A 57060-nucleotide genomic window follows, 5' to 3' on the forward strand; every position below is an offset into this window, starting at 1 on the left:
GCCCGGCGGCACCGGCGACCTGGAGGACCTGGAAGCCTTCGGGCAGAACAACTTCACCCTGGAGCTCGACGACGTGGGCGTGCTGCTCGACTACCTCCACGCCCCGGCCACCTCGGCCCTGCCCGCCGCCGAAGCTGACCTAAGCCGCCTGTACCTGGCCGGCCACAGCCGCGGGGGCGGCATCGTGCTGCTCAAGGCCGCCGAAGATGCCCGCGTGCAGGCCGTAGCCGCCTGGGCGCCCATCAGCAACGTAAACCCGCGCTGGCCCGACAGTGTGATGCAGCAGTGGAAGCAGGACGGCGTGCAGTACATCGACAATATGCGCACCGGGCAGCGCATGCCGCTGTATTACCAGCTGGTGGAAAACTTCGAAGCCAACCAGCAGCGCCTCGACATTCCCGGCAACGTGCGCCAGAAGCTGAACCAGCCCCTGCTTATCGTGCACGGCGACCAGGACGAAACCCTGCCCGTGCAGATGGCCCACGACCTGAAAAGCTGGAAGCCCGCCGCCGAGCTGGTCATCGTGCCCGGCGCGGGCCACATGTTCGGCGGCAAGCACCCCTGGGACGAAAACCAGCTGCCCGAACTGGCCCGGCACGTGGCCGACAAGACCATTGCGTTTTTCCGGAGCCTGCTCACAGCTTCATAACCGCCACAAAATCATCCGTCGCTGACCCAATCAATTTTTGCAGCATATTTTCTGAATTTTGAAAAATATGCTGCAAAAGCGGTAGGCTATTTTTTAAATCCTGAGAAATACCCTACCAACCTACTGACCCGATTCTTCCATTGCCCTATGCCCACTGCTTACCTTCTGCTCGGCTCCAACCTCGGCGACCGGGCGGCCACCCTGCACGCCGCCGTGCAGCAGCTGGCCGCCACCGCCGGCACGGTTGTGGCCGTATCGGGGCTCTACGAAACCGCCGCCTGGGGCCTCACCAACCAGCCCGCCTTTCTCAACCAGGCCGTGCGGCTGGAAACCACCCTCACTCCTACCGAACTGCTCACCGCCTGCCTGGCCGCCGAGCAGCGGGCCGGCCGCGAAAGGCGCATCCGCTGGGATGCCCGCACCCTCGACGTGGACATCCTGCTCTACGACGACTTGGTCCTGGATTCAGAGCAGCTGCAAGTGCCCCATCCGCGCCTACCGGAGCGCCGCTTCGCCCTGGTGCCGCTGGCCGAAATTGCGGCGGAAGTGGTGCATCCGGAGGCTGGCGCTACGGTAGCGGAACTGCTGGCCGCGTGTTCGGATGAGCTGGGGGTAAATTCCGTGGGGGCATAGATTCCGGGGCGCAATAGTTGCGTAATCCGGTATGCCGTTGGTGTTATTGCCGAAACTCTATTGCGAACTGAGTATATATTGCCGAAGCTGGCTACCTTCGGCAATAGGAATGTTAGCGGTAATTTTACAGAGACGACACAGACCAAATGAGAATATATAAAACGGGACTTATTCTAACAATTTTAAGCTTGTTTACTTGCTTAAATCCATATTGGATAATATTTGCTGGACCAGTTTTTATAGTTGGACTATTACTTGTTTGGTTCTCAAAAACGAAATTGAAAACAAAATTACTCACGACAATTCTGCCTCTAATTCTATGGTATCCCGGACTACTTACATTTATGTTTTTTGGTTCTAAACATATGACACCTGAAACATTTCTAATACCTAAAGACTTTCGAGGACAGATTACTTTGATTTATAACGAACCTTGTGGACAGACAATTCCAAAAATGGACGGCAGACTTATTTACAAAATTCCAGACAATGGAGTTATGATTTTAAAGAATGAATTTGAAACAGGTATCATTGACCAAGAATATTATTTCGTTGACGACAACTGGAATAGCATTGAAAAAATACCTACACTTATTCAACAGGACTTTAACGAGGACTATACACTTGAAAAAAACAAGAATGAGCCACCTAGAAATAAAGTAGGTTTGTTTCTGCTTGGCACAGGCGGAGGAAGCACATTAAAGAATGAAAATTACAGCTTTCATATGATGGCAGTTAATTCTTGGGATAGTTTACGAGTGCAACAAAATGGAAGTATTCCCGACAATTTAATTGACAGTTTATTATTCCAATGCAGACAGAAGAAATAAAAACTACCGCTAACATGGGTTTGGCAAAAGTGGCGGTTCAGTGCTCCGCAGACACATTTGTGGTTAATCAAAGTTTGGTTCTCCGCATCAACATTTGTGGTGAAAATCGCCACCTTTGCCAAGCCCCAAACCGTTGGCAATAAAAAAAGCGCCCCGCCGAATGTCTTCGGCGGGGCGCTTCCTATAAGAATCGGACGGTGCTTACACCGCCGCTGAGCTGCCGGCTGCTTCGGGCGCAATCTTCTTCACCAACCCCTGCAACACCTTGCCGGGGCCGCACTCCACGAACTGCGTGGCGCCGTCGGCTACCATGCGCTGCACGCTCTGGGTCCAGCGCACCGGGGCCGTGAGCTGGCGCACCAGGTTCTGGCGGATTTCGTCCGGGTCGCGGTGCGGGGCGGCGTCCACGTTCTGGTACACGGCGCAGAGGCCGGCCGCAAACTGGGTCCGCTCGATGGCCTGGGCCAGGGCCGCCTCCGCCGACTGCATCAGCGGGGAGTGGAAGGCCCCGCCCACGGGCAGCGGCAGGGCGCGCTTGGCCCCGGCCGCCTTCAGCTGCTCGCAGGCCAGCTCGATGCCGCGCTGGGAGCCGGAAATAACCAGCTGGCCGGGGCAGTTGAAGTTGGCCGCGACTACCACGTTGCCGGCGGCCGTAATTTCCTGGCAGATGCGCACCGTCGTCTCGTCGTCGAGGCCGAGGATGGCGGCCATCGTGCCGGGCTGCTCCTGGCAGGCGGCCTGCATGGCCTGGGCGCGCTGGGCCACCAGTTGCAGGGCATCTTCAAACTTGAGCACCTTGGCCGCTACCAGCGCCGAAAACTCGCCCAGGGAGTGGCCGGCTACCATCTCGGGGCGCAGGTCGGGCAAGGTGGCGGCCAGGGCTACCGAGTGCAGAAAAATGGCGGGCTGGGTTACGTTGGTTTGGCGCAGGTCCTCGTCGGAGCCCGTGAACATGACGTCGGTCAGGCGAAAGCCCAGGATTTCGTTGGCCTGGTCCATCAGCTGGCGGGCGGCGGGCTGCTGCTCGTACAGGTCGCGGCCCATGCCCATAAACTGGCTGCCCTGACCGGGGAAAATAACTGCTTTCATGCGGAGAAAAGTGAAGGCGGGAATAAAGTAGAAAGCCCTTTCGGATTGGGGCGGCAAGATACGGGAATAAAAAAACCCGCTTCCAGGCCTGGAAGCGGGTTTTCTCAGTTACTCTCTAAGGCTAATGGGTTATTTCCACCCAGCCCTTGTAGGTAATCTTGGTCGACTTGGAATCGGCAAACTCCACTTCGGCCAGGTAGTAGTACACGCCGTCGGGCACCTGAATGCCTCTGCCCCGCTCGCCGGAAGTAGCGTTGCCCGTCCAGTTGATGCCGGGGTCCGCATCGCCGTCATACACTTTCACGCCCCAGCGGTTGAAGGCCTGGAAGTGCACTTTGCGCAGCGGCGACGACACGCGGGGCCGGAACGTATCGTTGATACCGTCGCCGTTGGGCGTGAAGATGTTCGGCAGCTCGAAGATGATGCAGTTGTCGGCGCAGACTTCGGCGCTCAGGGCGCTGCGGCGGTTGCCGATGGCCCCTACGGCCTGCACCCGGTAGCAGCCCGCCTGCTCCTTCAGCCCGGTGTGCGAGTAGTTGGGGCTGGGTCCGCGCGTCGAGTCAATAAGCGTGAAATTCGCGTCGGTGGTGCGGCGGTAGAAGATGCGGTAGTAGGCAATGGCCGTGCTGCACCCGGTCGGGTCGGAGGGGTTCAACACCCAGTTCAGCACGTTGGTGTACGTCTCGCCCTCGGCCGGGAAGTAGCCGGGCCGGTTGAGCGCCTGGGTTTTCAGGTCCTCACAGTCGTTGCGGATGGTAACGACCGGCGGGCAGGGAATGGGCACCAGCAGCACCGGCAGCTCCTGGCTCAGGTTCAGCAGGTTATCGGGCAGATTGGGAGAGCCGTAGGTACCATTGGTCTGCACGTAGTAGGTATAGGTCTCACCCTGCACCAACGGCCGCTTGGCCCCCGTATCGGTATAGGTGGTTCCGGTGGCTACTTGGTCCAGCAGCACGAAATCGGGGCTGCCCGGGCTGCGCCGGTAAATGGAGGTAGGATGACCCGGCTCGTTATTTTTCCAGGGAACCGTAAACGCCCAGCTCAGATTTATCTGCGTGCCGGCGGCGTTGGGCGTGCCGCTGAGGCGCACGGTGGTAGCCGGGCCGGCCGTTTCGGGCACGGCGGAAGCTGCCGTGAAGAAGTCCAGGAAGTAAGTGAACGTGCTGTCGGTGGTGTTGCGGCCCGCGTCAACAAACGAGGTGCTGGTCAGGTCGGTAGTGGTAAACACCTGCTTCGACTGCGCCTTGGTTGCGTTCTGGCCCCGGCCCCGGAATAGCCGGTAGCCGTAGGGCTGCGAGAAGGGGCTGGAGCTCAGCGGCTCGGTCCAGCGCACCGTCACCTGCCCGTTGGTGCGGTCCGTGCGGTCCACCGTTACGTTGGTGAGCAGCGCGGGCCGGCCATCCAGCGTGACGCACGTTTCGAGCGAGGCCAGGCTGGCCCCGCCGGCGGGCGACGGAAACTCGGCGTAGATCCGGTAGCAATACGTGCGGCCGCGCTGCAGATTCGACTTATCCCCCCGGTCCAGGAAGGATTGAGCCGCTACGTTGGTTGTATCTTTAATCAGTACGTAGCCCGAAGACGCCGGAATCCCCGTGACGCAGGTGTCGTTGGGGAAAGTGGATGGCCCCTCCTTGCGGTAGATGCGCAGGCGGCTGGCGTTTTGGCAAGCGTAACGGTTCCAGGTCAGGCGCACGTTGTTCTGGCTTTGCACCGCTCGCACGTTCTCGGGCCTGGGTCCCACCACTCGTATTCGAAAGACCTTTTCGTCAATCAGGGCCACGTCGCCGGTCGCGGGCTTGTCCTGGGCTTTGAACAGCACCGTGTAAGGCTGGGCGGCAACATCCGTGCACTCCGGCGTCCATTTGAAAATACCCTGGGCCGGGGGCGTTGGTCCCGCGCCGGTTTGCACGAAGGTAGCGGGCGAGTTGGCCCGGCCAAACATACCTCCGAAGGCAGTCAGAATAACGGGGTTGTTATCCGGGTCGGTGGCCGTTACCTTTTTCCGGACCTCCACGCCCGCTACCACGCAAATGTCCTGCGGCACGTTCACGGTGGGCCGCAGGTTGCTGGTGGGCTTCACCACAATCTGCATATCCCGGATAACGGTCCCGATTTCGATGACGGACCCCGAGGGTGTTTTGCGCCACTCGTGCACGATAAAGGCCGCGTTGAAGTCGCCGATGCGGTTCGGCGCGTTCCAGACCAGCTGGCCCGTAAACCTGTCGATGGTAAAGATGGCCGTTCCTCCGCCCGGGTTCCCCAAGTAGGGCACCTTTGTTCCGATGGGCGTCACTTCGTTGGGCAGCACGTAGCCCGTCGTGACGCGCGGCAAGGGCGTATTGTTATTAGCGAGGGCCGTACTGATAGAGCCTGCCTGCTGACTGGGAATCAATTCAAACGTCAGCGAATCGCCGTCGGCATCATAAGCGGCCGGGTTGTGCAGGAACACCTGGTTGCGCGAGGCCTTGTCGATGGCCGGCGCAGTCAGTACCGGGGAACGGTTCACCGCGATGCCGGCATTAAGGGTGATGCGCGTAGCAATGTAGAACGACTGCGTCGCCGATTCCGTCATGTTTTGCACCCCGGTATTGCGGAACTCGCCGATGTAGCTCACAGTGTAGCTGCGGTCGGCGGTGTAGGTGTGCTCGAAATAGTACACGTTCCGGTAAGTGTCCTCCGTGACCTGGGTGCGACTAAAGCGCGGTACGCCCGCCAAGCCGCTGCTGGTGCCGTCGCCGAAGAAAATCGTGACGTTGGGCTCATCCACGGGGGTCAGGCCAAAGTCGGTGTAGAGCACCATCTTGAAGAAGATGCGCCGGGGGTTGTTGCGAGGGTCCCCGAAGGGGTAGGTCGTGTCGCTCTTGGCCTGAATATCTCCAGCCCGAATGTGGGACGCCTCAGCCGTAGAGTGCAGCCCCAGCAAGGCTAGCACACTGACCATCAGCACCATTACCCACTTACCGGTACTCCGCGGTAAAGAAAGGTTCATACTATACGTTGATTAGTAAGCTGAGATAAAAAAGAAGGTCGAGAAAACCTCGGTAGAATCCTAACAAAAAACAGGCTATCCGGGTTGCTCCTATGATGTTTCACTCTAACGGGTTTAGCCCAAGATTGATTCACCACCCCAGTTAACGCTAATTCGGATTGTTTAGTACATGGTCGGCATGTACCTTTGACCGATACAACCGACCGTTTCTAAAACCACCAGTAACTCCTATGAGTTGGATCAGTAAGACGTTTTCCAGTAGCATTGGCCGCAAGATTATCATGTCCATCACGGGCCTGTTCTTGTGCTCCTTTTTGGTTGTCCATTTGATTGGCAACCTGCAGTTGTTCAAAGACGATGGCGGGCAGGCTTTTAATGTGTACTCCCACTTTATGGGCACCAACCCCCTGATCCGCACCGTGGAATGGGTGCTGGTTTTGGGCTTCGGCTTCCACATCTACGAATCGATTGTGCTGACCCAGCGCAACAAAGCAGCCCGAGGCGGCAGCTACGTGAGCAACCACGCCGAGCAGAACAGCCCCTGGCAGTCGCGCAACATGGGCCTGCTGGGTACCATCATCCTGATTTTCCTGCTGGTGCACCTGTACAATTTCTTCTACCGTGCCCGCTTCGGCGAGCTGGATCCGGACATCAACAACAACGCTGACCTCTACACCCTGGTAGCCAGCTCCTTTAAGCAGCTCTGGTACGTGGTCCTGTACGTCGTAGCCCAGGTTGCCCTCGGCTACCACCTGGTTCACGGCTTCCGCAGTGCCTTCCAGACCCTGGGTCTGAATCACCGCAAATACACGCCGGCCATTAAGTTCGTGGGGTATGCCTTCTCGGTCCTGGTTGCGGCCGGTTTCGCGGCAATGCCCTTGTACTTCTACTTTTTTAAATAAATCCTAACCTCGTCCATCCGATGATACTGGATTCCAAAATTCCCGAGGGGCCCCTGGCCGAGAAGTGGGAGAAGCACAAGTTTAACGTGAAGCTCGTCAACCCCGCCAACAAGCGGAAGTACGACATCATCGTGGTGGGCACCGGCCTGGCCGGCGCTTCGGCGGCGGCTTCGCTGGCTGAGCTCGGCTACAACGTGAAGGCCTTCACCTTCCACGACTCGCCGCGCCGCGCCCACTCCATTGCGGCCCAGGGAGGCATCAATGCCGCTAAAAACTACCAGAACGACGGCGACTCCGTGTTCCGCCTGTTCTACGATACGATTAAGGGCGGCGACTACCGGGCCCGCGAAGCCAACGTGTACCGCCTGGCGCAGGTATCGGTCAACATCATCGACCAGTGCGTAGCGCAGGGCGTGCCTTTCGCCCGCGAATACGGCGGCCTGCTGGCCAACCGCTCGTTCGGGGGTGCCCAGGTAAGCCGCACGTTCTACGCCCGTGGCCAGACCGGACAGCAGCTGCTGCTGGGGGCCTACTCGGCCCTGAGCCGGCAGGTGGCTTACGGCAAAGTGAAGCTGTACACCCGCTCGGAAATGCTGGACGTGGTGGTAGTCGACGGCAAAGCCCGCGGCATCATCACCCGCAACCTGATTGACGGCAAGATTGAGCAGCACTCGGCCCACGCCGTGGTGCTGGCCACTGGCGGCTACGGCAACGTGTTCTACCTGAGCACCAACGCCAAGTACTCTAACGCTACGGCCGCCTGGCGCGCCCACAAGAAGGGCGCGTACTTCGCCAACCCCTGCTTCACCCAGATTCACCCCACCTGTATTCCGGTATCGGGCGACTACCAGTCGAAGCTGACGCTGATGTCGGAGTCGCTGCGTAACGACGGCCGGGTGTGGGTGCCCAAGGAGAAGTCGACAGCGGAGCGCCTGCGCAAAGGCGAAATCCGCGTGAGCGACATTCCTGAGGAAGAGCGTGACTACTTCCTGGAGCGTAAATACCCCGCCTTCGGTAACCTGGTGCCCCGCGACGTGGCCTCGCGCAACGCCAAGCAGATGTGCGACGAAGGTCGGGGCGTAGGCAGCAGCGGCCTAGCCGTATTCCTGGACTTTGCCGACATCATCAAGCGCACCGGCGCTGATTCGGTGGCCCAGAAGTATGGCAACCTGTTCGATATGTACGCCAAGATTACCGGCGAAAACCCCTACGAGCAGCCCATGCGCATCTACCCCGCCGTGCACTATACCATGGGCGGCCTGTGGGTAGATTACAACCTGCAAACCACGATTCCGGGCCTGTATGCTACCGGTGAGTGCAACTTCTCCGACCACGGCGCCAACCGCCTCGGCGCTTCGGCCCTGATGCAGGGCCTGGCCGACGGCTACTTCGTAATTCCCTACACCATTGGTGATTACCTGGCCAATACGCCGCCGACGCCCGTAACGACCCAGCACCCGGCCTTCGCCGAAGCCGAGGCCGAAGTACGGGCCCGGATCCAGAAGCTGCTGAGCATCAACGGTACCCGCACGCCGGATGACTTCCACAAGCAGCTGGGCCACATCATGTGGGAATACTGCGGCATGGCCCGCAATGCCAAAGGTCTGGCCTTTGCCAAGCAGGAAATCCAGAAGCTGCGCAAGGAGTTCTGGAGCGACCTGAAGCTGGTCGGGACCAGTGAGGAGCTAAACCAGGCGCTGGAAAAAGCCGGCCGCGTGGCCGACTTCCTCGAACTGGGTGAGCTGATGGTCGACGACGCCTACGCCCGCAACGAAAGCTGCGGCGGCCACTTCCGCGAGGAATATGCCACCGAAGAAGGCGAGGCCAAGCGCGACGACGACAACTTTGCCTATGTGGCGGCCTGGCAGTACACGGGCGACAATCAGCCGGAAATCCTGAACAAGGAAGACCTGCAGTTTGAAAACGTGAAGCTTACCCAGCGCAGCTACAAGTAGTGAGGACGGGGTACTGAGCAGCAGCGGAATGTTGCTGCTCAGTACGTTGTTTTTCCATTGCTCACTACCCAATCCTCACTACTCAATTCCCTTGAAATACCATGGCTGGAAGTAACCCGAATGCCAAACCAATGAATCTCACCCTGAAGGTGTGGCGGCAGAAAAACCGCAACACCCAAGGTCAAATTGTAGATTACCAGGTAAAGGACATTTCGCCCGAAATGTCGTTCCTGGAAATGCTGGACGTACTCAACGAAGACCTGCTGCGCCGCGGCGACGAGCCCGTAGCCTTCGACCACGACTGCCGCGAAGGTATCTGTGGCTCGTGCAACCTGTTCATCAACGGCCGGGCCCACGGTCCGGAAGCCGGCACGACTACCTGCCAGCTGCACATGCGCAAGTTCTCGGATGGCGACACGATTACCATCGAGCCCTGGCGTGCCAATGCCTTCCCCGTCAACAAAGACCTGAGCGTGGACCGCTCAGCCTTCGACCGGATTATCCAGGCTGGTGGCTACGTGAGCGTAAATACGGGCGGCGTACCCGACGGCAACGAAATTCCGGTGCCCAAGGACATTGCCGACCGCGCGTTTGAAGCCGCGACCTGCATCGGGTGCGGCGCCTGCGTGGCGGCCTGCAAAAATGCGTCGGCTATGCTGTTCGTGTCGGCCAAGGTGTCGCAGCTGGCCTTGCTGCCCCAGGGCCAGGTGGAGCGCAAAACCCGCGTGGAAAACATGGTGGCCCAGATGGACAAGGAAGGATTTGGGGCTTGCACCAACATCGGTTCCTGCGCCGCGGAGTGCCCCGTGGGCATTTCCCTGGAAAATATTGCCATCCTGAACCGCGAGTTCCTGGCCGCCAAAGCCACGTCGAACAACCTGGCGTAAGCACCTGGCTTTCACTTTGTAAAAAGAGCGAAACGACCCGTCGTTTCGCTCTTTTTGCGTTAAATAGGCTCTATTACGGCTCACTCGCCATAACAATCCGCCCACTTCCGGGCTTACTTGCCTAGTTTGCTGTCGGCGGCTGGTTCCGCCGTCTTATTTCGCCCTTTCCCCGCATGATTACCATCGTAGCCGCCACCAACCGCCCGGCGTCCCGGGCCCGCCGTATTGCCAACATTTACGCGAAGATGCTGGACGAGCTGGGCGCCGAGTACCAGATTCTGGACCTGGCTGACCTGCCCGCTGACTTTACTACTTCGGCCCTGTATGGTAATCTGGGAAAGAATGAGGCGTTCAACCGCCTCGTGCGCCAGGCCGAAGCCGCGGACAAGCTGGTTTTTATCGTGCCCGAGTACAACTGCTCCATTCCCGGCGTGCTCAAGTCCTTTATCGACGGGCTGCCCTACCCCGGTGGCATTCGGGGCAAAAAGGCCGCGCTGGTAGGCCTCAGCGCCGGCACCCAGGGTGGCCTTCTAGCCCTGAGCCACCTGACGGACATCCTGATGTATCTGGGCACGACGGTGCTGCCCGCGCGGGTACGCCTGCCCGGCCTCGACCAACACCTGCTCAGCAACGGCGAGCTGGACAATTCGCTGTACCTGCAATTGCTCAAAGAGCAGGCCCAGGAACTTGTTGCCTCCTAATAACGACTACAGGTAAAGCAGCCCTAAGGCGGTACCTCGTATATTTGCGGCATCTCCTTCTGACTTTACCCGGCCGTGGCACGCATTCTGGCTTATCTTCTCACCACCCTGATTCTGCTCCAGACGTTTAGTCGGGAGCTGGTGGTAGTTGATTACCAGTTGCACAAGGAGCGCATCACCCAGCTGTTCTGCGTCAACAAGGACAAGCCCCGGTTGCAGTGCAACGGCAAATGCCACCTGGCGAAAAAGCTGCGCAAAGCGTCGGCTGCCGACAGCAAGGCCCCGGCCAGCGGGTTTGCCAAAGTGAAATACGATGCCGTGCTGCCCCTGCGGGCCCTGTTGCAGGAGCCCCGGTTTGCGGGTTTGCCGGTCCGCCAGTTCGGGCGGCAGGCCGCGGTGCCGTATTCTTTTTCGCCCGCGCACAGCATTTTCCATCCTCCTTCTTTTCAGGCCTAATTCTACCTGGTGCCCGCCTTCGTGCGCGGGCTGCTGGCCGCTTTGCCTCGTCGAAGCGCCTCGTGCAACTGCACCCTTTGGTTTTACCCCTGATTTTGAAGATTGAAGATGAAATTTTCCCGTTTTTTCCTGACACTGGCCGTGGCGGCCGTTTCGCTTACGAGTTGCAAAAAAGATAAGGACGTAGCTCCGGCCGTCGGCGAGCTGGACATTGAGATGGACCACGTGGTAGGCAGCAGCAGCCTCGTGCTCAATGCTACCACGCCCAATTACACGACCCCCAGCGGTGACCATTTCTCCGTAACGACCTTGCGCTACTACGTTTCCAACATCCGCCTGCGCAAGAGCGACGGCACGGAATACGTGCAGCCCGAAAGCTACTACCTGGTTGATGCCGCCCGCAGCGACTCCAAAACGCTCGTGCTCAAAAATGTGCCCACGGGTGATTATACCGGCATTACGTTCACCATCGGCGTGGACGCGGCCCGCAACACCTCCGGCGTACAGCAAGGCGCCCTGGCTCCCAGCGACATGTTCTGGGGCTGGACCACAGGCTACGTGTTCCTGAAGCTGGAAGGCAAATCACCGGAAGCACCTTCGGGGGGCTTCGCCTACCATGTGGGTGGTTTTGAGGGCACCAACAGCGCCCTCCGGACGGTGTCGCCGGCCCTGCCCACCGGCGTCAATATTCTGGTGCGCACCGATCATACGCCCGAGGTGCACATGAAGGTGGATGCCCTCAAAATCCTGACCGGGCCTACTACGGTGCGCTTTGCCACGTTTGAAGCCCCGCACATGCCGGGCCCGGCCGCCGCAAAGCTGGCCGACAACTACGCGGCGGGCATGTTCCGCGTGGATCATGTGCACGCCAACTAAGTCATCGTTCCGATGAAACGTTCTCCATTGGTGCTGCTGGCCGCTGGGCTGGCAGCACTGCTGGTAGCAGGCTGTCAGACTGACGACAGTACAGCCCCCGACGCGGGCGTGCCGGGGTCGGTGTTGCCGGCCAATTTTCCGCCGCCCGTGTACGGCCTGGAGCAAAATCCACCTACCAAGGAAGGCTTCGCGCTGGGCCGCGCCCTGTTCTACGACCCGCGCCTCTCGCGCGACGGAACCATCTCGTGCGGCAGCTGCCACCAGCAGTTCGCGGCCTTTTCGCACGCGGGGCACACCGTGAGCCACGGCCTCGACGGGCTGCTGGGCACACGCAACGCCCCGGCGCTGCAGAACCTGCGTTGGGAGCGGGAGTTTCTCTGGGATGGGGGTTCGCGCCACATCGAAACCATGCCGGTAGCTCCGCTAACGAACCCGGTGGAAATGGGGGAAACGCTGGACAACGTGGTGCGCAAGCTCAACGCCGACCCGCAGTACCAGCGGCAGTTTGCCCAGGTGTTTGGCAGCAAGCCCATCGATTCCTACCAGCTGCTGCGGGCCCTGGCGCAGTTTACGGCGGCCCTGACGTCGGCCAACTCCCGCTACGACCACTACGTGCGCCACGAAGGCGGCGGCACGCTGTCGGCGGCCGAAACCCGGGGGCTGACGCTGCTGACCCAGAAGTGCACGCCCTGCCACGGCACCGACCTGTTTACGGACCATTCCTACCGCAACAACGGCCTGGACAGCGCCTTCCCGGCTGATTCCGGCCGGGCGCACATCACCCAGCAGGCCACCGACCGGGGCAAGTTCAAAGTACCGTCGCTGCGCAACGTGGCCCGCACGGCTCCCTACATGCACGACGGCCGCTTCCAGACCCTGGAGCAGGTGCTGGACCATTACGACCACGGCGTTGCGGCCTCCCCGACCCTCGACCCGCTGCTGCAACCTACTTCCGGCCGGCGCGGCATTGCCTTGAGCGCGCAGGAAAGAAGTGACCTGGTTGCCTTTCTGCACACGCTCACCGACGAGCAGTTTCTCCGGGATGCCCGCCTGGCCGAGCGGCCCTAGCGGCGTTTTTCATTTGGCTGCGGCCAAGCCGGCGGCCTCAACCCTTACACTTCCATGAAAAAAATATACCTGGCGCTGGCCCTGAGCAGCCTGTGGAGCAGCGCGGCCCAGGCCTGCGACATCTGCGGCTGCTTCATGGGCATCACGCCCTACGACAACCAAAGCGGCGTTTCGCTGATGCACCGCTACCGGATTTTCAACGGCTACCAGCAACTGGGGCAGTCCCACGCTTTTTTCCCGGCGGGCGTGCAGCCGTTCGTACCCAGCCACCCCAACCGCGACGAAGGCTACCAGCACGCGCACAAGGGTGATGCCACGGACTATGAGGCCTACCGGGTAGTGGAGCTGCGCGGCAAATACTTTCTGGCCAAGCGCCTGGAGCTGAACGCCTTCGTGCCGTACGTTATGAATACCTCCCAGAGCAACGGCGTGCAGCTGAACACGGCCGGGCTGGGCGACGTGACCCTGTTTGCCGGCTTCCACCTGATTCGGGCCATCGAAACGGCCGGGGTGCAAAGCCGGCTGATTGTGGGGGCCGGGGCCAAGCTGCCGACCGGCGACTACCAGCGCACCAACGCCAGCGGCCGGCGCTACCCGATGCTCAACCAGCCCGGCACGGGCACCACCGATGGGTTTGTGTACGCTAACTACATCGGCAGCTTTCACAACGTGGGGCTGAGCCTGAACTCCAGCTACCGTCGGGCCACCCGCAACCGTTTCGGCAACAACGTCGCGCCCAGCACCTCCTCATTTGCCAACCTTTTCTACCGGTTGGCCGTGGGTTCCAACTGGCAGGTCTACCCTTCGGCGCAGCTCTACTACGAGAAAACCAAGGGCGAAATGCTGGATGGGCAACTCACGCACGAGCACGCCATGAACGACGCGCTGCTGGGCCCGGGGCTGGATGTGTACTACAAGAACTTCTCCCTGAATACCAGCTTCCAGCTGCCCATCTACACGGCCACTACCGACCACCCGGCCAGCGCCGGCCGCATGGTGCTGGCCCTGGGCTACAGTTTCCGGCAAACGAAATACCTGCTTAAGGGGCGTCAGCCGGCCGGCTAGGGCAGGTCGCGCAGGCGGCGGCCCTGCTGCCGCGCCCAGAGGCCGTGCTTGCTTTGCCCGATTACCTGCGCCCCATAGATTCCGCGGTGCCCCGAGAACAGGTAGCTCAGCACGCAGGCCAGCCCCACGTACAGGCCGCACTCGTGGCCGAATAGCTCCAGTCCCATCAGCAGGCAGGCCAGGGGCGTATTGGCGGCCCCGGCAAATACCGCCACGAAGCCCATGCCCGCCAGCAGGGGCATGGGCAAGGGCAGCACCGGCGCCAGCGCGTTGCCCAGCGCCGCCCCCACGAAAAACAGCGGCGTCACCTCCCCGCCTTTAAATCCGGCGCCCAGCGTGAGGGCCGTGAGCAGTAGTTTTAAGGCAAAGGCGTACGCAGGCAGCGGCTCGGCAAAAGAGCGCACGATGACCGGCACACCCAGGCCGATGTAGTCGGTGGTGCCCAGCAGCCACACCAGCAGCGCCACGGCCACGCCGCCCAGTACCGGCCGGAGCGGCGGAAAAGCTATGCGCCGCTTAAAGAAGGCACTGACCAGGTGCGTCGCCCCGGCAAAGAGCCGGGCGGTCAGCCCGAAAGCCACGCCGGCCAGGGCCGCGCTGCCTAGCCCCGGCCACGACATTTGAGCGGGCACAGCCAGCACCGGGTAGGCCGTGTGGCCTACGCCCCAGGCCCGCGTAACCCAGTCGGCGCAGATGGCCGCCAGAAAGCTGGGCAGAATGGCATCGTAGCGCAGTCGCCCGATCAGAAACACTTCCAGTCCGAAAACCGCCCCGGCCAGCGGCGTGCCGAAAACCGACGCAAAACCCGCACTGATGCCGGCAATGAGCAGCAGGGTCCGTTCCCGGCGGTGCAGCCGGAGCCAGCGCATCAGCTGGTCGGCCAGTGCCCCACCCATCTGCACGGCCGTGCCTTCCCGCCCCGCCGAGCCGCCGAACAGGTGGGTCAGCAGCGTGCCGAGGAGCACCAGCGGCACCATGCGCAGCGGTATTACGGCCCGGGGCGTATGAATTTCGTCGAGCAGCAGGTTGTTGCCGGCTTCCACGGGTCGGCCCCAGTAGTAATACAGCGAGCCGACCAGCAGCCCGCCCAGGGGCAGCAACGCCAGAATCCAGCGGTGCGCTTCCCGCCACGAAGTCACCCAATCCAGCGCCACCAAAAAGCCCGCGGATGCGGTGCCGGCCAGCGCGCCAACGACGGCGCTGATCAGCAGCCAGCGGCCAACAAACAGCAACAGCACGCGGTACTCAGCCCACAGGCGGGAGAAAATCCGAAAGGGCATACACAAAGCAGCTAAAAAAGCGGAAAGAGGGCCCAAAGTACGCTATCCGGCGTGGGCCATGCTAATTCTCAGGGCTGCGTACCAGGTAATTATCGGGGCCGAAACCAATAGGAGCAGCGCTGCTGTTATGCCGGAAATCAATATCTTGGACTTTTCTCGACCATTACTTTACCGGGGTGTTTACTTCTACTCGTCTGCGTTTCTGGCTTCTGACGTCCGCTGCTTCTCTAACGCTGCTAATGGCTTGTGAGTCAGAGCCGGATTTCACGGAGGAAGGCCCGACCGTTACCACGCCGTACAAGCTGGTCTTGCCCAAAGGCTTGCCCCAAGACGTTAAGATTCCGGCCGATAACCCCCTGACGGAAGAAGGCGTGGCGCTGGGCCGCATGCTGTTCTACGAGCCCAAGCTTTCCCGCAACAACACTATATCGTGCGGCAGCTGCCACCAGCAGAGCAAGGCTTTCACCGATGGCCGGGCCCTGGCCCTGGGCGTTGATGGGGTGCCGAACCCGCGCGGGACGATGTCGTTGGCCAATATTCTCTGGGAGCCGGCCCTGAACTGGGATGGGGCCGCCACCAGTCTGGAAACTCAGGCCCGCAAGCCCATCGAAAACCCCACGGAGATGCACCAAACCTTGGGGGAGGGCGTCAGCAAGCTGCAGCAGACGGAAGTGTATCCGCCCCTGTTCCGCAAGGCATTCGGCTCGTCGACCATCACCCAGGACAACTTGCTCAAAGCGCTGGCCCAGTTCGAGCGGACTCTTATTTCGGCTAATTCCAAGTACGATAAGTACCTGCGCGGCGAAGCGCAGCTCAGCAGCCAGGAAATAGCCGGTAAAGTGCTGTTCTCCAACCACCCCGACCCGACCATTCCGGTGGCCGGGGCCGACTGCATGCACTGCCACAACGAAGGCAACCTGCTCTTTACCTCTACCGACTACACGCGCGGGGCGGCCAGCAGCTTTTTCAACAACGGCCTCGACTCCAACCTCAAGGATCAGGGGCGGTTTGGCGTTACCGGCCTGGAATCTGACCGGGGGAAGTTTCGGGCTCCTACCCTGCGCAACATTGCCCTGACGGCCCCCTACATGCACGATGGCCGCTTCCAGACCCTACAGGAAGTGCTCGACCACTACAGCGACCATGTCGCCAAGGACAGCCCCAATCTGGACGTGAACATGCTGACGACCACCAACAAGCGCAACGGCACCCAGCTCAGCCTGACGGCGGGTCAGAAGCAGCAGGTCATTGCGTTCCTGTTGGCGCTCACCGATTCCTCGTTTATCCAGGACAAGCGCTTTTCCGACCCCTTCAAGCCGTAAGGTCCGTAGCCGCTGCCTGATTCCGGTCAGATAACACTGGCTTCTTGATCTACTTTGCATTTCCCTAAACTTCCTGAGCCTCAGGCCGTATTAGCGCCGGGCCCTACCACGCACGCTACCGTGCAGCCGTGCCCTTCTTGCTGCCCACCGGGCAGTTCACTCACCTAAACCCATGAAAAGCAAATTGCTTATTGCCCTGCTGGCTTTGTGCTCAGCCTGTACTGCTACTTCCTCCCCTACTGCCTCCCGGCGCCCTCTTTCCCCCGACCGGGAGTCCGCAGATCCGCTCAATGCTACCCTCCCCGACTCAACTTCCACGGCTACCGTTGAGTAGCCGATTTGAAGTATAATACACAACAAAAACGCCGTCCAGTAGCTACTGGGCGGCGTTTTTGTTTGTCGTACTAAGCGGGACTAGTCCACGTTGTCGTGCAGGAACCGGTTGTCGCCGAGCAGTTCGTTATCGTCCGACAGGTTGAAGCGGGAGATGTTGCGCTCATTGGAGGGCACTACGTTTTCCAGTTTCACCTGCCGCCGCAGGTAGGCCGGCGTTTCCAGTTGATCCTTAATGGCATCCGTGGTCAGGCCGTTGCTCAGGCCTTCCAGGCGCCGCCGCCGCTCTTCCGCCCGGGCATCCAGCGACGGACGCGCCGGCTGCTGCACCGGGGCGGGCTGATGAATCACGACGGGCTCAGGAGCAGGCGTTGAAGGAGCAGCCACCGGCGGCACGTAGCCCGTGTAGGGCGAGGTTTCCAGGTCGAAAGTCACCTTGGGCGGCTCAGGGGCGGCGGCTACCGGGGCGGGTGCCGGGGTGCTGAACGTGGGAACCACCGGGGCAACCGGGGCCTCCTGCCGCTCCCGGTCGAAAATATTGATCTGCGGGTCGGGGGTAGCTACGGGCTCCGGCTCGGACTTGTCCACGCCGTAGGCCATGCTGATGTTGTGCGCGTCGCGGGCAAAGCCGGTGGCAATAACCGTCACGCGGATGCTCTGGCCCAGCGTCGAGTCGATGCCGTGGCCGAAGATAACCTCGGCGTCCTGCCCGGCTTTGTTCTGGATGTACTCCGTAATTTCGGTCAGCTCGTCCATTTCCAGCTCGGCCTGGTCGCCCGACATGATGGAAAGCAGGATTTTCTGCGCCCCGTGAATGTCGGTGTTGTTGAGCAGCGGCGACGACAGAGCCTCTTCTGCCGAGCGGCGGGCCCGGTTTTCACCCTCGGTAATGCTGCTGCCCATAACGGCCGCGCCCGAGTCCTTCATCACCGTTTTCACGTCTTCAAAGTCCACGTTGACTTCGCTCGTGACGGTGATGATTTCGGCAATGGATTTGGCCGCCGTGCTCAGCACGTTATCGGCCTTGGCGAAGGCGGCCCGAATCGGCAGGTTGCCGAAAATTTCGCGCAGCTTATCGTTCAGAATCACCAGGACTGTGTCGCAGTTGTCGCTCAGCTCCTTGATACCCTGCTCGGCCTGCTGGCGCTTCTTCTTGCCCTCGAACAGGAAAGGCGCCGTCACGATGCCCACGGTCAGAATGCCCAGCTCCTTGGCCACTTTGGCAATAACGGGCGCGGCACCGGTGCCCGTACCACCGCCCATCCCGGCCGTGATAAACACCATTTTGGTGCCGTTGCTGAGCAGCTCCCGGATTTGCTCCCGGCTCTCAATGGCCGCCTGCTTGCCCCGCTCGGGGTTGGCACCGGCTCCGAGGCCCTCGGTCAGGTCCACGCCAATCTGCAGCTTGTTGGGCACGGTGCTGCTGTGCAGCGCCTGCTTGTCCGTGTTGCAAATCACGAATTCCACGTCCTTGATGCCTTGGCTGAACATGTGGTTCACGGCGTTGGAACCGCCCCCACCGACGCCAATCACCTTGATGATGGAGTTGGATTGCGCTGGAATATCAAATTTATACATGAGTGGTCTGCTTCAATTAACAGTTACCATTTATCATTTATCACTCAACTACTCTGCATCCACAAGCTATTCCGCCCGGTGAAGTGTCAACTGATAAGCGTTAAATGTTAAGTGATTTAGTACTGCTTGTCGTCGAAATCGTCGATCAGCAGTCCTTTGGTGCGGCTGATGATATCCTGGAAGAACTTGCCCGCCCCGGAGGTCTTTTTCGGGGGCGCCGGCTGGGGCTGAGCCACGGGCTGCGGTGCTACCGGTGCCGCCGCCCGAACTTCGGGCGCCGGCCGGTAGGCGGTTTCCTCTTCCTCGTACGAACGGCTGATCCGCTCGTCGATGGAGCGGTAGCCCGACAGCACCAAGCCCACCGTGGTAGCGTACATCGGCGACTTTACTGCCTCGATCTTGCTCTTGCCCAGGTGCTCGTTGGGGTAGCCAATGCGGGTATCGAGGCCGGTTACGTACTCGGTGAGCTGCACCAGGTTCTGGAGCTGGGAGCCGCCGCCGGTCAGCACGATGCCGGCCGCCAGCTTGTCGCCGTGCCCGGTGCGCTGAATCTCGGCGTACACCAGCTCGATGATTTCCTCCATCCGGGCCTCGATGATGTGGGCCAGGTTCTTGAGCGAAATTTCCTTGGGAGCCCGGTCGCGCAGGCCTGGGATGCTCACGATTTCGTAGTCGGAAGCTTCCTCGGCAATGGCTTTGCCGAATTTCACCTTCAGCTGCTCGGCCTGGTTCTGCATCACGGCGCAACCCTGCTTTATGTCGCTGGTGACGATGTTGCCGCCGAAGGGCAACACGGCGGCATGCCGAATAATACCATCCTTGAAAATGGCCAGGTCGGTGGTGCCGCCCCCGATGTCAATCAGGGCGACGCCGGCTTCCTTTTCCTCTTCCGACAGCACCGACATGCTCGAGGCCAGGGGCTCCAGGATCAGGTTGTCGATTTCCAGGCCCGCCTTGGTGACGCACTTGTTGATGTTGTTGATGGCCGTGCTCTGGGCCGTGATGATGTGGAAGTTGCCCTCCAGGCGCACGCCCGACATGCCCACGGGGTCCATGATGCCTTCCTCGTAATCCACCTTGTAGTCCTGGGGCATTACGTGGATGATTTCGGAGCCGGGCGGGGTGACCAGGCGGTACATATCGTTGGTCAGCCGATTGACATCGTCGACGGTAATTTCAGTTTCGGCGGAGTTGCGGGTGATACTGCCGTTGTGTTGCAGGCTCTTGATGTGCTGGCCGGCAATGCCCACATTCACGACGCCAATATTGATTCCGGACTGTTCTTCGGCCTGCCGGATGGCCTTCCGGATTGCATCCACCGTCTTGTCGATGTTCGACACGATACCGCGCACCACTCCTTCCGACACGGCTTTGCCCATGCCCAGGATTTCGAGTTTGCCAAACTCGTTTTTCCGCCCTACCAGAGCGCAAATTTTGGTGGTACCAATGTCGAGGCCGACTACAATCTTATCGTTTTGCATGAGGAAGGAAGGACGAGTGGGGTGCGGTTGGTGCTATGTGTTTCAGATGCAAAAAACGCCGTTTTTGAGCGTTTACGCAAGGTTTCGTTACTCACAAATGATCTGGTCTTTGAACTCAACGTTGACGCGGTGGTACGTGTCCCAGCCCAAAACCGGAGGAATTTGACGGTAAAATACCATCAGTTTCGCAAATTTTTCCGAAATATTCTCCGGAAAGCCAAATTCTATTCGTTGGTCGCCTACCTGTTGCGTGAAGGAAACCTTGCCATTGGGGCCAATAAATACCTCCGCCACCTGCGCCCGCCAGAACGGATGCTCATCAATATAGCGCAAAAACTCGAGGTATTGGCTCCCGGTGGAATCTTGGAAAAAGCCAGCTTGGAGGGGTCCACCTCCCAGCCGGGAAATGGGCACCACGCGGGCCGTGAATAACGACGACAACGGCAGTTTCTTGCCCTCGGCGTCGAGGTAGCTATCCAGGCGAGTATCGGCGTGTACGAGACGGGCAATGGGACGGTTTTGGCGCACGTCGGCGTGCAAATTGCCGGCCAGGTCGCGGTACACTTGCGCTTCTTTCACGAAGCTGTGGGCTTTCAGGCGGGCTTCCAGGGCTTTAAGGTCCAGATCTTCGGGGTGGGCGCCTTCCAATTGCTGGTTGCCGTTGCGGGTGAGCAGCGCCGTTACTTCCCGCTCACTGATGAAATAGTTGTTGAACTCGTTGCCGATGGTTACGATAACCTGGCCCACGGGGCGGCGGGCCTGCCGGACGCCGGCAAACACGGCCAAGCCCGAGAGCAGCACGAGGCACCCGGTGGCGAAAATCAGATTATTGGCTTTACGCTTCAGCTCCATTCCAGCGAATATCTAAAATATTCCTTAGCCGTGGTACCAGCTGGTCGATATCACCAGCCCCGACGGTGGCTAACACGTCGAAAGTATCGTCAGATTCGGCCGCAGCCAGGACTTCGGCTTTGGTTTGCAGCGACTTTCGCGGCGCCGTTATTTGGGACAAAATCAATTCGGAGGTTACGCCCTCCAGGGGCAGCTCCCGGGCCGGGTAGATGTCGAGCATCACCACTTCGTCGGCTAGGCTCAGGCTCTGGGCAAAGCCCTCGGCAAAGTCGCGGGTGCGGGTGAAGAGGTGGGGCTGGAAGATGACGCGCAGCCGCTTGCCGGGGTACAGAGCCCGTAACGAACGAAGGAAGGCATCTATTTCCCGCGGGTGGTGGGCGTAGTCGTCCACGTATACTTTGTCGCCCTTGGTGACGATGAACTCAAACCGGCGTTTTACGCCCCGGTACGCGGCTACGGCCTTTTTCAACGGCTCCTCCCCTACGTGTTGCAGCTGCGCAACCAGGCAGGCGGCCAGCATGTTTTCCACGTTGTGGTAGCCTGGTACGGCCAGCGCCAAATTTTGCACGTTGCCGAGCGGGCCGTGCAGGTCGAAGCGGAACTGGTGGCCCTGGGCGGTAATCTGGTCGGCATACAGCTCCGGGCCCTGCTCGGGCGAGAGGCCGTAGCGAATCACCCGCACGCCTGCGGCTACCGACTCGGCAATGCTCTGGTCGGCGGTGTGGTTGAGGATGAGCGTGCCGCCGGGCTTGATCTGGGCCACAAACTGCCGGAACGACTCCACCAATGCCTCCTTGTTGCCATAGATGTCGAGGTGGTCGGCATCGGTGCTCGTGACAATGGCAATATCGGGGTACAGCGTCAGGAAGCTCCGGTCGTATTCGTCGGCCTCGACTACTACCGGAAGGTTGTCAGTTGTTCCTTGTTCGTTGTTAGTCGGGGGCAGCAGCACGTTGGAACCCAGGTTGACGGAAATACCGCCCAGGAAGGCGGCGCAGGGCACGCCGGCGTGGTGCAGCAGGTGGGCGACCATGCTGCTGGTCGTGGTTTTGCCGTGGGTGCCGGCCACGGCAATGGTGTAGCGGCCGGCCGTGAGCAGGCCCAGCACCTGGCTGCGCTTCCGGATGTCGTAGCCCTGCTCCCGCAGCCAGGCCCACTCCCGGTGGTCCTGGGGAATGGCGGGCGTCAGGATTACCAGGGTCTGGGCGCGGTGTTGGCGCACCTCGGCCGGAATGCTTTCCACCGCGTCGTCGTAATGCACTTGAATGCCTTCGGCGGCCAGGGCTTCGGTCAGGGGCGTCGCGGTTTTGTCGTAACCGCTCACGCGGTGGCCGTTGGCCTGAAACCAGCGGGCCAGGGCCGACATGCCAATGCCCCCAATCCCCAGAAAATAAACGTTCGGAAATGCGGCGACTGGGTTCATGCGCGGTCCATGAGGGCTAAAAGTTCATCCACGATGGTCGTGGTGGCATTAGGGTGAGCCAGGCGGCTCACGTTCTGGCGGAGCTGCTGCTGCCGGGCCGGGTCGTGGAGCAAAGCCAAGGCCTGGTCGTAGAGCTGGGCTGGGGCATCGGCGTCGGACACGAGCAGGGCGGCATCTTTCTCGACCAGCGCCAGAGCATTTTTGGTTTGGTGGTCTTCGGCCACGTTGGGCGAGGGCACCAGGATGCTGGGCTTGCCGGTCAGGCACAGCTCCGACACCGACAAGGCCCCGGCCCGGCTGATAACCACGTCGGCGGCGGCGTAGGCCAGGTCCATGCGCTGCACGAATTCCAGGGCCTGAAGCTTGTCGGCGGCAAAGGGGGCGGCCTGTTCGGCGGCTTTGGGGTAATAGAGCTTGCCGGTTTGCCACAGCAGTTGAATGCCGGCTTCTTTGAGGCGGGGCAGGGCGGCGGCCGTGGCTTCGTTCAGGGTGCGGGCGCCGAGGCTGCCGCCGATGACGAGCAGAGTCTTTTTATCGGGCGAAAGGCCGAAGAACTCCAGCGCCTCGGCGCGGCTGCCGCTGGCAATTTCGGTGCGCACGGGGTTGCCGGTCAGCACGAGCTTATCGGCGGGGAAGAATTTTTCCATGCCGTCGTAGGCCACGCATATCCGGTCGACGCGGCGGCTGAGCAGCTTGTTGACCAGGCCGGCGTAGGAGTTCTGCTCCTGAATCAGGGCCGGGATGTTGCGGGAAGTAGCGGCCAGCAGCACGGGGGCCGAGGCGTAGCCACCCACCCCCACCACGGCATCGGGCTTGAACTCTTCCAGCAGCTTGCCGGCTTTGCGCACCGAGCGGAACACCTTCACCGGGAACAGCAGGTTCTGGGGCGTGAGGCGGCGCTGCAAGCCGGCAATATCCAGGCCCACAATCGGGTAGCCGGCCTCGGGCACGCGCGTCATTTCCATGCGGCCGTTGGCACCCACAAACAGGATTTCGGCCTCGGGCTGGCGGCGACGCAGCTCGTTGGCAATGGCCACGGCCGGAAAGATATGCCCGCCCGTGCCGCCCCCGCTGATAATCACGCGGTACGGCCGGGGCTGGGAGGAGGCGTTATATAAGGACGTCTTGGGCACTTCGGAATGGTGAGATGGTGAACTGGTGAGCTGGTGAGTTTGAGGCTGTGGTGTGTGTGGCGCCGATTACGCGGCTTGAACGACAACTCACCACTTCACTATCTCACCATTTCACCGCTAGGCGTAGGCCGTTTTTTTCGGGATGCGGGGCGTATCGGCCGGCTCGCCGGTCATGGGGCGCACTTCCCGCTCGCCGCGGCTCACGCTGAGAATAATGCCGATGCTGATGCCGGTGAAAATCAGGGAGGTGCCGCCCATGCTCAGCAGGGGCAGCGGCAGGCCGGTAATCGGGCCCAGGCCCACGGCCACGCCCATGTTGACCATAGCCTGCAAGACCAGACTAAACGAGAGGCCCGCCGACAGCAGCCCGCCGAAGGCCCCGTAGCTGTTCATCACCGTTTTGAGCCCCCGGTACAGGAAGGCCAGGTACAGAAACAGCACGAAAGCGCCGCCCACAAAGCCGTATTCCTCGATGATGACGGCGTAGATGAAGTCGGAATACGGGTGGGGCAGAATGTTGCGCTCCGTGCTTTGGCCGGGGCCTTTGCCCGTGATGCCGCCGGTGGCAATGGCAATGTAGCTGTGCTCGAGCTGAAACGGCACCGGCTTGGTTTTGTCCGTGAAGTTCTCGATGCGCGACTGTACCGTTTTTAGGCGCTGCCCCGAGGCCAGCCCGATACCGCCCACAATGGCCCCGATGGCCACCATCACCGTCATCTGCTTGAGCGGCACGCGGCCAATGAACATCAGCAGCAGGCAGGTACCAAACAGCAGCAGGGCCGTGGAGGCGTTACTCATGATGATGATGCCGCAGATCAAACCCACCCACAGCATCACGGGCAGCAGCGTGGTTTTGAAGTCCTGCACGTTCTGCTGCCGGCGGCTGAGCATGCTGGCCACGTGCGAAATCAGGGCCAGCTTGGCTAAGTCGGAAGGCTGAAACGTCTGGTTAATCACCGGAATGGTGAGCCAGCGCGAGGCGTCGTTCAGGGTGGTGCCGCCCATAAAGAAGGTAAACAGCAGCAGCGGCACCGAGGCCAGCAGCGCGTAGAGCGACAGGCGTGAGTAGTAGCGGTAGTCGATGCGGTGGGCCAGCCACATAAAGGCCAGGCCGACCACAATCAGGCTGGTGTGCTTGAAGAGAAAGTACTCGGTGTTGCCGCTCATCTTCTTGTAGGCCAGCGTGCCGGTAGCCGAATACACCACCGCAATGCTGATAAACGAGAACAGAATCACAATGGCCCACAGAATCGGGTCACCTTTCAGATTCCGCTGCAGCCAGGTTTTGATCGGGTCCATGGGTAGTGTGATTTAGTGAAATGGTGATTTAGTGAGTTATTGTCTTGGCGAGTTTGATGTTCTGTTTGTGCGAATTGAACGACAAACTCACTAAATCACTAAGTTGCTAATTCACCTACCGCCGCCGCAAACTGCCGGCCGCGGTCCTCGTAGTTTTTGAACAGGTCGAAGGAGGCGCAGCAGGGCGAGAGCAGCACTACGTCGCCGGGCGCGGCCAGCGCAGCCCCGCGGCGCACGGCCTCGGTCATGCTCCGGGTTTCTTCCAAGTGGGGCACGATGCTGCCGAAGCTGGCTTTGAGCTTTTCATTATCCACGCCCAGGCAGATCAGGGCTTTCACCTTTTCTTTAGCCAGGGGCAGCAGACTCGTGTAGTCGTTGCCTTTGTCAGTGCCGCCGGCAATCCAGACGATGGGGTGCTGGATTCCGTCGAGGGCAAACCAGGCGGCTTCCACGTTGGTGGCCTTGGAGTCGTTGATAAACCGGGCTCCACCTATTTCCCCCACGGGCTGCAGGCGGTGGTCGGCGTTGCGGAAGGTAGCCAGGGCGCTTTCAATCTGCTCCTCGCGGAGGCCCGCCACCCGGGCGCAGAGCACGGCGGCCAGGGTATTTTGGCGGTTGTGCTGCCCGATAAGCGGCGAACCGGCCGTACTAATCTGCTCGGCTAGCTCGTTCAGGCCCGGCGCCAGGTTGGTGCAGAGCTCGGTTTCGGAGGTGTAGTAGCCGGCCAGCTGGTAGTCGGGGCGGTGGTGCAGGCCGAAGGGCAGCAGGTTGGTTTGGCTGAACACCGAAGCAAACTCCTGCTGAATCACCGGGTCGTCGGCGTTGTAGATGAAAAAGCCGCTGCTGTCCATGTTGCGCGTGATGCGCAGCTTGGCCTGGGCGTATTTTTCCAGGGAGTAGTCGTACCGGTCGAGGTGGTCGGGGGTGATGTTGAGCAGCACCGCCACCCAGGCCCGGAAGTCGTAGGTGTCGTCGAGCTGGAAGCTACTGAGCTCCACCACGTAATAGTCGTGCTCGTCGGCAATGACCTGCTCGGCCAGGCTGTAGCCCACGTTGCCGGCCAGGCCCACCTTCAGGCCCGCTTCCTTCAGCAAGTGGTAGGTCAGCAGGGTAGTCGTGGTTTTGCCGTTGGTGCCGGTGATGCAGATGCACTTGGCCCGGGTGTAGCGCCCGGCCAGCTCAATTTCGGAAATAACCGGAATCTTCTTTTCGCGCAGGGCCTGAATAACGGGCGCTTTCTCCGGAATGCCGGGGCTTTTCACCACTTCGTCGGCCGTCAGAATCTCGCTGAGCGTGTGGGTGCCTTCCTCGAAGGAAATGCCGGCCGCCGCAAGCTTCTCCTTATAGATAGGCTGAATCGGGCTTTTGTCGGACACAAACACGGTGTGCCCCTTGGCCTGGGCCAATAGGGCCGCCCCTACTCCACTTTCCGCAGCTCCGAGAATGACGATTTTCATGAGTTTTCAGTCTTAGATTTCACGCAGTGGTTCGCAGTGGTAAACCGCAGGGTCACGCAGTGGTCGTTCACTGCGCACCACTGCGCCTGCCACTGCGAACCACTGCGTGAAACTTCCATTAGCGCAGTTTCAAGGTAACCAAGGTGAAAATGGCCAGCATAATGCCGATGATCCAGAAGCGGGACACGATTTTGGACTCGTGGTAGCCCAGCTTCTGGTAGTGGTGGTGCAGCGGCGACATACGCAGCAACCGGCGGCCTTCGCCGTATTTGCGCTTGGTGTACTTAAACCAGCCCACCTGCAGCATCACCGACAGGTTTTCAATCAGGAATACGCCGCAGAGCACCGGAATCAGCAGTTCCTTGCGCACAATCAGGGCCAGCACGGCAATGATGCCGCCGATGGCCAACGAGCCGGTGTCGCCCATGAAAACCTGGGCCGGGTAGCTGTTGTACCACAGAAACCCGATGCAGGCTCCCACGAAGGCAGTACAAAAGATTACCAGCTCTCCGGAGTTCGGAATGAACATAATATCCAGGTAATCAGCCAGTAGAGCATTACCACTCACAAAGGCAAAAATGGCCAGCGTAACGCCGATAATGGCCGAGGTACCGGCCGCCAGCCCGTCGAGGCCGTCGGTGATGTTGGCCCCATTGCTCACCGCCGTGATAATCAGAATCACGATGGGGATGTAGAGGAAGCTGTAGAGGCCGTTGAAAAACGGACCGGCGTAGGCAAACAGATTGCCGTAGTTGAGCTCGTTGTTTTTGGCAAACGGAATGGTGGTAATCATCAGCTTCACGTCCTGGTACACGGTGCTGGCGTCCACGGCCGACAGCTGGCCGTTGGGCAGCAGGTACTGGCGCACGGTCACGTCCTTGCTGAAAAACAAGACCCAGCCCACCGTAATGCCCAGGCCAATCTGGCCCAAGACCTTGAAGCGCCCACTCAGCCCCTCCTTATTTTTCTGGAACACCTTAATATAGTCGTCCAGGAAACCAATCAGCCCCAGCCAGACCGTGCTCAGCAGCATCAGCACGATGTAGATGTTGTCGAGCTTGGCGAACAGCAGCACCGGCACCAGAATGGCCAGCAGGATAATCAGGCCGCCCATCGTCGGGGTGCCCTTCTTTTCCATCTGTCCCTGCAAGCCCAGGTCCCGGATACTCTCGCCCACCTGCTTCATCTGCAGCACCCGAATCAGGCGGGCGCCGAAGAGCTGGGCAATGATGAGGGAGGTAATGACGGCCATAGCCGCCCGAAACGATATAAACTGGAAAACGCCCGCGCCTGGCAGGTTGTAGTGCTTGTCGAGAAAGGTAAACAGGTAATAAAGCATTGGCGCGGGGTTCAGCGGGTCTTCAGTGGAGTTATTCCAAGCTGCAAAGATTTGGCTTTTTTGGGGTTGGACAACTGTTGCGTTTTTGCAGATTTTCTAGTAGCCACTATTTCAGAACGTCATTCCCCGACTCCGCTCGAAATGACGTTCTTTTGGCTTTTTTTCATTTTCCCAGCAGCGCAAACATTTCCCGCAGCACTTGCCGATCGTCGAAGTCGCTCTTGACGCCCTGCACGTCCTGGTAAGTTTCGTGGCCCTTGCCGGCCACCAGCAGGATGTCGCCGGGCTGGGCCAGGGCCACGGCCGTTTTAATGGCTTCGCGCCGGTCGGCAATGGTCAGCACCTTGCCCAGGTCGGCGGGCTGCACGCCGGCCTGCATCTGGGCCAGAATGTCGTTGGGGTCCTCAAAGCGGGGGTTGTCGGAGGTGAGTACCACGCGGCTGGAGCCCTGGCAGGCCAGATTGGCCATGATGGGGCGCTTGCCCGCGTCGCGGTTGCCGCCGCAGCCCACCACCGTAATAATCTGCTGGCTGGGCTGGCGGATGTCGGCAATGGTCGACAGCACGTTTTCCAGCGCGTCGGGCGAGTGGGCAAAGTCGACGATGCCGGTGATGCGCGTTTTCTCGGCCACGATGGTTTCGAAGCGGCCCGCCGCCGGCGTCAGCCCCGACAGGATGGTCAGCACTTCGGTAGGGTCCTCGCCCAGCAGCACCGCCGCCCCGTACACGGCCAGCAGGTTGTAGGCGTTGAACACCCCGATCAGGCGAAACTGCACGTCACGCCCGTCAATGTCGAGGTGCAGGCCGTGCACGGCGTTTTCAATCAGGCGGGCCCGGAAGGTGGCCGGACCGCGCAGGGAATAGGTTTCGCGCCGGGCCGCCGTGTTCTGCAGCATCACGCTGCCGCGCTTGTCGTCGGCGTTGGTCAGGGCAAACGCCTGCTTGCTCAACCCGTCGAAAAAGCCCTTTTTGGCCTTCAGATAGTTGTCGAAGGTACCGTGGTAGTCGAGGTGGTCGTGGGTGAGGTTGGTAAAGATGCCGCCCGCGAATTGCAGGCCGGTGGTGCGGTGCTGCACCACGGCGTGGGAGCTGACCTCCATGAAGGCGTGGGTGCAGCCGGCCTGCACCATGCGGGCCAGCAGCTCGTTGAGCCGGATGGCGTCGGGGGTGGTGTGGGTGGTCGGAATTACCTGCTCGTCAATCTGGTTTTGCACCGTGCTCAGCAGGCCCACGTGGTAGCCCAGCTCCCGGAACAGGTTGTGCAGGGCCGTGGCGCAGGTGGTTTTGCCGTTGGTGCCCGTCACGCCCACCAGCTTCAGCTGCCGCGACGGATGCCCGTAGAAGGCCGCTGCCACGTGGGCCATAGCCTCGGCGCTGCTGGCCACCTGCACATAGGTAGTGGCGTCGGCAAGCTCGGCGGGCAACTCCTCACACACGACCACCGAAGCACCCTGCTCCACGGCTTTCGGAATAAACTGGTGTCCGTCGGCCTGCACGCCGCGCAGGGCAAAAAACACCGTGCCGGGCTGCGCCTGGCGCGAATCCAGGGTGAGGCCGTGCACGGCCACGTCGGCCGAGCCGACCAGGGCGCGCACGGTTACGCCCGTGAGCAGGGAGGAAAGCGGATGCGAAGGGTTATTGGCGGTAGTCAAGTAGCGGGAGCGGCTTATAAACCACTTGTTTCGGGGTGTTCAACTCTATTTTCTCCGGTGCGCCGCGGACGGCGGCCCCGGCGCGGCGCTAGGCTTTGGGCTTCGCGGCTTCCGTTCGTTTGCCGGCCTGTTGGCTTAACCGGTACTGCGCCAGCCGCTTGGCTTTCAACGCCTTGATTCGCTTGGCTTCGTCCTGGTCGGCGGCGGTAATCAGCTTGTTTTCGGTGAGTTGGGTGGGTTCCGGGGCCGGCAGCGCCTTGGGCGCGGCCTCCGTTTTACTGCCAATCGGCTCCAGGGACAGCGTCACGACGGTGCCGCGCCGGATGCCGCTACCCGCGGCCACCGACTGCTGCCGCACCCGGCCCGTACCCAGAGCTTTCACGCGCAGGCCCCGGTTTTCGAGCAGAAACAGCGCGTCGCGCAACGTCAGGCCCGTCACGTCGGGCACGCGGCCGGGGCGCACGGCCACCGGCTTCCAGTCCACGGCATTCACGTTGGAGTCGGCACGGTTGGCCCGCACCCAGTCGTCGCCGGAGGCCTGGGAATGGTTGCTCACGCCCAGCTTCTGGCACACCAGCGTCAGCTCGTCCTGCAAGCCGGCCCGCACGTAGGGTACCTTCGATTTGTTGGCCGGCGCCCGGGCCAGCAAGGGGCGCTGGCTGGCCATGTCGCGGGCCATGGCTTTGTCGGCCACCTCCCGGAAGATGGGGGCCGCCACCTGGGCCCCCGACCAGTTGGCGCCTTTCGGCGAGTCGACCACCACGATGCAGCTGTATTTGGGGTTGTCGGCCGGGAAGTAGCCGCAGAAGCTGGTGGAATACTGCTTGGTATACTGGCCGTTCTTGAACTTCCAGGCCGTCCCGGTTTTGCCGGCAATGCTGTAGTCGGGCGTTTGAATGGCGCGGGCGGTACCTTCCAGCACCACGCCTTCGAGCATGGCGCGCAGTTTGATCAGGGTCTCGTCGGAACAGATTTTGGGAATCAGCACCTTGGGCTCGAAGCGCTCCAGCACCTTGTCGGCCTGCTTGATTTCCTTGACAATCATGGGCTGCACCTTCACGCCGTTGTTGGCAATGGCATTGTAGAACGCCAGCGTCTGCAAGGGAGCCAGCTTCAGCTCGTAGCCGATGCACATGGTGCTGAGCGACGTACGGCTCCACGACCGGTCGCGCGGGTCCTTAATGTAGGGCCGGGCCTCCCCCGCCATCTGGAAGCCCAGCGGCTTGTCGAGTCCGAACTTCTTGAGGTAGTCGGTGTACTTGTTGGGGTCGGCGGAGAAATGGTCGTTGACCAGCTTAGCCACCCCGATGTTGGACGAGTTTTCAATGACCTGCTTCACCGACAGCCGCCCGTAGGCGTGGGTATCGGTTTTCACGGCCCCGGCGATGCGCATGGAGCCGGTGCGGCCGGTATTCACGGTATCGTCGAGCGACAGGTCGGGGTTGTCTTCCAGCAGAGCCATCATCGAGGCCAGCTTGAAGGTCGAGCCCGGCTCGGTGCGGCCCTGGTCGGCAATGGCGTAGTTGTAATCTTCGCGGTACACGCCGTCGGCCACCTTGCCCAGGTTGGCCACGGCCTTGATTTCGCCGGTCTGCACCTCCATCAGAATCACGCAGCCGTACTGGGCGCTGTTATCCACCAGGGACTTATATAAGGCGTTTTCGGCCACGTCCTGGAGGTTGATGTCCAGGGTGGTTTTTACGTCGTAGCCGGGCTGGGGCTTCACTTCCGTCCCGTCGTAGATGGGCTTGTTGCCGCCGGGCAGGCGCTCAAACAGCGCTTCGCCGTCTTTGCCGGCCAGGTGGCGGTTGTAGGTGAACTCCAGGCCCGCCCCGTTCTTGTCTTCGTTCAGGAAGCCGATGGTGCGCTGGGCCAGGCCGCCGAAGGGCCGGAAGCGCTTATCAACTTTCTCGAAAATAACGCCGCCCTTGTTTTTGCCCGCCCGGAAAATAGGCCACTGGGTCAGCATCTTCTTTTCCTGGAAGTTGATCTGCCGGGAGTTGAGGCGCAGATAGCGGGATTTTTTGTTTTTGGCGTCGTTCAGCTTGCGGTAATATTCCTTGGGACTCCGGTCGCCGAAAAAGCGGGACAACAGCAGCGACAAGGAGTCGGCTCCGCCTCTGAACGTCTTGTCATCGACCACGCTGGGGTCCCAGGCCACCCGGAAGAAGGGCAGCGAGGTCGCCATAATGCTTTCGTTGTCGGAGTAGATGTTGCCACGGGTGGCAAACACGGGCTGGTACACGATGCGCCGCTCCTGCTCCAACGAGCGCCACTTGTCGCCCTCCTTGAACTGAATGCGCGACACCTTCCACATGATGGCGCACGAAAACAGGCAGACGCCCAAAAACGCCAGCCGAACGCGGGTAACGATGGATTTCTTAACGCTTCCTTTCATGGCTCTGGCGGGAAGAGTTGGATGATTTCTTAGTCGTAGCCGTGGCCGGGGCTGCTGCCGCCAGCGAATCAGCCAGGGCCGTCGAGTCGGCGGCCGACATAGCGGCCAGCGAATCGGCGGTAAGTACGGGCAGGGCTTCCAGCTCGGCCTCGTCGAGGCGGCCGGCGGGCACCGTAATGCGGAACGGCGGCGAGGAGCTTTCCACCAGGCCGTAGGCGGCCACCTTGCGGGCCACCTCGCTTTGCTTGCTGGCCTCCATGTAGTCCGACTTCAGCGTGGTGTAGTCGGCGCGCAGGTCTTCGGTTTCGAGCTTCAGCTTCTGAATGCTGCGGTTCATGCGGTAGCCCCAGTGGGTGTTGCCGATGTAGACCAGAATCAGAAACATCACGAACAGCACGTGCGGCAGGTATTGCACCGGCAGTCCTTCCCGGAAGATGCTGTCGACGCTGGTGAGCCGGTCCAGAACGGTAAAGACGCTCCAGGTGCTGCGCGGGGCGGCCTTTTTTGGCTTGGCCGCCTTGGGTTTGGGCTCCGGCTCGGCCTCGGGCACGGGCGTAGGCTCGGGAGCCGCCGCTACGGGCGCGGGCGCGGCTTCCCGGGGCACGTTGGCGCGGGGCGGCGTATTGGCGACGGGTTTGAGGGTATTGGTAGCCAAAATCTCGGGAGAGGAAAAGGAGGTTGGCGTATCAGCTTAAAAAGTCAACGGCACGGGAGCGGCGGCGGGGCGCGAAAATCCGGCCAAAGTCACGCTCACTCGTCGCGGCGCACTGCGATGCGCAGCTTGGCCGAGCGGGCCCGGCTGTTGAGGGCTACTTCTTCGGCGGTGGCTTCCACGGGTTTGCGCGTGAGCACCTCGAAGGGGGTGTTGGTGTGACCGAACAGGTTTTTCTCGGCTTCCCCGAAAAATTTTCCCTTGGCCATGAAGTTCTTCACCAGCCGGTCTTCGAGCGAGTGGTAGGACATGACAACCAGGCGGCCGCCGGGGCGCAGCACCTGGGCCGTTTGCAGCAGCATTTCCTGCAGGGCCGCCATTTCGTCGTTCACCTCGATGCGCAGGGCCTGAAAAACCTGGGCCAGGTACTTGTTTTCCTTGCCCCGGGGCGTGCAAGGTGCAATAGCCTTTTTCAGGGCCCCAATGGTCTGGATGGCCTGCCCGCGCCGGGCGGTAGTCAGGGTGTGGGCCAGGGTGCGGGCGTTGGTCACTTCGCCGTACATGCCGAAAATGCGGTGCAGCTCGGCCTCGGAGTACTCATTGACGATGTCGCCGGCCGTGCGCTCCCCTTCCGGGTCCATGCGCATGTCCAGGGGCCCATCGAAACGGGTGCTGAAGCCCCGCTCGGGAGTGTCAAACTGGTGCGACGACACGCCCAGATCGGCCAGCAGGCCATCGACGGGCAGCACGCCGCGCTGGTCAAGCTCCTGGTGCAGGTCGCGGAAGTTGGCTCGCACGAAGGTGAACTGGGGCCGGGCCAGCCGGGCCGCTTCCCGCTCGGCGTCGGCATCCTGGTCGAAGCTGTAGAGGTGGCCGGTGGTGAGGCGCTCCAGCATGCGGGCCGAGTGGCCGCCGCCGCCGAAGGTAACGTCCACGTAGCGGCCGTCGGGGCGCAGGTCGAGGGCGTCGAGGCACTCGGCCAGCATCACGGGGCGGTGGTAGGCGGTATCGTTCTGGTAGTCGGGGCTCATGCGGCAAGGGGGCCGCTGATGGGCGGTGTGTCGGTGGATAAAAATTTCTGGGCCAGCTTCGAGAAGCTCTGCTGGTCTTTGATCAGGAACTCGTCGTACTTCTCCGGGTCCCAGATTTCGCAGCGGTTGCCCAGCCCCACGATGATGGCCTCCTTCTCGATGCCGGAGTAGCGCAGCATGGTGCGGGGCAGCATAAAGCGCCCGATGTTGTCGAGCTCCACCTCGGTCATGCCGCGGAAGAAGTTGCGCTGAAACTGCCGGTACTCCTCGTTGAACTCGTCCAGGGCCATCACCTTGTCGTGAATCACGCGCCACGACTGGCGCGGATACAGCACCAGGCAGGGCTCGAAGCCCCGCACCAGCACCAGCTGGTTGCCGGAGGCTTCGGGCAGATTGGCCTTCACCTTGGCGGGCAGCACCAAGCGCCCTTTCGGGTCCAGCTTGCACTCATATTCGCCAGAGAGGAGGTTCATAAATGCCGAGGGTGCCGACGAGGCGTGGGAATGGGATGATAGCAAAAGTACGCAATGCCCGGGAAAAGGCAACCACGATTTACCATTTTCTACCACTACGCAAAACGGCGTTTTTAGGCTGTAGAAAGTGGTTTTTGCAAGCCACGACCCAGACTGGTGGGGAAAAGTGGTAAACGCAAACCGGCCTTTTGCCAAAATGGCAGAGCCAGTCGCCGGGCCCTGGGGCCGGGCGCGGCGGCTTGGTCCGGAAGTGCCCCCGGCAGGATCCTGCACTCCCGGCAGCCGGATTCTGCACCAGTATCTGGGCGGTGCTGCGTATCTTTGCCTTTGTGAAACGCCTTATGCGCCACCGTCTCTTCAGCGCCTGCATGGCCCTGCTCGTGCTCATCACCTCGGTGGGCCTGACGGTACAGTCGCACACCTGCCGCAGCAGCGGGCGCAGCACGGCGGCCATCGTCTTCAGTGCCCCCGCGCACAAGTGCCCGCCGGCTTCCGGGGCCGGGCCACTGGCTGCTTCGCACCAGCTAGCCGGTAAGGCCCAGCTCAAGAAAGGCTGCTGCGAGTTTGGCACCCACTTCCACAAGCTGGAAGCCGCTTCGCACGCCCTCGAGCAAGCCAAGCACCTCGTGGCCAGCCTCGACCTCGCCTGGCTGGCCACCGATACCTGGCCGCTCTTTACGCCGGCCCAGCGCGTGGCGCAGGCTACCGGCTGGCACGCCAGCGACTCCTCCCCACCCCTGCGGGCGGGCCGGCAGCTGCTGGCGTTTGTCTGCACCTGGCAGGTCTAGAACTTCTTCCGGCGCCACAATTTATGGCGCGGGGCCTTGCCCCATTTTCTGGAAGAGTTCTAATTTACTAACCTTATGCAATCTTTTGTAGGACGACCCTGGGTCGCCGTGCTTGGCCTGGTGCTGAGCAGCCCGGCCGCGCTGGCCCAATCTGCTGCCATTGCGCCCGTGCAGGGCCAGGTGCTGGACGCCGCCGGCAGCGCCCCCTTGCCCGGCGCTGTCGTACGCTGGCAGGAAGCCGCCAGCGCCGGCACCACTACCGATGCCAACGGGAAATTCACCCTCGTCCGGCCGGCCCGGGGCGAGGCTAGCCACCTTATTATCAACTTCCTCGGCTACAAAGCCGATACGCTGACCGTGGCCGCTACTGATCAGGCGTTCGTGCGCGTCTCGCTGCGCCGCACCGTGGAGCTGGGCGAAGTAAAAGTTGAGGAACGGGCGCCGGCCTATTCTTCCCTGACGCCCACTAACACCCAGATTATCACCAGCCGCGACCTGACCAAATCGGCCTGCTGCAACCTGGCGGAAAGCTTCGAAACCAACGCGGCGGTGGAGGTATCGACCACCGATGCCGTGTCGGGAGCCAAGCAGATTCAGCTGCTGGGCCTCGACGGCGCCTACTCCCTACTGACCGTGGACAACCTGCCGGCCCTGCGCGGCCTGGCTACGCCTTACCGCCTGAGCTACCTGTCGGGCACCTGGATTGAGGGCATCGACATCATCAAGGGCATGGGCTCGGTGGTAAACGGCTACGAAAGCATTTCGGGGCAGGTGAACGTGCGACTGAAAGAGCCCGAGAAAGCCGAGCGGCTGCTGTTCAACGCCTACGGCAACGACCTGGGCAAATTCGACCTGAACCTGAACCTGGCCACGCCCCTGAGCACCAAGCTCAGCACGGCCCTGCTGCTGCACTCCGACCACCTCGGCCGCCGCGTCGACCGGAACAAGGACGGCTTTCTGGATTTGCCCCTGGCCACGCAGTACAACCTGTTCAATAAGTGGAAGTACAAGTCGGGCACCGGCATCGTGAGCGAAGTGGGCCTGGGGGCGCTGCGCGAAACCCGGGAAGGCGGGCAGGTCGAGTTCCGCCGCGACGCGCCCGGCCCCTACTACGGCACCACCCTCACCACCGACCGGTACACGGGCTTCGCCAAGACCTCCTACACCTGGCCCGGCCGGCCCTACCAGAGCCTGGGGCTGCTGCTCAGCGGCACCAGCCACGCTTTCGACTCGCGCTACGGCATCCGGACTTACGACGGCACCCAGCGCACCGGCCTGGCCACGTTGCTGTTTCAGAGCGTGCTGGGCACCACGGCCCACACCTACCGGCTGGGCCTGAGCTACCTGCACGACAACTACCAGGAGGTGTATAAGGACGGCTATACCTATGCCTCCGAGCCCGAGGCCGTGCGCTACCAGCGGGAGCACCGCAACCGCTACGAGCGGGTGCCGGGCGGCTTTGCCGAGTATACCTACCAGAACGCCCGCAACCTGACCCTGGTAGGCGGCCTGCGTCTGGACCACCACAACCTGTACGGCTGGGTGCTTACGCCGCGCCTGAACGTGAAGTACGACGTGCTGACCAATACGGTGCTGCGCCTGGCGGCCGGCACGGGCTTCCGCACGGCCAACCCCATTGCCGAAAACGCGGGCATGCTGGTCAGCTCCCGCGAGTTTGCCATCAGCAACAACCTGCGGCCCGAGCGGGCCTGGAACGTGGGCGGCAGCTTCACCCAGTATTTCACCCTGGCCGGCCGCCCCGCCACGTTCGTAGCCGACTACTACCACACCGAGTTTCAAAACCAGGTGGTAGCCGATGCCTATACCCTGCCCACGCTGCTGCAAATTGGCAATCTGGAGCCGGGGGGCCGCTCTTTCTCCCGCAGCTTCCAGGCCGAAGTGCAGGTAGAGCTCCTCAAGGGCCTGCAGGCCAAGGCAGCGTATAAGTACCTGGACGTGCAGACGACCTACGGCGGCGAGCTGCTGCCCAAAGCCCTGACGCCTCAGCACCGCCTGTTTGCCAACCTGGGCTACGCCACGGCCTTCGACAAGTGGCGCGGCGACCTAACCACCCAGTGGTTTGGCCAACGCCCCCTGGCCCACAACCCGGCCATGAGCGGGCACACCCACGGCACCGACCCCACCCCGCTCACCCTGAACTACGCGCCCCGCTACGCCCTGCTCAACGCCCAGGTGACGCGCGCCTTTAAGCGCCTGGAAGTGTACGTCGGGGTCGAGAACCTGACTAACTACCGCCAGCCCGACGCCATTGCCGGGGCGGCGGCGCCTTTCGGCCCGACCTTCGATGCCGCCATGATCTGGGGGCCTACCTACGGGCGGCTGACCTACGCCGGCCTGCGCTTTACGATTGAGTAAGCGGGCACTTCTTCCGGCAAGCTCTTTGTTATCGGAGCACCCAGTCCCGTTGCATTCCTCCTTTTTGCCTCCTCCCCTTCTTTTAAGCAACTCTATGAATACTCTGAAATCAGTTCTGCTGTCGGCCTTCGTCCTGCTGTTCAGCCAGTTTGGCTACGCCCAGAAAGCCCCGGCCGCCAAGGCCAAAGGCCCCGCTACCGAGCAGCTACAGGTGAAAACCTCGGCCGTGTGCGACATGTGCAAGGCCCGGCTGGAAAAGGCTATGGCCTACGAAAAAGGCGTGCAGGAAGCCCACCTGGACGTGGCCAGCCAGGTCCTGACCGTGGCCTACCGGCCCGACAAGACGACCCCGGACGCTTTGCGCACGGCCGTGCAGCGCACCGGCTACGACGCCGATACCCAGGTAGCCGAGCCCCGCGCCTACGACCGGCTGCCCGACTGCTGCAAAAAGACCAACAGCGTGCACCCCGGCACCGGCCACTAAGCCCGCCCGCATAAAACCCGAAGAAGCCGGCGCGTTGCGCAGGCTTCTTCGGGTTTAGGCCAGGCCGATATAGCCGCTACGCCTGAGCCCCCGATGCCGTTTTGACGTCAAACTCCAGCACGGCGCTAAAGGCCAGAGAACGGGTAAGGCGGCGGCGGTTGGTTCCCGATATTTCCAGGGTGAAGTACTCCGCCCGCAGGTATTCCAGCAGGTTGGGCTCCCCCTGCGGCTCCATCAGAATCCGCGTCGGATGCACGTTGCGGCTGGTAAAGGAGGCAATGCACACCTTGCGGCCGTTGGCAGTCAGAAAGCAGTTGCCGCTTTCCAGGGCGGCCAGCGTGGGCGTGCCCCGCCCGATGGCGTGGTTGCTTTCCGGGTGCCACTCCAGGCGCACCGAACGCAGAATAACGGCCGTTACCCCCGGCCCCGTGATGCTGGCCAGGCAGGGCAGCGTGTTGGGCAGCGTCGCTTCGCAGAGGTAAATCAGATCCATGCTCGGATCAATGCGCAGGTTGATGGCCCGGGTGTTCAGCCCGAAGGCTGAGCGAAGCGACCGGCGCAAGTCCTGGTGATTGGCGATGGTTAGCTCAACCCCCAGCACTACGGGCGGCAAAGCCGACCTGGAAGTACTGGCAATACGTTTCATAAGAGGTAGGTGTGTTGGCAGAAGCAAGCATGCACGAGAAGAAAACGGCCGGAGCTGCGTGGGCAGAAGTCAGGATTTATTTCAGTAAAATTTATGTAATTCTATTAATTCCAAGATCTTAAAGTATAGCAACCGGCTCCGAAAGTAGATAGAAACTCGGTATTGATGGGTCGAATATTGATTTCTTCTTATAATTAATAGCACAAATCAATTTAAACTTTCTATATTCACCCACTCCCTATTCGAAACTCGCGCTTTATGAAGATTAGCTGTTTGCTGCTCGACGACGACCCGCTGGTGCTGGACTTGCTGCAAGCCTACGTGGCCATGACCGACGTATTGGACGTGAAGGCGGCCTTTACCGACCCGCTGGACGCGCACCGCTACCTGATGCAGCACGACGTGCAGGTGCTCTTCTCCGATGTGACCATGCCCCACCTCAGCGGCCTCGACCTGGTCCGCTCCCTGCAGCACCCGCCTCTGGTGGTGCTGATGACGTCCTACCCGCAGTACGCCATGGAAGGCTTTAATCTGGACGTTATTGACTTTCTGCTGAAGCCTATTTCGCTCGACCGGTTTTTGAAAGCCGTCAACAAAATAGCTGGCATCCTGCGCACGAATCTGGTTGAGTCGGATGGCAATCAGGATATTCTATCCGGCTGGGGCTCGTTTTTTATTCGCACCGACGCGCAGTTCGTGCGCCTGCATTACCGGGAAGTACTCTACATCGAGGCCCTGAAGGATTTCACCAAAATCAACACGGCCGACGGCCGCACCCACCTGACGCTGGTCAACCTCAAGAACATTGAAGAGCAGCTGCCCCCGGGCCTGTTTGTGCGTACGCACCGCTCCTACCTGGTCAATACGGCCCGCATTGAGGCCGTCAGCAATCTGGAAGTGAAGGTTGGGGGCCATTCCCTGCCGCTGGGCCAAACCTACCGGGAGCGGGTTACGGAGCGAATTGTGAACCGGTCCCTGATTCGGCGGCAGCAACCGCAGTAAGGGCCGGCCCGGATTCCGCTTCGCCAGCGGCCGGCCCGAGGCTTAGCGCGGGCAAAGTAAAGGTGAACGTGGTGCCCTGCCCAACGATGCTCGCCAGGGACAGTTGGCCCCCGTTGCGTTCGACGAAGTCCTGGCAGAGCTGCAGCCCCAGGCCCGTCCCTTTTTCGCGGGCCGTACCCAGCGTTGAGAAAGGCCCCGCTTTACCGAACACTTTATCTTGGTCGGCAGCGGCAATACCAATGCCGGTATCGTGCACGCTCACGGCCCACATAGTGCCCTGCGCGGCGGCGGTAAGCGTGACGGTGCCGCCTTCGGGCGTAAACTTAATGGCGTTGCCGAGCAGATTGCGCAGCACCAGCCGCACCATATTTACGTCGGCCCGCACCAGCGTGGGCACCGGCAGCTGATTGAGCAACAGAATGGTTTTGCGCTCGGCATCGCCCAGCAGCAGGGCCACCGCTTCTTCGGCCAGGACGTCGAGGCGCACCCGCTCGGGGCGGATTTTATCTTTCTTCATCTGGGCCGCCGACCAGTTCAGCAGGTTGTCGAGCAGCAGCAGCGTATTGTTCAGGCCCCGGGTGAGGCGGGCCGAGTGCAGGGCCAGCCGCTCAGGAGGCAACGCGCCCATGTTCAGCAGGCTCAAGAGGGAATACAGGGAGCTGAGCGGACTGCGCAAATCGTGGGAAATGACGGAAAATAGGGTGTCCTTGGTTTGATTGAGCCGCCCCAGCTCTTCCTTTTGCCGGTTGATGGCCGCATTCTTGCGCTCCAGCAGCCGGTTGACCCGCACCTGCTGCTGCCGCCCGCGGTAGAGGCCGGCCACCATGAGCAGCAGCAGCACGGCCCCGGCGGCCAGGGCGTTGCGCACGACTTTCTGCCGCCGCAGGTTGGCCTCCTGAATCTGCCGGTCCTTGATCAGCAGCTGAATTTCCCGCTCTTTTTTTTCCGTTTCGTAGCGCGTGCGCAGCTCCGCTACCTGTGCGGAGCGCTCCTCGGCAAACGCACTGTCTTTCAGCCCGGCAAACCGCGTCATGGCAGCCAGGGCCTGCCGGTAATTGCCGGTGCGCCGATATACCGCAGCCAACGCCTGATAAATGGCACTCAGCTGGGCCTTCGAGCCACCCAGCCGCGCAATGGGCAAGCTGCTGAGCAACGCCTGCTGGGCCGCCGACCAGTGGCCCAGCGAATCGTGGGCGGCGGCAATGCCCTGCCAGAGAGTGGCCCGCACGCCGGCCGGGGCGGCGTGGGGCAACAGCTGCTCGGCCCGCAGAAAGCTGGTCAGGGCCTGCTCATCGTTGCTCAGATCCTGATACACCTGCCCCACGCTGTTTAGGCTCTCACTCAGGGCCAGGCTGTCAGTGGGCCGCGCTACCTGCATAGCGCGGCGCAAATGGAACAGGGCGCGGCTGTATTGCCGCTGCTGATAATACAGATTGCCCAAGGCATTGAGCGTCGCGGCGACCTTGGCTGAGTCGCGGTTCTGCTGCCAGGTGCGCAGCGCCTGCTGCTGGCTGGCCAAGGCCTGCTGCCATTTCTGCTGGCGCCCGTAGAGCAGCCCCAACTGCCCCAGCACGTAGGCCGCAGCCGTCGGCTGCCGCAACGTGGTGAAGGCTTGCAGGGCCGCCTGGTACGCCCGCCGCGCCTGGCCGGTGTCGCCCTGAATAAACAGCGTGTGCCCCACATGTGCTAGGTCAACGGTGGCGTGGTGGGACAGGCGTAGGTGCTGGTGCAGGCGCCGGGCGGCCCGGTAGTGCCGTAAGGCCTGGTCGTAGTGGCGCAGCTCGTTCTGCGCCGAAGCAATGATGCGGTGGCTGGCTGCTTGCTTGCCCGCACTTTGGGCGGCAACGGCCTGCTCCAGCAGCCGCTCGCCGTAGCGCAGCCGTGCTTCGGGATTCAGTGGCACGGGCCGGGTAGCAAGTCCCAGCCCCGCCTCAGTGGCCTGGGAGTAAGGACTCGTAATAGTTGGCGCAGCGGCATGCGTACGGCTGGCGCTGCCAAGCACCAGGACCCAGATCCAGCAAATGTGCAAGCAGTACAAACAGGTGCGCGTCATGTGGCCAGCCAGCAACTCAGCAAGGAAGTAGCGAAGCCTGAATATAGCCACATTCCGGCGTTAACCGTCCTGTTGAAACACCTGAACATCAGCAAAGGGAATCCTGCACCGGGCAGCGTCTAGCTTACTTGGTGCGCCACAGCCGCCACCACGGCAAATACGGCTGGTCGTGGTGCTCGTAGTGGTAGCCAAAAAAGTAGCAGCTCACGAAGGCCCAGGCATGATGCCGCAGCTGGGTGCGCGACCGGTGCTGGTTTTCGGGCGCATGCTCGCCCCGGTGCGGCAGGTAGGTGCCAAAGAAAAAGAGCTGCCCCGTAGCCAGCACCGCCGGGACCATCCAGAAGGCAATGACGTTGGCCATCGGAAAAGCCAGCTTGAGCAGATTATACGTCAGAGCCATCAGTCCGATTTGCCACCATGTGACGTAGTTCAGGGCAAAGCGCAACAGCCACGGCGCAAACCCCGGGTGCTTACCATCGTGGTAATCCGGGTCGGCGGCGGTGCCGACGTGGCGGTGGTGCTCGTGGTGCTTGGGCAGTAGCCGGGGATACCAGTTGTAGGCAAATAGAAACGCCGCCACCGTGCCCAGCGCCGCGTTCAGCCGCCGGTTGGCACTTACCACCCCGTGCATGGCGTCGTGGGCCGTAATGAAGAGGCCGGTGTAGAGGTGCATCTGCACCAAAGCCAGCAGATAGGGTGCGGGCGTGTGCCAGTCGGGCTGGTAAAACGCCAGTAGAAAGGTCAGCAAAGCCGTCCAGGCCCCGATAATAGCTAGCCCCATGCCTACTCCGGCCCAGCCCAGCGGCTCGGGCTTAACCCGGCGGGAAACGGGCACGGCGGATGTAGACTGCGTGGGGGCTGCGGGCATAAACTCAATTCTGTAACCACCGATACGAACCGGCGAATACTGCGAAGGTCGCGGTTTTACATGGCTAATAGAGCGTCGCGCACGTCTTCCATCAGCCACATGGGCGTGCTGGTAGCCCCGCAGATGCCGACCGACTGGCCGGGCCGGAAAGCCTCGGCGCAAAGCTCATCGACCTTGGAAATAAAGTGCGTATTCGGATTGGTATCCTTACAGACCTGGTACAATACCTTGCCGTTGCTGCTTTTGGTGCCCGAGACAAAGACAATCTGGTCGTATTGGGCGGCAAACTTGCGCAGGTCTTTGTCGCGGTTGCTGACCTGCCGGCAAATCGTGTCGTTCGGATTGACAGCGTAGCCCCGGTGTTCCAGCTCGCCTTTGATGCGGTAGAAGCTGTCGGTGCTTTTGGTGGTCTGGCTGTAGAGCGTGATGTTGGCAGGCAGCTCGTGGCTGAGCAGCTCATCCAGGTTCTCAAACACGACAGCGTTGCCGCTGGTCTGCCCCAGCAGGCCCCGCACTTCGGCGTGGCCGTGCTTGCCGTAGATGAAGATTTTTTCCTGCTTGTCGTAGCTGGTCTTGATGCGGTTCTGGAGCTTGAGCACCACCGGACAGGAAGCGTCAATCAGCGTCAAATCGTTTTCCAGGGCCGTCTGGTAGGTGCTCGGGGGCTCGCCGTGCGCCCGGATCAGCACTTTTTCGTCGCGCAGATTGGCAAACGTATCGTAGTCGATGATGCGCAGGCCGCGCTGCTCCAGGCGCTCCACCTCCTCGTCGTTGTGCACAATATCGCCCAGGCAGTACAGGTAGCCCTGTTCATCGAGGATATCCTCCGCCATCTGAATGGCATAGATTACGCCGAAGCAGAAGCCGGAATTAGGATCAATACGGACGCTCAGGTGGTGCGGCATAGCTCGGTAACCAAGGAAGCGGGCGGAAAGTTACGGTTGGGCTCCACGGATGTAAAAGGTACGAAATACGGAACAAATGTGGTTCTCACGGCGGCAGTTGTTTTCGCGTTGGCAAGGGAGTAAGCCTCCCTCCTCCTGCGCTGGACAATGCCGGCAGCCGCGTTTCAGCCACCTAATCGGTAAGTAATTGTTTGCTTACACCTATACTCCGGACTGCTTATTTTGTTTTATTCTTTACCCCAATAAGTTAAACAAACTACATACCCTGCCCCATACAGAAAAGCCGTACCAGGACTTGGCACGGCTTTTTCAACTATCTGAATAACACAGCTTAGCTGCTGATACGGCTTAGCTGCTGCGCCTGCTCGTCGCTGACGTGGCCCCGGTTCACGAGGAAACTGCGCACGGTCTGGAACGCCTCGGCATCGAGGCCCGACTGGGGGTGCTTGAGCAGGGTCTGCACCAGTAGCTGCCGGTCCTCGTCCACGTGCTGGCTCAGGCCCAGGAATGAAGGCAAGTTGGTTTCGACGCTGAAGCGCAGGAAGCGCACTTCGGCATTGGTTGGGGCCAGGGCCACGGCCTGGTCGAAGGTGCGGCTGGCGGCCTGCACGTAGCTCAGCTTGTTGAACATCGAGGCGTCGCGGGCCCGAATGGCTTCGGCCGCGCCTTTGTAGCCCAGAATCACGGCGTCCTTATCGTTGTAGTCGGCCATGAGCTTGTAGAACTTTTCGCCGGCCGCCTTGTCGGCAGCGGCTTGCTCGTAGTGGCGGCGCAGGGTGGGCAGGTGATAGGGCGAGGTAGCGGACACGGCGGAAAAAAGCGTAAAAAGGGGGAAAAGAAACAGCAGAAAACGGTTCACACGCAGGTACGTTCGTGGTCAGATGGCCCGGAGGCGGTAGCGAAAGTACGAACCCATCAGCAACAACAGCTTCGTGTTGTCGGGCACGCGCACCCGCTCACCCAATATTCGTGCCGCCGGCAGCTGCCGAATCTTGTGGAAAAGCTTCAGGTAATACACGTATGCCAGGTAGACGCCCAGCCGCGCCGCGCGGGGCAGCTGCACGATGCCCGCGTAGCCAGCTTCGAAATCCGCCCGAATGTCAGCCTCGATGTCGCGCTTCACCGCGTCGTCGAACCGCTCGTAGACGACGCCGGGAAAGTACACCCGGCCCCGCTCCTCGTAGTCGGAGCGGATGTCGCGCAGGAAATTCACTTTCTGAAAGGCGGAACCCAGGCGGCGGGCCGGCTCGCGCAGACGCTCAAACAGCGCTTCGTTGCCCTCGCAGAAGATGCGCAGGCACATCAGGCCCACTACTTCGGCCGAGCCGTAGATGTACTCCTCATACATCGACTGGTGGTAGCTACGGTCTTCCAGGTCCATTTCCATGCTCTTCAGGAAGGCCTCAATAAACTCCCGGTCGATGCCGTAGCGGCGCACCATGAGCTGGAAGGAATGCAGCACGGGGTTCAGGCTGAAGCCCGTGGCCAGGGCCTCGTCGGTCTGGCGCCGGAAGTCGGCAAACAGGGCGGCCTTGTCGTAGTCGTGGAAGGTATCCACAATTTCGTCGGCCCAGCGGACGAAGCCATACACGGCATACACCGGCAGGTGAAACCGCGGGTCGAGCGTGCGGATGCCCAGCGTGAACGAGGTACTGTAGCGCTTGGTGATAAGCTTGCTACAGGCCAGGCTGGTTTGGTCGAAAAGGGCAACGTGGTCCACGGGGGCAAAGTTGGGTGGCAGAGAAGAAAGGATGAATCCGGGCGCAGAGGGTTAGTACGAAGGTAAGCGGGGCGGCAGTTTGCCTGTCATTGTAACCAGCTAAACGGCAGAGGGTTTGCAGTCGACCCAGCCTTAGCGCCGGGGGCCGCCCTGCTCTTTTTCCACTTCCGTAGCTACTACCTGCCCCGAAATCAGCGACGGAGGCACACCCGGTCCCGGCACCGTCAGCTGACCGGTAAAATACAGATTACTAACCTTTTTGCTTTTCAGCGTCGGCTTCAGAATGGCCGTCTGCCGCAGCGTATTGGCCAGTCCGTAGGCATTGCCCTTGTAGCTGTGGTAGTCGGCTATGAAGTCGCGGTGGGCGTAGCTGCGCTTATACACCACCGCGTCGCGGATAGTCTCGCCCACGTGGCGCTCCAGCCGGTCCATAATCTGGTGATAGTACCGCTCCCGGGTTTCGTCGGGGTCGGCCAGGTCGGGGGCCACCGGAATCAGCAGAAACAGGTTTTCGCAGCCCGCCGGGGCCACCGTGGGGTCCGTCTGCGACGGGGCCGACACGTAGAACAGCGGCTTGCTGGGCCACTGCGGCTCCTCGTAGATTTCGTGGGCGTGCTGGCGGAAGTCCTCGTCGAAAAACAGGTTGTGGTGGCGCAGCTTGGGCAGGCGCTTGTTGATGCCCAGGTAAAACAGCAGGGAGGACGGCGCCATCGTGCGCTTGTTCCAGTAGGCTTCGTCGTAGTGGCGGTGCTCGGGTTGCAGCAGGTGCTGCTCAGCGTGGTGGTAGTCGGCGCCGGCCACCACCACGTCGGCGGCCCGGAAGCCGGCAGCCGTCCGAACGCCCGTAGCGCGGCCGTTTTCCACCGTTATTTCCTGCACTTCCTGGTTGTATTCCAGCACCACGCCCTGCTCTTGGGCCAGCTTCACCATGCCCTGCACAATCTGGTGCATGCCGCCTTTCGGGTACCAGGTGCCCAGCGCCAGGTCGGCGTAGTTCATCAGCGAATACAGGGCGGGCGTATTTTCGGAGGTGGCGCCCAGAAACAGAATCGGGAACTCCACCAGCTGCAGCAGCTTCGGGTTCTGGAAAAAGCGCCGCACGTGCTTGTGCATGCTTTGCAGCACGTCCATGCGCACCATATCCACCAGCAGCTTGGGGTCGGCAAACTCCAGCAGGGAGCGGCTGGGCGCGTACACCAGCCGGTTGATGCCCACCTGGTACTTGTAGGCTGCCTGCTTGAGAAACTCGTCGAGGCGGGCGGCGCTGCCGGGTTCGTAGTGTTCGAACAGCTGGCGCAGCTCGGCCATTTTCGCCGGAATGTCCACGGCGTCTTCGGCTCCGAAGATAACCTGGTACGACGGGTCGAGGCGCACCAGGTCGTAGTAGTCAGCCACCTTGCGGCCGAAGCGACCAAAGTATTTCTCGAACACGTCGGGCATCCAGTACCAGCTCGGCCCCATGTCGAAGGTGAAGCCCTCGGCCTGGAACACCCGGGCCCGGCCGCCGGGTCCTTCGTTCTTCTCCAGCACCGTAACGCGGTAGCCGCGCTGGGCCAGGCAGGTAGCCGCCGAGAGGCCAGCAAAGCCGGCGCCGATAACCAGGACGTGTTGGGGAGCAGTAGCGGTGGTAGTCAAGCTGAGCAGGGAAAAGGTGGTGGCAAGCTACAAACCCGCTCCCAACTTTGTTTCGGCCGCGCCGGCTCACTCCGAAGCCGGCACCGGTTAAGACCACGTACGCGGGCGGGGCAAAAGGCAGCCACAGCTTCCCAAGTATCTGGGTAGAAAGGCCCTGTGAATGTTGTAGCCTGCCGCAGCTGCCTGGCCAGGCCGCACGGCGCAAAAAGGGCCGAAAACAACTACGGGCCGCCAGCATCGGGCAGGTGCCCGGGTGCTGACGGCCCGCATTACGCCCGGGCGCAAGTTCTATTCTCCCTATTCCCTACACGCCGGGGGCGTAAACCTTCAGAGCGTCTTTCAGCTCTTTGCGGGCAATGTGAATCCGGTTCTTCACCGTTCCAATCGGAATCTGCAGCTTCTCGGCTATTTCAAGGTACTTGTAGCCAATGTAGTACATCATGAACGGCGTCCGGTAGTCGGCCGACAGGTTGGCAATGGCCTCGTTGATGTCCGTCACCACAAAGTCGGAGGTAGCGCCGTTGTGGGTAATGTAGTTTTCGTCGGTGTTGAAGTATTGGAAATACTCCGTGCTGTCAATATTGCTATTGCGCTTGGTAATCTTGTTGTAGTTGTTGATGAAGGTGTTGCGCATGATGGTGTACAACCACGCCTTCAGGTTGGTACCCGTCTTGAACTTGTCTTTGTTCAACATGGCTTTGAGCAACGTCTCCTGCACTAAGTCCTTGGCATCGTCAGCGTCGCGGGTCAAGTTCATGGCCACGGGCTTTAGGGAGTAGGAAATCTTTTGTACTTGATCGGTGAATTCCAAAGAGGTCATACTGTTTAGCTTTTCGTGGCAAAAGGTTAAACAAATATACGGGAAGATTTGAATGGCAACTAACTTAGATAAGAATTTTTCTCCACTAGCCCACATTTATATGTCGGTACATTAATCTGCGACCAAGGTACGACTCGCAGCTTTGGCGGTTGTCCTTTTGCCAATAAATTCGGCTTGCCTCCTACTTTGGGAGATGAACCCGACGTATCACCCGGTGAAAAAAAGCAGAAAAGCAGCGCGCCGCTCTCCGGGGCAGCGCGCTGCTTTTCGATCAAGGCCATAATTTTTTATTTGTCCTTCTGCTGGTGCAGCTCGTCTATCAGGGCCAGAAAGTCCGTCATCAGCCCGGGAATGATGGCCTTCTCGGGTAGCGTCAGCTTTTGGCAGTTCAGCAGCGGACCATACAGCACCAGCATGACGCCGGGGCAGCGCTGGGCCAGCTCATTAATATAAGCCTGCACCTGGCTGCGCTCGGGCACGGCCGTCAGCACCGTGCCCACGACGTGCGGCTCATAGGCCTGGCATACCCGTTCCAGCTCACTGATCGGCAGGTTTTGCCCCAGGTACAGCACGTGCTGCTCCCGGGCCCGCAGGGCGTAGTTCATAAACAGCAGGGCCAGCTCGTGCAGCTCGCCTTCGGGCAGAAACAGCACCCAGCGCCGCGCCTCCCGGGGCGGCACGGGCGGCAGCTGGTCGATACCCACCACGATTTTCTGCCGGATCAGGTTGGTCACCAGGTGTTCCTGGGCCGGGTTGATGCTGCCCGTCTGCCACAGCAGGCCCACCCGCTGCAGAAACGGATAGGCCACGTGCAGCACGGCCTGCTCGAAGCCCAGCTGGCGAATGGCGCCGTTGAGCAGCTTGCCCAGCTGCGGCTCATTCATCTCCAGGGTAGCCGCCAGCAGCGCCTGAATCTGGCGGGCGTAGTCGTGGGGGTCCTGGCAGCAGGAAATAACGGCCGAGGCCAGCTCCTGCTCACTGAGCTGCGCGACTTTGGAAATGCGGTGGCCCTGCCCGCACAGCGTAGCCACGTTCAGCAGCCGCCGCAGGTCATCGTCGCAGTAGGTGCGAATGTTGGTCTGGGTCCGAACGGGCTGCAGAATGCCGTAGCGCTGCTCCCACATCCGAATGGTGTGCGCCTTGATGCCGGAAATACTCTCCAGGTCGCTGATTGAAAAATGTCCCACGGTAGCAGTCCCTACGAATTCGATGAAGCGGATAAGTTACGGCCGGCCCGGCCGGGCGCGGGCTTGCGGCGGGCCAGCTCAAAATACTTGGGCGACACCCAGAGCATCCCGAACTCCTCGGAGCCGTCGCGCCCGGTGGTCTTGTGGTGCATCTTGTGCGCCATGTTTAGGGCCCGCAGATACTTATTGCCCGACTTGCGCCAGAAGCGCAGCCGGCCGTGAATCAGCACGTCGTGAACGAAGAAATACACGGTGCCGTACGCCGCAATGCCGATTCCGACCCAAAAGCGCCAGTCTTTTTCGGCCGAGCCGTACATGATGCCCGCCATCGACAAGGCACCATAAAACAGGAAGAAAAAGTCGTTGCGCTCGAAGTGGTGCGGATGGCGCACGTGGTGCGAGCGGTGCAGAAACCACAGCGCGCCGTGCAGCACGTATTTGTGCATAAACCAGGCAACAAACTCCATTCCCAGGAAAGTAGCCGAGGTAAGGGCAACGGCTGCCATTGTTGTCATGCGTGGTATGGTTGAGTAGGTGGGAAATCGGAGCAGGGAGCGTATACGAATGAGAAAGTGCGTTTAAGGCAAAAATGTTCTGACTTCACAGCCAGAACATTCCTGCTAATACAATCCCGTCGTGGTAGTTATGGCCGCCGCGCGGCCAATGAATCGGGGCGGCCTTAGTTGTCCCAGGTAATTTTCTCCTTATTGAGAAAAGCGGCGATGCCCCGGCGGCAGTCCAGGGAGCCGCGGGCCTCGGCATTCATCTGGGCGGCATAGCGCAGGCTGTCTTCCAGGGGCATTTCCGGGATGCGGGCCAGCATCTCCTTGGTCAGCTCCATGCTCTGCCCGGAGTTTTCGACGCACAGGCGGCGGGCAAAGGCGTAGACCTTCTCGGCCAGCTCTTCCTTGGGCACCAGGAAATTAACCAGGCCAAACTCGGCCGCCACCTGCGCCGAAATCACGTCGCCGGTGAGCAGCAGCTGCTTGGTGCGGGCCTCCCCTATCTTGCGCACCAGAAACACGCTGACGATGGCGGGCAGAAAGCCAATTTTCACCTCGGTATAGCCAAACTTGGCTTCGGGCACGGCAAAGGCAAAGTCGCAGATGGTGGCCAGGCCGCAGCCGCCGGCCAAAGCGTGACCCTGCACCTGCCCGATAACCACCTTTTTCAGGGTGTAAATCTGGTGAAACAGCTGCATCAGGTGAGTGGAGTCGGCCAGGTTATCAGTGTAGCCAAAGCCCTGCAGCTCCTGAATGTAGCCCAGGTCGGCGCCGGCGCAGAAGACCGCGCCTTCGGCCCGCAGCACGATTACTTTGCAGGACTCATCTTCTTCGGCAAACTCAAACGCTTCCTTCAGCTCCGACACCACGTCGTAGCTCAGGGCATTGCGCTTCTCGGGGCGGTTCAGGGTGATGTAGCCAATGGCGTCGCGCGCTTCGTAGCGAATGTAGCGCAGCGCTTCCAGCTCCTGGGTAGGCATATTATCCATGACAGTCGTTGCAAGGCGGTTAGAGGCGGAACCGGACGCGAGAAAACAAAGCAGCGTCCGGCGAAAACAGCGTGAGGTCGGCGGTAACCAAACGTAACAAAAATGGTGCTCTAAATAAACTATATAGCGAATAACGCGCCTATTCGGTTTCGACCAGCGCGGCTGTGGCGCCTACCAGCGGGCGCGGGCGAATGATGAACGCCCCTTGCCGGGTAACATCATGCGTCTGAAAGCCAGCCGCTTGCAGCAAAGAATCCTGCCGGGCCACGTACCACGACTTGCAGGAAGAATCGAAAATAATCCGCGCTTTTTTGCCGAATAGCTGCGCTAAGTCGCTGGTTTTCACCCAGGCATTGCGCCGGAGCACCACCACGTCCACGGGCCGGGCCTGCCGGGCGCTATCGACCCGGCCCGCCACGAAAGCCAGCCGGATACCGCGCCACACGGCCACCGTAACGTGGGGCACGGGCTGGGCCGTGGGCACGGCGGCGCGCTGCCAGCCGGTATGATAGGTTACCTGCCGGGCCTCGCGCTGAATAATACCCGGCACGATACGGTACGTCCGCTCGGTTTCGGACAGCGGCAGCGAGTCGACGGTGACGATGTGCGCCACGGCCCCCTGCCAGAATCCGCACACCGAGCGGCGCGGAATGCTGTAGACAACCAGCTGTTCGTCGGTGGTGAGGGCGTGGGCCGCCCACACGTTGCTGCCGGCACACAGGGCCGCCAGGCAACAAGCCAGGCCCAGCCAGGGCAGGCGCTTCACGGCCAGAAAGGTGAGCAGCGCCAGAATAATGGCAAACAGCAGCCAGACCTGAAGCGTGGTTACGTGCACGTCGCGGATCAGGGCGCTGGGCATGGTGCGGCCAATCCAGAAGATGTATTCGTTGAAGGCCAGAATCATCTTTTCAAACACCCAGGCAATGCTTTTGGGCAGCCACTCCAGCCAGGCCAGCAACGTGGCCGGCACAAACAGCCCGCACAAGGCCACCACCGCCTTGGCGACCAGCAACACGAGGCCCACATAGACGGCCAGCGAGGAAATGGGTACCGCCACGAGGTTGGAAGCCAGGAAGCTGAGCGGAAACTGGTGGAAATAGTACAGCCCCAGGGGAAAGGTAGCTACCTGGGCCGCCAACGACAGGGCCGTAGCCTGCCAGATCCAGTCGGCCAGCCAGCCGACCTTGCGCCAGAGCCACTGCACCAGCTTCGGTTGCCAGGGCCGGATGCGGGCGGCGGCCTGGTCGTTGAAATCGAGCAAAGCCGCAATCTGCGGTTGCAGGTACACGATGCTGAGCACGGCCAGAAAGGACAGCTGAAAGCCCACGTCGGCCAGCAGGTACGGGTCGTAGCAGAGCAGGCAGAAGGCGGCCACGGCCAGCGTATTGTACATAGTGCTCTGCCGCCCGGTGGCCCGGGCCAGAATAATAAAGGTGAACATCACGGCCGCCCGCAGCACCGAGGCCGAGAGGCCCGTCAGGAAGGCGTAGCTCCAGATGGTCGCCAGGCCCAGCGCCGCCGTGGTAAGCTGAAACAAGGGCCCGCGCCGGCCCGGCAGCCGCCCCAGCAGCCACGTCACGGCCCCAAACAGCAGGCCCACCTGCAACCCCGACACGGCCATGATGTGCGTGGTGCCGGTGTCGGCGTAGGCCTGCTTGGTATCCTGGTCCACATCGTCCTTGATGCCCAGCACCAGGGCCGACGCCAGGGCATACTCGCGCTTCTGCCGCACGTACTGCCGAAAAACACCGTCCAAAACCCGCGCGGCCCGCATGCTCACGGCTATCAGGGTCGAGGGTGGCTGAAACGCAATCTGCCGGTATTGGTCGGCGTGAATGAACTGCTGGTGGTAAATCTGGTGGTAGCTCAGGTAGCGGCGGTAGTCGAACTCACCGGGGTTGAGCGGGGCCTTGGCCGGGGCCGGACCGCCGCGCACCAGCCACACGTCGCCGTAGCGGGGCGCGGCCACGCCCGAGTCGCGGGGCACCGACACGCGGATGCCGCCCAACGCCGCCCGCCACCGGCCCGAAATGCGCACGGCCGATACCCGCACGGTAGTAGCGTAGGTGGCGGGCCGGGCCACGGTGTAGTCGTCGACCACGGCCCGGTAAAACTCGATGGGCCCGGAAAGCTGGCTCAGGTGCTCGGCCTGGCGTTTTTCGGTGGCTTGCTGGGTCAGCGTGAGGCCGGCCCCAAACAGGCAAAGCATGGCCAGCAAGCCGGCCGCGTCCGTCGGGCCGGGGGTGGGCTGGCGGCTGGCCCAGGTTTGCACGGCCATAAACAGCAGGGTGAAACCCGCCAGGGCCCAGCGCAAATCGGGCAGGGCAGCCCCGAAGTACAGGTACGTTAATATCCCGGCCGCCAAAGCCAGAAACAGCCGCACAAACGCGTAGGGAGCCCACCGTATCATCTATTCACCTTGATAAAATACCCTAAACCACTCTAGCTAACTGCCGGGTAAGCTGCACAAAATCTGGCACAAAACCGCGCTTCCGTGACCAAACAAGCAGCAAAAAGCCCTTCCTCCCGGCTCGGCGGAAGAAAGGGCTTCTGAGGGTACACAGCCCGGTGGCGGCGTCTACAAGGGCTTTTGCCACTCCATTTTAAAGTGCTCAATGTCGCACTCCGTGAACTGCTCCCCGACTTTCACGAAGCCGTGCCGCTCGTAGAACGGAATGGCGCGCAGCTGGGCGTTCAGGTACACGGTGGCGTTGGGATGAGCATCCCGCACATCTTCCAGCACCCGCTTCAGCAGGGCACTACCGACGGCCTGGTTGCGAAAAGCGGCCAGCACGGCGAAGCGCTCCAGCTTGACGCCATTCTCGGTGACGCGCCAGCGGGCGGCTCCGCAGGGCGTGCCGTCGGCAGCACGAGCCAAGTAGTGGCGCGCGTCGGTGCGGTCGTGCACGTCGTATTCGGCCTCGGCCGGCACGCCCTGCTCGTGCACAAACACGGTTTCGCGGATAGTAAAGGCGGCGTCGAGGTCACGCAGGTCGGAAACGGGCTCAGCAGTAATCATAGGGGTAAAAAGCCTGGAGCAGGCGGAAGTGGAAGTACAAAGTAAAGCCGGCGGCTCTAAACCAAAAGAACCACCGACGGGGCCGGTGGTTCTTGTAGCGGTTCAGATCAACAGCTTAGAGCTGCTGCTCGTGGTTTACCGGCAGGTTGCTCATGCCGTCGTTTTCGGGCCGGGCGTCGGGGTGCTTGGCCGGGTCGGGGGCCTGCGCGGGGTTGGAGGAGCGGTAGGGCCGGGCCTCGCGCACGGGTCGGTTGGCCTGGTCGCGCTGCTCGTTGGCGTCGTGCCGGTCGTAGGCCACCACGATTTCCTTCACCAGGCGGTGGCGTACCACGTCGTCGGCGTTCATTTCCACGAAGCCGATGCCGCGCACGTCCTTCAGAATGTCCAGGGCCTGCATCAAGCCCGATTTCTGCTTGGTGGGCAGGTCAATCTGGCTCCGGTCGCCGTTCACCATCACCTTGGCCATGGGGCCCATGCGGGTCAGGAACATCTTCAGCTGGGAGGGCGTCGTGTTCTGGGCCTCATCCAGCAGCACGAAGGCGTTGTTGAGCGTGCGGCCGCGCATGTAGGCCAGCGGGGCAATTTCGATGATCTTGTTTTCCTGGTAGAATTTCAGCTTTTCAGCCGGAATCATGTCTTCCAGGGCATCGTAAATCGGCCGCAGGTAGGGGTCGACCTTCTCCTTCATGTCGCCGGGCAAAAAGCCCAGGCTTTCGCCGGCTTCCACCACGGGGCGCGAAATGATGATTTTCTTGACCTCCTTGTTTTTCAGGGCCCGCACGGCCAGCGCCACCGAAATATAGGTTTTGCCGGTACCGGCCGGCCCGAGGGCAAACACGAGGTCATTCTTCATGACGGCGTCTACCAGCTTCTGCTGGTTAGGCGTTTTGGCCTTGATAACCCCGCCTTTGGCTCCGAACACGATAACGTCGGCCGGCGAGGTCATGGCAATCTGCCGCTCCTCCAGCTCGTCATCGGCGGAGGCTAGGTATTGGGAAACGGTTCTGTCGGTGATTTGCCCGAATTGGTGGTAATGTTCGATCAGGGACGACAGGATTTCATTGATCCTGGCAATTACGGGCGTCTGCCCCTGAATCTTAATTTCGTTGCCTCGCGAAATGATCTTGCTGCCGGGAAAGGCCGCGGCCAGCTGGCGGATGTTCTGATTGTCGGGTCCGAGGAAGTCGACAAGAGAGACGTTTTCGAGCGTGATGATTTTCTCGACCAAACTGTAGGTGCTTTTAAGCTGAGAGAGTTAGAGAATACTACCGGCGAAAGGGACGCTGATTCCGGCCAAATCGCCTACTTTTGCCGCCCCTAGAGCAGGGTAAACAATAGTACGAAGAACTGAGAAATTCCGGCATGGGGCTGATTACGTTTCTGTCCGACTTTGGCTACCGCGACCATTACGTGGCCGCGGTGAAAGCCCGGATTATGCGGCTGGCGCCCACCCAACCGGTTCTGGACATCAGCCACGCTGTCGAACCCTTTAACATCGCGCACGCCCTACACGTTCTCGATTCGGTATTTCGGGACTTCCCGAAGGGCACGGTGCACCTCGTTGGCGTCAATGACCACGGCGGCAGCAAGGGCAGCTGGCAAGCCGCCCTGTTTGAGGACCACTACTTCGTGGCGGCCAACAACGGCCTGCTGACCCTGCTCACCGACGGCAAGCCCGAGGAGCTGGTGCAGATTCCGGCGGCGGCCACCGCCTCCCCCACCCGCGACATTCTGGCCCCGGCCGCCGTGCACCTGGCCCAGGGCGGCCTGCTCGCCGATCTGGGCCCGGCGGCCCATGACTCGTACCAGCTGCTGAACCGACAGCTGCGCCTGCAGGACAACCGCATTACCGGCCACGTCATTCACGTGGACCACTACGGCAACCTGATTACCAACATCAGCCGCACGGCGCTGGAAGTTATTGGCCGCGGCCGGCCCTGCACCATTCACTTTGCCCGCGAAACCGTGCGCGAGGTGGCCGCCCACTTTCAGGCCGCCGACCCCGGCGACGCGGTGTGCATTTTCAACAGCCAGGACCGGCTGTGCATCGGCGTCAACCAGGGCAACGCCGCCGAGCTGCTCGGGCTCTACTTCGATTCGCAGGTGGACATTCGCTTCCCGGTGGAAGGGTAAGCAACTGGCGGCGGCTATTAAAAACCGGCTTCAACTGGTTTAAACGAACTTTCTTGGCTTGTTTATTTATTATGTTAAGTATTGATAGTCATTCTGTCAGTGCTCCTTTTTCTACTTTCGCCCCCAGCAGATGCTGACTCGTATCGTGCGCATGACTTTCCAGCCGGAAAAAGTAGCCGATTTCCTGGCCATATTTCAAGACTCGGAAAATAAAATCCGGAATATGCCCGGCTGCCGGCACTTGGAGCTCTGGCAGGACGCCGACCTGCCCCATGTGTACTGCACCCACAGCCGCTGGGACTCGGCCACCGACCTAAACAATTACCGCCATTCGGCCTTATTTGGGCAGGTGTGGCCGGCAACGAAGGCGTTGTTTGCGGCTCCGCCCCTGGCTTTCTCCGTATACCCGGCGGGCCAGGACTCATCCTCTCCTGCCCTCCCGACCACCTAATGCGTACTGACTACTTCGAATTTTACGGCCTACCGGAAACCTTCCAGCCCGACGCGGCGGCCCTGAAAAGCAAATACTACGCGCTGAGCCGCGAATATCACCCCGATTTTCACGCCACGGCCAGCCCCGAGCGGCAGCAGGAAATTCTGCAGCTGGCCACGGTGAACACCAATGCCTACCGCACCCTCACCGACCCCGACCTGCGCATGGCCTATATCCTGGGCCGCCACGGTTTGCTGGAAGAAGGCAAGCAGGAGCTGCCCCCGGATTTTCTGATGGAGGTGATGGACCTGAACGAGCAGCTAATGGAGCTGGAGTTTGAGCCCGACCCGGCCATCGTGCAGCGCGTAACCCAGGAAACCCAAGACCTGACCGCCACCCTCGACGCGGGCATTGCGTCGGTTCTGGCTGGCTATGAGGGCTTACCGGTGGACGTGCGCCCCCAGGCCTTACAACAAATCCGCACGTATTATCTCAAAAAGCGGTATTTGTTGCGTATTCACGAAAGTCTCGCTAAGTTTGCAACCCGTTCCTGAGTTGAGGGAACGAGTGAAGCCCAGATGGCGGAATCGGTAGACGCGTCGGTCTCAAACACCGATATCGAAAGATGTGCCGGTTCGACCCCGGCTCTGGGTACCAAGAGTACAAATTGAAAAAGCCTGAAAAGCTGCACATCTGGTGACAGAAGCAGTTTTTCAGGCTTTTTGCCTTCCATACCCTCGGGTATGATTTACTATCGTAGCCAAACCTCCCTATAGCCGCACGGTGTACTGCTTCCAGAGCACTTGGGCGGTTTTGTTAGGGGCGTGCTGGGCGTAGTCGGGCAGGGAGGCGAGAGAAACCGTGTCCGAGGGCGGGTTGACGATGTCGTTCTCATTCATAATGATGCAGCGGCCCTCGCACCGCTCGATGAGCTCACTGAGCAGCGGGCTGTTGGGCATCGTTGTTTTCCACCGCGACGAGATGCGCGTGCGGTCCAGCGTTACCATCGTGGTCAGACTGGGGTTGCTCATCAGCTTGATACCCTTGTCCAGGGGAGTGCCGTTGTAGCTCAGGTGATGACTCACCTTGTAGAAAACGGTGCGGTTGAGCAGGTCTTCCACGAAGTGTTTTCCGTTGGGGCCGGCGCCGGCCCACTTTTCTATCATGTGCCAGCTTTCCCAGCTGCCGTACTCAGCGTCGCCGGGTAGCAGGAGTACCTTGCCGTTTTTGCCCGTTTCGATGGCCAGTGCCAGGCTGGTGTTGTTGATGTGCGAGTTTAGCCGAATGGCCAGTGAACCGGCCGTATACAGCCACTCGTTTTCAATCTGCCGCCATTTTTCGTCGTCGGCATCTTCTTGGCCGCTCTCTTGTACGCCGTTGTATGCGTTGAGCAGCGTTCTGACCTTTTTCAGGTACTCCTGCATATTGTCGGCGGCTTTCTTGATGTCGGCGTTGGTCAGCGCCTTTTCGTCGACTACGTATTCCCGCCCGAAAGGCAAGTCGGCATATGCCTCGTCGGAGTTCAGGTTGGCAAAGGTGTTCATGGCCAAAATACCTTCCCCAATGGAGAAATGCCGCTTGTGGACGTCTTTTCCTTCGCGCCCGTCCTTATAGATGTATTTCTTGTCGAGTGGGGGACCGAGCACGTGAAACTTGACGTCGGGGAGTTGCGGAAACGACAGCGAGGTGCCCGGGCT

At 61.0% G+C, this 57060-nt stretch carries 50 protein-coding genes and 1 tRNA gene (2 of these 51 cut by a window edge); 20 read left to right on the forward strand and 31 right to left on the reverse strand.

From position 1 onward, the window contains the following. The 3 genes from E5K00_RS08945 to E5K00_RS08955 all read left to right on the forward strand — a co-directional run. Positions 1–649 carry the 3' portion of an alpha/beta hydrolase family protein gene (locus E5K00_RS08945; protein WP_135462879.1) on the forward strand. It extends 236 nt beyond the left edge of the window, so only the last 649 of its 885 coding nucleotides appear in the window; its start codon lies off the left edge, out of view; it ends in the stop codon at positions 647–649. A 147-nt stretch (positions 650–796) separates the two neighbouring features. Beyond that, positions 797–1282 carry a 2-amino-4-hydroxy-6-hydroxymethyldihydropteridine diphosphokinase gene (gene folK, locus E5K00_RS08950; RefSeq protein WP_135462880.1) on the forward strand — a complete coding sequence of 162 codons (486 nt, stop codon included), beginning with the start codon at positions 797–799 and terminating at the stop codon, positions 1280–1282. A 344-nt stretch (positions 1283–1626) separates the two neighbouring features. Continuing rightward, a complete protein-coding gene (locus E5K00_RS08955) occupies positions 1627–2112 on the forward strand; it encodes a DUF6843 domain-containing protein (RefSeq protein WP_135462881.1) in 486 nt (161 codons plus the stop codon). 201 nt (positions 2113–2313) lie between these two features. On the opposite strand, the gene fabD is transcribed toward E5K00_RS08955, so the two are convergent. Beyond that, positions 2314–3201: an ACP S-malonyltransferase gene (fabD, locus tag E5K00_RS08965; protein WP_135462882.1), complete on the reverse strand. Its 888-nt coding sequence runs from the start codon at positions 3199–3201 to the stop codon at positions 2314–2316. A 121-nt stretch (positions 3202–3322) separates the two neighbouring features. After that, positions 3323–6190 carry a T9SS type B sorting domain-containing protein gene (locus E5K00_RS08970; RefSeq protein ID WP_135462883.1) on the reverse strand — a complete coding sequence of 956 codons (2868 nt, stop codon included), beginning with the start codon at positions 6188–6190 and terminating at the stop codon, positions 3323–3325. 230 nt (positions 6191–6420) lie between these two features. On the opposite strand from E5K00_RS08970, the gene E5K00_RS08975 reads away from it, so the two are divergent. From E5K00_RS08975 to E5K00_RS09010, 8 genes are all read left to right on the forward strand, one after another. Continuing rightward, positions 6421–7092 carry a succinate dehydrogenase cytochrome b subunit gene (locus tag E5K00_RS08975; RefSeq protein WP_135462884.1) on the forward strand — a complete coding sequence of 224 codons (672 nt, stop codon included), beginning with the start codon at positions 6421–6423 and terminating at the stop codon, positions 7090–7092. Between the two features lie 20 nt (positions 7093–7112). Further along, entirely contained in the window at positions 7113–9047 is a 1935-nt protein-coding gene (locus E5K00_RS08980; protein ID WP_135462885.1) for a fumarate reductase/succinate dehydrogenase flavoprotein subunit, read from the forward strand. A 131-nt stretch (positions 9048–9178) separates the two neighbouring features. Next, positions 9179–9934 carry a succinate dehydrogenase/fumarate reductase iron-sulfur subunit gene (locus E5K00_RS08985; protein WP_135462886.1) on the forward strand — a complete coding sequence of 252 codons (756 nt, stop codon included), beginning with the start codon at positions 9179–9181 and terminating at the stop codon, positions 9932–9934. Between the two features lie 173 nt (positions 9935–10107). Continuing rightward, complete coding sequence (locus E5K00_RS08990; RefSeq protein ID WP_135462887.1) at positions 10108–10635, forward strand: NADPH-dependent FMN reductase; 528 nt, start codon at positions 10108–10110, stop codon at positions 10633–10635. A gap of 75 nt (positions 10636–10710) precedes the next feature. Continuing rightward, positions 10711–11091: a hypothetical protein gene (locus tag E5K00_RS08995; protein WP_135462888.1), complete on the forward strand. Its 381-nt coding sequence runs from the start codon at positions 10711–10713 to the stop codon at positions 11089–11091. Positions 11092–11199: 108 nt separating this feature from the next. Beyond that, positions 11200–11967, forward strand: a complete 768-nt coding sequence (locus E5K00_RS09000; RefSeq protein ID WP_135462889.1) for an MbnP family protein — start codon at positions 11200–11202, stop codon at positions 11965–11967. A gap of 12 nt (positions 11968–11979) precedes the next feature. Next, entirely contained in the window at positions 11980–13035 is a 1056-nt protein-coding gene (locus tag E5K00_RS09005) for a cytochrome-c peroxidase (protein WP_135462890.1), read from the forward strand. A gap of 54 nt (positions 13036–13089) precedes the next feature. Further along, the gene (locus E5K00_RS09010; protein ID WP_135462891.1) at positions 13090–14100 is read left to right on the forward strand and encodes a transporter; all 1011 of its coding nucleotides are present in this window, start codon (positions 13090–13092) and stop codon (positions 14098–14100) included. Here E5K00_RS09010 and E5K00_RS09015 read toward each other — a convergent pair. Next, positions 14097–15380 carry a chloride channel protein gene (locus E5K00_RS09015; RefSeq protein WP_135462892.1) on the reverse strand — a complete coding sequence of 428 codons (1284 nt, stop codon included), beginning with the start codon at positions 15378–15380 and terminating at the stop codon, positions 14097–14099. The genes E5K00_RS09010 and E5K00_RS09015 overlap by 4 nt on opposite strands. Before the next feature lie 320 nt (positions 15381–15700). Between E5K00_RS09015 and E5K00_RS09020 the strand changes: the two genes are divergently transcribed. Beyond that, a complete protein-coding gene (locus E5K00_RS09020) occupies positions 15701–16702 on the forward strand; it encodes a cytochrome-c peroxidase (RefSeq protein ID WP_167856815.1) in 1002 nt (333 codons plus the stop codon). A gap of 414 nt (positions 16703–17116) precedes the next feature. On the opposite strand, the gene ftsZ is transcribed toward E5K00_RS09020, so the two are convergent. The 13 genes from ftsZ to mraZ form a co-directional block, all read right to left on the reverse strand. Next, the gene (ftsZ, locus tag E5K00_RS09025) at positions 17117–18613 is read right to left on the reverse strand and encodes a cell division protein FtsZ (protein WP_135462894.1); all 1497 of its coding nucleotides are present in this window, start codon (positions 18611–18613) and stop codon (positions 17117–17119) included. Positions 18614–18729: 116 nt separating this feature from the next. Beyond that, a complete protein-coding gene (ftsA, locus tag E5K00_RS09030) occupies positions 18730–20094 on the reverse strand; it encodes a cell division protein FtsA (protein ID WP_135462895.1) in 1365 nt (454 codons plus the stop codon). A gap of 87 nt (positions 20095–20181) precedes the next feature. After that, on the reverse strand, positions 20182–20946 hold the full coding sequence (locus tag E5K00_RS09035) for a cell division protein FtsQ/DivIB (protein ID WP_135462896.1): 765 nt from the start codon (positions 20944–20946) through the stop codon (positions 20182–20184). Beyond that, positions 20930–22369 (reverse strand): UDP-N-acetylmuramate--L-alanine ligase, encoded by a 1440-nt coding sequence (murC, locus tag E5K00_RS09040; protein ID WP_135462897.1) that lies wholly within the window; start codon positions 22367–22369, stop codon positions 20930–20932. Before murC ends, E5K00_RS09035 begins: the two co-directional genes overlap by 17 nt. After that, on the reverse strand, positions 22366–23502 hold the full coding sequence (gene murG / locus E5K00_RS09045) for an undecaprenyldiphospho-muramoylpentapeptide beta-N-acetylglucosaminyltransferase (protein ID WP_135462898.1): 1137 nt from the start codon (positions 23500–23502) through the stop codon (positions 22366–22368). The genes murC and murG overlap by 4 nt, the downstream gene beginning before the upstream one ends. 117 nt (positions 23503–23619) lie before the next feature. Further along, complete coding sequence (locus E5K00_RS09050; protein WP_135462899.1) at positions 23620–24801, reverse strand: FtsW/RodA/SpoVE family cell cycle protein; 1182 nt, start codon at positions 24799–24801, stop codon at positions 23620–23622. Between the two features lie 98 nt (positions 24802–24899). Beyond that, positions 24900–26258, reverse strand: coding sequence for a UDP-N-acetylmuramoyl-L-alanine--D-glutamate ligase (murD, locus tag E5K00_RS09055; protein ID WP_135462900.1), 1359 nt, complete (start codon positions 26256–26258; stop codon positions 24900–24902). 118 nt (positions 26259–26376) lie between these two features. Continuing rightward, positions 26377–27597 carry a phospho-N-acetylmuramoyl-pentapeptide-transferase gene (gene mraY / locus E5K00_RS09060; RefSeq protein WP_135462901.1) on the reverse strand — a complete coding sequence of 407 codons (1221 nt, stop codon included), beginning with the start codon at positions 27595–27597 and terminating at the stop codon, positions 26377–26379. Positions 27598–27760: 163 nt separating this feature from the next. After that, positions 27761–29248, reverse strand: coding sequence for a UDP-N-acetylmuramoyl-L-alanyl-D-glutamate--2,6-diaminopimelate ligase (locus E5K00_RS09065; protein ID WP_394346318.1), 1488 nt, complete (start codon positions 29246–29248; stop codon positions 27761–27763). Positions 29249–29336: 88 nt separating this feature from the next. Further along, positions 29337–31646 carry a penicillin-binding protein gene (locus tag E5K00_RS09070; protein ID WP_135462902.1) on the reverse strand — a complete coding sequence of 770 codons (2310 nt, stop codon included), beginning with the start codon at positions 31644–31646 and terminating at the stop codon, positions 29337–29339. Continuing rightward, positions 31630–32301, reverse strand: a complete 672-nt coding sequence (locus E5K00_RS22950) for an FtsL-like putative cell division protein (RefSeq protein ID WP_210114289.1) — start codon at positions 32299–32301, stop codon at positions 31630–31632. Before E5K00_RS22950 ends, E5K00_RS09070 begins: the two co-directional genes overlap by 17 nt. A gap of 95 nt (positions 32302–32396) precedes the next feature. Then, on the reverse strand, positions 32397–33329 hold the full coding sequence (rsmH, locus tag E5K00_RS09080; RefSeq protein WP_135462903.1) for a 16S rRNA (cytosine(1402)-N(4))-methyltransferase RsmH: 933 nt from the start codon (positions 33327–33329) through the stop codon (positions 32397–32399). Further along, complete coding sequence (gene mraZ / locus E5K00_RS09085; protein ID WP_135462904.1) at positions 33326–33802, reverse strand: division/cell wall cluster transcriptional repressor MraZ; 477 nt, start codon at positions 33800–33802, stop codon at positions 33326–33328. Before mraZ ends, rsmH begins: the two co-directional genes overlap by 4 nt. A gap of 341 nt (positions 33803–34143) precedes the next feature. On the opposite strand from mraZ, the gene E5K00_RS09090 reads away from it, so the two are divergent. From E5K00_RS09090 to E5K00_RS09100, 3 genes are all read left to right on the forward strand, one after another. After that, on the forward strand, positions 34144–34590 hold the full coding sequence (locus tag E5K00_RS09090; protein ID WP_135462905.1) for an HYC_CC_PP family protein: 447 nt from the start codon (positions 34144–34146) through the stop codon (positions 34588–34590). 75 nt (positions 34591–34665) lie between these two features. After that, entirely contained in the window at positions 34666–36966 is a 2301-nt protein-coding gene (locus tag E5K00_RS09095) for a TonB-dependent receptor (protein ID WP_135462906.1), read from the forward strand. A gap of 94 nt (positions 36967–37060) precedes the next feature. Continuing rightward, positions 37061–37450 (forward strand): heavy-metal-associated domain-containing protein, encoded by a 390-nt coding sequence (locus E5K00_RS09100; RefSeq protein ID WP_135462907.1) that lies wholly within the window; start codon positions 37061–37063, stop codon positions 37448–37450. A 76-nt stretch (positions 37451–37526) separates the two neighbouring features. Here the strand turns inward: E5K00_RS09100 and E5K00_RS09105 are convergent, their stop codons facing one another. Continuing rightward, positions 37527–38096 carry a hypothetical protein gene (locus E5K00_RS09105; protein ID WP_135462908.1) on the reverse strand — a complete coding sequence of 190 codons (570 nt, stop codon included), beginning with the start codon at positions 38094–38096 and terminating at the stop codon, positions 37527–37529. Between the two features lie 258 nt (positions 38097–38354). On the opposite strand from E5K00_RS09105, the gene E5K00_RS09110 reads away from it, so the two are divergent. Then, positions 38355–39098 (forward strand): LytR/AlgR family response regulator transcription factor, encoded by a 744-nt coding sequence (locus tag E5K00_RS09110; RefSeq protein WP_135462909.1) that lies wholly within the window; start codon positions 38355–38357, stop codon positions 39096–39098. Here E5K00_RS09110 and E5K00_RS09115 read toward each other — a convergent pair. From E5K00_RS09115 to E5K00_RS09175, 13 genes are all read right to left on the reverse strand, one after another. Next, positions 39046–41001, reverse strand: a complete 1956-nt coding sequence (locus E5K00_RS09115) for an ATP-binding protein (protein ID WP_167856816.1) — start codon at positions 40999–41001, stop codon at positions 39046–39048. The genes E5K00_RS09110 and E5K00_RS09115 overlap by 53 nt on opposite strands. Before the next feature lie 274 nt (positions 41002–41275). Next, entirely contained in the window at positions 41276–41932 is a 657-nt protein-coding gene (locus tag E5K00_RS09120; protein ID WP_135463717.1) for a fatty acid desaturase, read from the reverse strand. A gap of 143 nt (positions 41933–42075) precedes the next feature. Beyond that, on the reverse strand, positions 42076–42924 hold the full coding sequence (locus tag E5K00_RS09125) for a 4-hydroxy-3-methylbut-2-enyl diphosphate reductase (protein WP_135462911.1): 849 nt from the start codon (positions 42922–42924) through the stop codon (positions 42076–42078). A gap of 331 nt (positions 42925–43255) precedes the next feature. Next, positions 43256–43732, reverse strand: coding sequence for a hypothetical protein (locus E5K00_RS09130; protein ID WP_135462912.1), 477 nt, complete (start codon positions 43730–43732; stop codon positions 43256–43258). Positions 43733–43801: 69 nt separating this feature from the next. Continuing rightward, positions 43802–44644, reverse strand: a complete 843-nt coding sequence (locus E5K00_RS09135; RefSeq protein WP_135462913.1) for a phytoene/squalene synthase family protein — start codon at positions 44642–44644, stop codon at positions 43802–43804. Positions 44645–44776: 132 nt separating this feature from the next. Next, positions 44777–46279: a phytoene desaturase family protein gene (locus E5K00_RS09140; RefSeq protein ID WP_245328246.1), complete on the reverse strand. Its 1503-nt coding sequence runs from the start codon at positions 46277–46279 to the stop codon at positions 44777–44779. A 304-nt stretch (positions 46280–46583) separates the two neighbouring features. Further along, entirely contained in the window at positions 46584–47099 is a 516-nt protein-coding gene (locus E5K00_RS09145) for a sigma-70 family RNA polymerase sigma factor (RefSeq protein WP_135462914.1), read from the reverse strand. A gap of 287 nt (positions 47100–47386) precedes the next feature. Beyond that, positions 47387–48286, reverse strand: a complete 900-nt coding sequence (locus tag E5K00_RS09150) for a MerR family transcriptional regulator (protein WP_135462915.1) — start codon at positions 48284–48286, stop codon at positions 47387–47389. Between the two features lie 11 nt (positions 48287–48297). After that, the gene (locus E5K00_RS09155; protein WP_245328247.1) at positions 48298–48792 is read right to left on the reverse strand and encodes a sterol desaturase family protein; all 495 of its coding nucleotides are present in this window, start codon (positions 48790–48792) and stop codon (positions 48298–48300) included. Between the two features lie 173 nt (positions 48793–48965). After that, positions 48966–49778 (reverse strand): enoyl-CoA hydratase/isomerase family protein, encoded by an 813-nt coding sequence (locus E5K00_RS09160; protein WP_135462917.1) that lies wholly within the window; start codon positions 49776–49778, stop codon positions 48966–48968. A 139-nt stretch (positions 49779–49917) separates the two neighbouring features. Further along, the gene (locus E5K00_RS09165; protein ID WP_135462918.1) at positions 49918–52188 is read right to left on the reverse strand and encodes a ComEC/Rec2 family competence protein; all 2271 of its coding nucleotides are present in this window, start codon (positions 52186–52188) and stop codon (positions 49918–49920) included. Between the two features lie 168 nt (positions 52189–52356). Beyond that, positions 52357–52797 carry a GNAT family N-acetyltransferase gene (locus E5K00_RS09170; protein ID WP_135462919.1) on the reverse strand — a complete coding sequence of 147 codons (441 nt, stop codon included), beginning with the start codon at positions 52795–52797 and terminating at the stop codon, positions 52357–52359. A gap of 115 nt (positions 52798–52912) precedes the next feature. Further along, entirely contained in the window at positions 52913–54025 is a 1113-nt protein-coding gene (locus E5K00_RS09175; RefSeq protein WP_135462920.1) for a PhoH family protein, read from the reverse strand. 134 nt (positions 54026–54159) lie between these two features. Here E5K00_RS09175 and E5K00_RS09180 point away from each other — a divergent pair, with 134 nt between their 5' ends. The 4 genes from E5K00_RS09180 to E5K00_RS09195 all read left to right on the forward strand — a co-directional run bounded on the left by E5K00_RS09180 (position 54160) and on the right by E5K00_RS09195 (position 56020). Beyond that, entirely contained in the window at positions 54160–54930 is a 771-nt protein-coding gene (locus E5K00_RS09180) for an SAM hydrolase/SAM-dependent halogenase family protein (RefSeq protein WP_135462921.1), read from the forward strand. Between the two features lie 130 nt (positions 54931–55060). Continuing rightward, on the forward strand, positions 55061–55381 hold the full coding sequence (locus tag E5K00_RS09185) for a putative quinol monooxygenase (RefSeq protein WP_135462922.1): 321 nt from the start codon (positions 55061–55063) through the stop codon (positions 55379–55381). Next, the gene (gene hscB, locus E5K00_RS09190) at positions 55381–55917 is read left to right on the forward strand and encodes a Fe-S protein assembly co-chaperone HscB (RefSeq protein ID WP_135462923.1); all 537 of its coding nucleotides are present in this window, start codon (positions 55381–55383) and stop codon (positions 55915–55917) included. The genes E5K00_RS09185 and hscB overlap by 1 nt, the downstream gene beginning before the upstream one ends. Positions 55918–55935: 18 nt before the next feature. Further along, positions 55936–56020: transfer RNA gene (locus E5K00_RS09195), tRNA-Leu, on the forward strand. A 113-nt stretch (positions 56021–56133) separates the two neighbouring features. On the opposite strand, the gene E5K00_RS09200 is transcribed toward E5K00_RS09195, so the two are convergent. After that, positions 56134–57060: the 3' portion of a hypothetical protein gene (locus tag E5K00_RS09200; protein ID WP_135462924.1), read on the reverse strand. The gene runs 705 nt beyond the window's last position; the window shows 927 of its 1632 coding nt (coding positions 706–1632); the start codon falls outside the window, past its right edge; the stop codon is at positions 56134–56136.

Origin of the sequence: Hymenobacter aquaticus, assembly GCF_004765605.1 — a bacterium.
Classification (GTDB): domain Bacteria; phylum Bacteroidota; class Bacteroidia; order Cytophagales; family Hymenobacteraceae; genus Hymenobacter; species Hymenobacter aquaticus.

What these genes read in the sequence shown, in the direction of transcription:
- folK (WP_135462880.1), top strand. Translation starts at nt 797, where the DNA reads ATGCCCACTGCTTACCTTCTGCTCGGCTCCAACCTCGGCGACCGGGCG.
- E5K00_RS08955 (WP_135462881.1), top strand. Translation starts at nt 1,627, where the DNA reads ATGTTTTTTGGTTCTAAACATATGACACCTGAAACATTTCTAATACCT.
- fabD (WP_135462882.1), bottom strand. Translation starts at nt 3,201, where the DNA reads ATGAAAGCAGTTATTTTCCCCGGTCAGGGCAGCCAGTTTATGGGCATG.
- E5K00_RS08970 (WP_135462883.1), bottom strand. Translation starts at nt 6,190, where the DNA reads ATGAACCTTTCTTTACCGCGGAGTACCGGTAAGTGGGTAATGGTGCTG.
- E5K00_RS08975 (WP_135462884.1), top strand. Translation starts at nt 6,421, where the DNA reads ATGAGTTGGATCAGTAAGACGTTTTCCAGTAGCATTGGCCGCAAGATT.
- E5K00_RS08980 (WP_135462885.1), top strand. Translation starts at nt 7,113, where the DNA reads ATGATACTGGATTCCAAAATTCCCGAGGGGCCCCTGGCCGAGAAGTGG.
- E5K00_RS08985 (WP_135462886.1), top strand. Translation starts at nt 9,179, where the DNA reads ATGAATCTCACCCTGAAGGTGTGGCGGCAGAAAAACCGCAACACCCAA.
- E5K00_RS08990 (WP_135462887.1), top strand. Translation starts at nt 10,108, where the DNA reads ATGATTACCATCGTAGCCGCCACCAACCGCCCGGCGTCCCGGGCCCGC.
- E5K00_RS09000 (WP_135462889.1), top strand. Translation starts at nt 11,200, where the DNA reads ATGAAATTTTCCCGTTTTTTCCTGACACTGGCCGTGGCGGCCGTTTCG.
- E5K00_RS09005 (WP_135462890.1), top strand. Translation starts at nt 11,980, where the DNA reads ATGAAACGTTCTCCATTGGTGCTGCTGGCCGCTGGGCTGGCAGCACTG.
- E5K00_RS09010 (WP_135462891.1), top strand. Translation starts at nt 13,090, where the DNA reads ATGAAAAAAATATACCTGGCGCTGGCCCTGAGCAGCCTGTGGAGCAGC.
- E5K00_RS09015 (WP_135462892.1), bottom strand. Translation starts at nt 15,380, where the DNA reads ATGCCCTTTCGGATTTTCTCCCGCCTGTGGGCTGAGTACCGCGTGCTG.
- ftsZ (WP_135462894.1), bottom strand. Translation starts at nt 18,613, where the DNA reads ATGTATAAATTTGATATTCCAGCGCAATCCAACTCCATCATCAAGGTG.
- ftsA (WP_135462895.1), bottom strand. Translation starts at nt 20,094, where the DNA reads ATGCAAAACGATAAGATTGTAGTCGGCCTCGACATTGGTACCACCAAA.
- E5K00_RS09035 (WP_135462896.1), bottom strand. Translation starts at nt 20,946, where the DNA reads ATGGAGCTGAAGCGTAAAGCCAATAATCTGATTTTCGCCACCGGGTGC.
- murC (WP_135462897.1), bottom strand. Translation starts at nt 22,369, where the DNA reads ATGAACCCAGTCGCCGCATTTCCGAACGTTTATTTTCTGGGGATTGGG.
- E5K00_RS09050 (WP_135462899.1), bottom strand. Translation starts at nt 24,801, where the DNA reads ATGGACCCGATCAAAACCTGGCTGCAGCGGAATCTGAAAGGTGACCCG.
- murD (WP_135462900.1), bottom strand. Translation starts at nt 26,258, where the DNA reads ATGAAAATCGTCATTCTCGGAGCTGCGGAAAGTGGAGTAGGGGCGGCC.
- mraY (WP_135462901.1), bottom strand. Translation starts at nt 27,597, where the DNA reads ATGCTTTATTACCTGTTTACCTTTCTCGACAAGCACTACAACCTGCCA.
- E5K00_RS09070 (WP_135462902.1), bottom strand. Translation starts at nt 31,646, where the DNA reads ATGAAAGGAAGCGTTAAGAAATCCATCGTTACCCGCGTTCGGCTGGCG.
- rsmH (WP_135462903.1), bottom strand. Translation starts at nt 33,329, where the DNA reads ATGAGCCCCGACTACCAGAACGATACCGCCTACCACCGCCCCGTGATG.
- mraZ (WP_135462904.1), bottom strand. Translation starts at nt 33,802, where the DNA reads ATGAACCTCCTCTCTGGCGAATATGAGTGCAAGCTGGACCCGAAAGGG.
- E5K00_RS09090 (WP_135462905.1), top strand. Translation starts at nt 34,144, where the DNA reads ATGCGCCACCGTCTCTTCAGCGCCTGCATGGCCCTGCTCGTGCTCATC.
- E5K00_RS09095 (WP_135462906.1), top strand. Translation starts at nt 34,666, where the DNA reads ATGCAATCTTTTGTAGGACGACCCTGGGTCGCCGTGCTTGGCCTGGTG.
- E5K00_RS09100 (WP_135462907.1), top strand. Translation starts at nt 37,061, where the DNA reads ATGAATACTCTGAAATCAGTTCTGCTGTCGGCCTTCGTCCTGCTGTTC.
- E5K00_RS09105 (WP_135462908.1), bottom strand. Translation starts at nt 38,096, where the DNA reads ATGAAACGTATTGCCAGTACTTCCAGGTCGGCTTTGCCGCCCGTAGTG.
- E5K00_RS09110 (WP_135462909.1), top strand. Translation starts at nt 38,355, where the DNA reads ATGAAGATTAGCTGTTTGCTGCTCGACGACGACCCGCTGGTGCTGGAC.
- E5K00_RS09120 (WP_135463717.1), bottom strand. Translation starts at nt 41,932, where the DNA reads ATGGGGCTAGCTATTATCGGGGCCTGGACGGCTTTGCTGACCTTTCTA.
- E5K00_RS09125 (WP_135462911.1), bottom strand. Translation starts at nt 42,924, where the DNA reads ATGCCGCACCACCTGAGCGTCCGTATTGATCCTAATTCCGGCTTCTGC.
- E5K00_RS09145 (WP_135462914.1), bottom strand. Translation starts at nt 47,099, where the DNA reads ATGACCTCTTTGGAATTCACCGATCAAGTACAAAAGATTTCCTACTCC.
- E5K00_RS09155 (WP_245328247.1), bottom strand. Translation starts at nt 48,792, where the DNA reads ATGGCAGCCGTTGCCCTTACCTCGGCTACTTTCCTGGGAATGGAGTTT.
- E5K00_RS09160 (WP_135462917.1), bottom strand. Translation starts at nt 49,778, where the DNA reads ATGGATAATATGCCTACCCAGGAGCTGGAAGCGCTGCGCTACATTCGC.
- E5K00_RS09165 (WP_135462918.1), bottom strand. Translation starts at nt 52,188, where the DNA reads ATGATACGGTGGGCTCCCTACGCGTTTGTGCGGCTGTTTCTGGCTTTG.
- E5K00_RS09170 (WP_135462919.1), bottom strand. Translation starts at nt 52,797, where the DNA reads ATGATTACTGCTGAGCCCGTTTCCGACCTGCGTGACCTCGACGCCGCC.
- E5K00_RS09180 (WP_135462921.1), top strand. Translation starts at nt 54,160, where the DNA reads ATGGGGCTGATTACGTTTCTGTCCGACTTTGGCTACCGCGACCATTAC.
- E5K00_RS09185 (WP_135462922.1), top strand. Translation starts at nt 55,061, where the DNA reads ATGCTGACTCGTATCGTGCGCATGACTTTCCAGCCGGAAAAAGTAGCC.
- hscB (WP_135462923.1), top strand. Translation starts at nt 55,381, where the DNA reads ATGCGTACTGACTACTTCGAATTTTACGGCCTACCGGAAACCTTCCAG.